Here is a 56,627-nt window from a genome sequence, read left to right as displayed (position 1 = left end):
CACGTCCTCGCTCCGGAAGCGCTTGACCAGGTCCTGGTACTGCGCCGCGGTGCGGTCGTAGTACTCGGCCCACCAGGTGCCGTAGGACCACCGCGGGAGCAGCGCCGTCGGACCGGTCAACACCGAGAGGTCCCGCAGCGCCTGCGGGTAGTCCTGGCCGTAGCCGAAGACGTAGCCGTCCTGGTACGACGACTGCTGCGGCTTCGGGGTCACCTTGTCGGTGCTGGGGTCGAAGAGTGCCGAGGCGCTGTCGTCGAGCAGTGACCAGCCGTCCTGGTAGAGCAGACCGGGGGCAGTGAGCGCGGAGCCGTCGACGCCGTCGAGGCCGCGGCGGTAGCCGCCCAGCGCGGCGTGCGGTGCGAGCAGGGCGGAGTGCCGAGCCGCCACCGAGGCGGTGTCGAGGTTGACGTTGCAGCTGTCGTCCGTCGGGCAGCCGAGCGCGATCGTGCTGGTGCCGGCCGGCAGCGTCACCGGGACAGCGACCGTGCGCCAGGTGTCCCAGCTGCTGGTCGGGGCCAGCGTGACCGTCGTCGGGTCGGCGGAGCCGGGCTGGACCGTCATCGTGCGGTCCTGCACCGGGTGTGAGCCGGCCTTGGCGTTCGCGTAGCGCAGCTGCAGGTCGTAGGTGCCGCTCGCCGGTACGCCGTCCACGGTGAGGGTGACGCCTGCGCCGGTGCGCTCGAGACCGGCGGTGAAGCCGTCGGCCGAGTAGCCGTTGTGGTCGCGGGCGACCTTCGCCCCGCCGACCAGCGCCGCGGTCTCCGCTTGGCAGACCTGGCCGTAGTCGCAGGCGAGCGGACCGGTCGCGGTCGGCGACGGGTAGGCCGCGCCGGGAGAGACCAGGGCGAGGCTGTCCAGGTTGACGTTGCCGGAGTCACCCGACGTCCGGGTGATCGCGACCGAGTGGTCCCCTGCCGGCAGCGAGAGCGGCACCGTCGTGACCTTCCAGGTGTCCCAGCTACCCGTCGGCGGCAGCGAGATCGTCCGGGGGCTGCCGCCGTCGACGGCCACGGTCAGTGTGCGCGTCGTGTTCTGGCCGTCCCCGCCGGTGGAGTTCGCGTAGCGCAGGTCGAGGTCGTACGTCGCCGCCTGGGCCGACGTGGTCTGGAAGCCGATGCTGTCGCCGACCCCGGAGAAGCCGGCCACGAAGCCGCTGCCGGTGTAGCCGCCGTGGTCCTTGGCGATGCCCGGGCCCTGGAGCCGCATGTTCTCGGCCTCGCAGAGCGTGCCGACGTCGCAGCGGACCGGTGCCGGCCACGGGGCGGCCGTGACGTCCTGGCCGCCGCTTCGCAGCGAGATCCGCAGGTTGCGGTCGGTGAAGGGTCCGGAGCCGACCTGGTAGTTCAGGGTCAGCCTGCTCGTGGCGATGGTGAGCCAGCCGTCCTCGGTCGAGGTCGTGTAGCGGGTCGGCGCGAAGTCACCACGACCGACCGCGTTGAACGTGCCGGCGTCGACGAAGTGGGCGTCGCCGGCGTACTCGGTGCGGACGAGTGTGGGCGAGAGGACCTCGAAGCGGGCGTTGCCGGAGACGACGGCCGCCGGGTGTTGCTTCGCGGGTACGGCAGCGGCGGCATCGTTGGCCGCCGATGTCGGGACGAGCGTCGCGGCGACGACGGCAGCCGTCCCGGCGAGCGCTGCTACCGCGGAGCGGCGCGGTCGCAGGTGGGGTGGATGCATCGGACAAACCTCACTGTTCGTTCGAGCGGGTGGGGGGACGGCCACCGTGTGGTTGCCCGGCGGTGACCAGGTGCGTGCCGCGGCCCCAGGGGGAGGCGTCGGACGCGACTTCGCCGGCGCGGGGCCAGCCGACGGGGGCGGAGCGGTCCACGATGCGCGCCTTGCTCGCCGCGCGCAGCGCCGTGCTCGTCGGCCGGACCTGTCGCACCCCACGCCATCCTTCGTCACGGCCCCGCCGCATCCGGCGAGGACGCCTCGGCGCTGCCCGAGATGGTGCGCAGTGCCAACCCGACGATGTCGGGCCACTCCGGTTGCGTCAATACTTCGACAGAAACCCTGGGGGTTCTGCCCAGTGGGTATGCCAGCTGCGGGCAGGCGCATCCGTTGCCGGGCGGATTTCTCAGGCCGAGTCTGGGAGCACGTCGGCCGGCGCCGGCAGGCGGTGCGACTCAGGGCTGCGTCAGCGTGCGCCGAGTGCCCTCGCACGGCTCGCGCGGTTCCGCGATCCCTGGGGTTCCCCAGTGGATGGACCAGTGCGTCCCACGGGCGCCTCCCCCGGGTGTCGGCCGCGACATTCGGGTGGAACCCACCATCCCAGGAGGAACCTGATGAGCAGCACCGACCTCAAGCTCGAGGCCATCGTCATCCCGGTCTCGGACGTCGACCGCGCAGCGTCGTTCTACTCCGGCCTCGGCTGGCGCCAGGACGCCGACTTCGCCTTCGACAACGGCTTCCGCGTCGTCCAGTTCACCCCGCCCAGCTCACCGACCTCGGTCCAGTTCGGAAGCCGGATCACCGATGCCGAGCCAGGCTCGGTCCAGGGCATCTACCTGGTCGTCGCCGACGTCCGGGCCGCCCGGGACGAGCTGGCCGCCTCGGGCGTCGCCATCAGCGAGGTCTTCCACCCGAAGACGGCCGGCGCGCAGTTCCGCGGTGGCGAGGCCGAGCGCGCCTCCGGCCTGGACGACGCCCGCGCCAGCTATGGCTCCTTCGCCACGTTCGCCGACCCGGACGGCAACACGTTCCTGCTCCAGGAGGTCACCACGCGCCTGCCCGGGCGCACCTCCACCGACGCCACCTCGTATGCGTCGGTGGAGGACCTGCGTCAGGCGCTCACCCGGGCAGCGGTCGCGCACGGCGAGCACGAAGCCCGCAGCGGCGGCCTCCACGACCGCCTCCACGACGCGCAGTGGCCCACCTGGTACGCGGCCTACATGGTCGCCGAGCAGGCCGGCACCGAGCTCCCGCTCTGATCACCCCACCATCCCGCGCACCCGTCCCGAAGCACGAGGAATCCACGCCATGTCCACCATCAGCATGAAGAAGACCACCACCCTGACCGCCGAGCAGTACGTCGCCGGCCTGACCGACGTCGGCCCCGTCCGCTCGCAGACCTTCTCCAACAGCGCGGACGACGCGCTCGAGTCGCACGAGATCAACACCGCGGAGAGCTGGGCCGACGTCACCGAGGGCGGCGGCGGTGCCTGGGAGCGGCTCCGCCACGACTGGTCCGAGCAGCGGCGGGGCGAGTGATGGGTGACGTGGTGACCACGCCGAAGATCGAGTGCGACGTCGTCGTGCTCGGCCTCGGCCCGGGCGGCGAGCACGTCGCGACAGCCCTGGCGAAGGCCGGACTGCGCGTCGTCGGCGTCGACGAGCGGCTGGTCGGCGGCGAGTGCCCGTACTACGGCTGCGTCCCGACCAAGATGATGGTCCACGCCGCGAATCGTCTGCGGGAAGGACGGCTGATCGAGGGCGTGGCCGGCACCGCCGACGTACGGGCGTCGTGGACCCCGGTCGCGGATCGGATCCGCGCCCAGGCGACCGACGGCTGGAACGACCAGGTCGCCGTGGACCGGCTCCGCGCCGCCGGTGCCACCTTCGCCCGCGGTCGCGGGCGGATCACCGCCCCGCGCGAGGTCACCGTCACGGCGCCGGACGGCGCCGGGACGACGTACGTCGCCGCCCGCGGCATCGTCCTCAACACCGGGACGAGCCCCGCGGTCCCACCGGTGCCCGGGCTGGCGGGGACGCCGTACTGGACGAACCGCGACGTCGTCCGGATCACCGAGCTGCCGCGTTCGCTCGTCGTGCTCGGCGGCGGCGCCGTCGGCTGCGAGTTCGCGCAGGTCTTCGCGGCGTTCGGGGTCGAGGTCACCCTCGTCGAGGCCACCGACCGGCTGCTTCCGGCCGAGGAGCCCGAGGTGTCCGACGTCGTGCGTCGTGCCCTCGTCGCGGACGGCATCACCGTCCTCACAGGGACGCGCGCCGATCGGGTCAGCGCGGACGGCGACGGCTTCTGCATCGACGTCGACGGCTGGACCGTCACCGCCGAGCGGCTGCTCGTCGCGACCGGGCGGCGCAACAACCTCGCGGACCTCGGCCTCGAGCACCTCGGCCTCGATCCGGCGGCGCGGGTCCTGGACCCGGATGAGCGGATGCGGGTCGCCGACGGTGCGTGGGCGATCGGAGACGTCACCGGCAAGGGCGCGTTCACGCACGTGTCGATCTACCAGGCCGAGCTCGTCGTGCGCGACCTGACGGAGGTCGGCAGCGCGGACACGGCGTGGGCCGACTATCGCGGGCTCAGCCGGGTCACGTTCACCTCGCCCGAGGTCGGCTCGGTCGGGCTGACCGAGCAGACCGCGCGGACGTGGGGTCTGGCGGTCCGGACGGCGACGGGCGACCTCGGCTCGCGCGGCTGGATCGCCGAGGACGCCGGCGTGGTCAAGCTGGTCGCCGACGTGGAGCGCGGCATCCTGGTCGGCGGCACCGTGGCGGGGAGCATGGGCGGGGAGGTGCTCGCCCTGATCGTCACCGCGATCCAGGCCCGGATCCCGATCGCGACGCTCGCGGAGATGCACTTCGCCTACCCGACCTTCCACCGCGCCCTGCAGCCACTGCTGCGCGAGCTGCACCTACCCGCGCGTATTTGAGATCCGTCTAGGCACGCCCGTGCCCGACCGCCACAATGCAGCCGATGAGCATCGGCATGGTGACCCTGCGTGGGCGGCGCGAGGAGCAGCTGGTGCTCGACGGCGTCGTCCGGGACGTGCGCGCCGGCCGGAGCCGCGTCCTGGTGGTTCGCGGCGAGGCCGGTGCCGGCAAGACCGCCCTGCTCGACTACCTCGCCGGCAGGGCGGCGAGCGACCGGGTGATCCGCGCAGCCGGGGTCGAGCCGGAGGCGGAGATCGCGTACGCCGGGCTGCAACAGATCGTCGCTCCGCTGATGGGCCACCTCGACCAGCTCCCGGAGCCGCAGCGCGCGGCGCTGTCGACGGCGTTCGGGATGAGCGCGGGCGCGGCGCCGGAGGCGTTGATCATCGGTCTTGCGGTGCTCGGCCTGCTCGCCGAGGGCGCCGCGGACAAGCCGCTGGTCTGCGTCGTCGACGACGTGCAATGGATGGACCGGATGTCGGAGGTCGTGCTGACCTTCGTCGCACGGCGCCTCGAGGCCGAGTCGGTGGCGCTGGTCTTCGGCGTCCGGGGGCGGGGTGACGAACCGATCCTGGACGGCCTGCCGGACCTCCAGGTCGACGGCCTGGCCGAGGAGGACGCGCGGGTCCTCCTCGAGTCGGTGCTCCGCGGACCGGTCGACGCCCGCGTGCGGGACCGGATCATCGCCGAGACCAGGGGCAACCCGCTCGCGCTCCTCGAGCTGCCGCGTGACCTCTCCCAGGCCGAGCTCGCCTTCGGCTTCGGAGGCCTGACCACGGCGCCGGTCGTCAGCCGCGTCGAGGCAGGCTTCGGCCGACGGATCTCCGCCCTGCCGCCAGAGACGCGCACGCTGCTGCTCACCGCGGCCGTCGAGCCGACCGGCGACGTACCCCTGCTGTGGCGCGCCCTCCGCCTGCTCGGCGTGGACGGCGCCGCCGCGGCTCCGGCCGAGGCGGCCGAGCTGATCGAGATCGGCGCCCGCGTGCGATTCCGGCATCCGCTGGTCCGCTCCGCCGCGCGCCGCGCCGCGACCCCCACCGAGCTGCGCGACGTCCACCGCGCACTGGGCGAGGTCACCGACCCGCTCGCCGACCCCGACCGACGCGCCTGGCACCGAGCACACGCCGCTCTCCAGCCCGACGAGGAGGTCGCCGCCGAGCTGGAGCGGTCCGCCGACCGGGCGCTCTCCCGAGGTGGCCGGGTCGCGGCCGCCGCGTTCCTCACCCGAGCCGCGGAGCTGACGCCCGAGCCGGCGACCCGTGCCAGCCGGACGATCTCGGCGGCCGAGGCCCGTTTCGCCGCCGGGGCCCTCGGCGAGGTGCCCGCCCTCCTGGCCGCGGCCGAGCTGGTCGCCCTCGACCCCGTCGAGCAGGCTCGCGCCGAGAAGTTGCGGGCGCGGACCGCGTTCGCCTCCTACGCGGGTCGGGCGGCGGTGGCTCCGCTGCTGCAGGCCGCTCACCGGCTCGAGGCACTCGATCCGGCCGCGGCCCGGGAGACCTACCTGGCGGCGCTCGGCGCGGCCGTGAACGCGGGGCGCCTCGGCGGCGACGACCTCCGTCGCGCGGCGGAGGCCGCCCGGTCAGCCCCGCAGGGCGAGGAGCGGGCCGGCCTGCTGCTCAACGCGCTGACCACTCGGATCCTCGACGGGCATGCTGCCGCGGTCCCGCTGTTCACGCGGGCACTGACCACCATCACGCCCGACAGCGATCTCGACCTGGCCTGGCTGAGCGGGATCATGATGCACGAGGTGTGGGACGACGCCGCGTTCCTCACCAGGACCGAGCAGGCGCTCGCCTACGCGCGTGAGACCGGCACCCTGTCCCTGCTGCCGTACGCACTCTCCTTCCGCGCGACCTCGCTGATCCAGACCGGCCGCTTCACCGAGGCCAGCGACCTGCTCGACGAGGCCGAGGCGTTCACCAAGGCCACGGGCTCGCGGTCCAACCCGTCCGCCGGGGCGATTCTGGCGGCGCACCGCGGACGGGAGGAGCCGGCCCGACAGCTCATCGACGGCATGGTCCGGGCCGCGGAGGCGGGCGGGCTCGGCTGGCTTCTCGGCGTCGCCGGGTACGCCCGCGCCGTGCTCTTCAACGGCCTCGGCGACTACCCGGCCGCGCTCGCGGCGGCGACCGAGGCCGCGACCTACGACGACCCCGCGTTGCTGCAGTGGACGTTGTCGGAGCTGGTCGAGGCCGCTTCCCGGACCGGCGACCACGCGGTCGCGGTCGAGGCGCGGGATCGGCTCGCCGAGCGCACCGGCGCCGTCGACACGGCGTGGGCGCGAGGCACCCAGGCGCTCGCGGATGCGCTGATCGATCGGACCGCCGCGGCGGAGGAGAAGTACCGCGAGGCCATCAGGGTGATCTCAGCGACGCAGGTGACCGGGACCCTGGCGCGGGCACATCTCCTCTACGGCGAATGGCTGCGACGGGAGAACCGCCGTACCGAGGCCCGCGACGAGCTGCGGGCCGCCCACGAAGCACTGAGCGAGATGGGTTCCGAGGCATTCGCCGCACGTGCCGCCAGGGAGCTGGCCGCCACCGGGGAGACGGTACGCCGACGCGCGACCGGGGAGCAGGAGGACCTGACGCCGCAGGAGGCCCAGATCGCCCGGATGGCTGTCGCCGGACGGACCAACCCGGAGATCGCCGCGGTGATGTTCCTCAGCCCGCGCACGGTCGAGTGGCACCTTCGCAAGATCTACGCCAAGCTCGCGATCACCTCGCGTCGCGGGCTGGCCGGCGCGCTCGCCGAGCGCTGACCCCGCGGACGGACCCGCGCACCAGCGCCCACCAGGGCATCGACCAGTGGGTGTCACGGGCGTCAGCCCGGGGTGTCTCGCACGAGAGTCGTCGTGTCAGCACAGCCCACCCGAGGAGACACGAAGCATGTCCATCACCACCTACACCGGCACCGTCACCACCACCGGCGAGGGCCGCAACGGAGGCCAACTGCGCAGCAGCGACGGCCTGCTCGAGCACCGGCTGGCCATCCCGGCCGAGCTCGGCGGCGCCGGCGGAGACACCAACCCCGAGCAGCTCTTCGCGGCCGGCTGGTCGGCCTGTTTCATGGGCGCGCTGCGCCAGGCGGCCACGCGCGAGAAGGTGAAGCTCAGCAGCATCGAGGTGACCGCCGACGTCACCCTCAACACCGACGGCAGCGACTTCTGGTTGACCGCCGAGCTCGCGGTGGTCGCGGGCGGCACCGACCAGCAGACAGTCCAGTGGCTGGCCGAGCTGGCCCACACGATCTGCCCGTACTCCAAGGCGATCACCGGCAACGTCCCGGTCCGCATCAACGCCCGCGTCGCCGACCAGGCCGCCTGACCGGGCGGCTCGATCGCGAACGTCGGAGAAGGACGGACGATGATGCCGACGGAGGGCACCAAGCCGATCGGGCGCCGCGTCTTCTTGGGCACGCTGGGTCTCGGCGCGGCGGCGATCGTCGCCGCGCCGACCGTGCAGAAGGCCTGGAGCGGCACGCTGGGTGAGCTCTCCCAGCTCGACCCGACCGGCGTCTCGGGACTGCTGCCCAACCCGGGCGGCTTCCGCTACTTCAGCGTGGCCGGCCACGTTGACCGCGCGGACCCGGCGACCTACCGGCTGACGGTGGGCGGCCTGGTCGACCGGCCGCTCGAGCTCAGCCTCGCCGACCTGCAGGCCATGCGGCAGACCCGCGTCACCCGCGAGATCGTCTGCACCGACGGCTGGTCGGTCGAGCAGGTGCCCGTGGACGGCGTACGGCTCTCCGACCTGCTCGATCGTGCCGGCGTCACCGGCGGCGCCGGCGCGGTGCGGTTCACTTGCTTCGATGGGGTCTACTCCGAGAGCCTGACCCTCGAGCAGGCACGCCGTCCCGATGTCCTGGTCGCGCTGCAGATGGAGGACAAGCCGATCTCCCACAACAGCGGCGGCCCGGTGCGGCTCTACGTCGCACCGATGTACTTCTACAAGTCCGCCAAGTGGCTGTCCGGCATCGAGGTCACCGAGAAGGTCGAGCCCGGCTACTGGGAGAAGACGGGCTGGCCGGTCGACGCGTGGCTACCGGGACAGGAGCCGGGCCATGCCTGAGACCAGGTCAGGGGTGATCCCGCGGCGCGAGAGCCCGTACGTCGCCCGCTTCACCCGCGCCGAGCGCGCCATCCACTACGCCACCGCAGCACTGTTCCTGTTCTGCATCGCCGCGGCGGCCTGCCTCTACGTCACCCCTCTGGCCCATCTGGTGGGTCGACGCCACCTGGTGGCGACCGTCCACGAGTGGGCAGGGGTGCTCATCCCCGTGCCGGTGCTGCTCGGGCTCGCCTCACACGCCTTCCGCCGTGACCTGCACGAGATCAACCGCTTCCACGACGGCGACCGGGAGTGGCTGCGCGCCGGAGGCTCCGACCGGCGTCGCGGGCGCTTCGCGGGGAAGTTCAACGCGGGACAGAAGCTCTACGCATCCTGGATCGCCGGCGCGGTCCTGATCATGGTGGTCACCGGGCTGCTGTTGTGGAACCGCTTCTCGCTGACCTGGATCCCGCGCTCGGGCGTGCTGTTCATCCACGACATCGGCTTCTACCTGCTCGGGTTCGGCGTCGCCGGCCACATCAGCAAGGCCGTCGGCGACCCGGAGGCGCGGCGCGGGATGCGGACCGGGCTGGTGCGCCGAACGTGGGCGCGAGAAACCCATGGCCAGTGGTTGGGCTAGGTCCGTAGAGTTGGCGGCGTCCCATTCCCGAGCACGAGGTGCGTTTTGACGGGCATCACCGGTTTCGCCGCGCAGTCCCCGCGCTGACACCGTTCCGAGACCCCTCCGTGGGCTCCGGTGTCGGCGCTTCCGCCGAAACCCTTTGTGGAGCCCTCCTCGTGTTCAACAGCATCACCCTGTCCTCGCTCACCCTCGAGTGGACCGACGGCACCGTCGCGCTCAGCGACCTCTCCGCCACGTTCTCGTCAGGTCGTACGGGCCTCGTCGGCGACAACGGCGCCGGCAAGTCGACCCTGCTTCGCGTGATCGCAGGACTGATCCCGCCGACCAGCGGATCGGTCTCGGTCGCGGGCGAGGTCGGCTACCTGCCCCAGACGCTCACCCTGTCGCGGGACACGACACTGGCCGATCTGCTGGGCATCACCCCGAAGCTGCGGGCGCTGGAGGCGATCGTCTCGGGTGAGACCGATCCCGACCTCTATGACGTCCTCGGCGACGACTGGGACATCGAGGCGAGGGCAGCGGAGACGCTGGCCTCGCTCGGGCTCGGCGGCTCCTCGCTCGAGCGCCGCGTCGGCGAGATCTCCGGCGGCGAGGCGATGCTGGTCGCGATCGCCGGCCTGCAGCTGCGGGACTGCCCGATCACGCTGCTCGACGAGCCGACCAACAACCTCGACCGCGACGCGCGCGCCCGCCTGCGCGAGCTGGTGCGGACGTGGAAGGGCACGCTCGTCGTGGTGTCGCACGACCTCGCGCTGCTCGACGAGATGGACACGACCGCCGAGCTGCGCGCCGGGTCGCTCACCTTCTTCGGCGGCCCCTACTCCGCGTGGCGCGAGTACCTCGACGGTCAGCAGGCCGCCGCGGTTCAGGCGATGCGGGCCGCCGACCAGGCGGTGAAGGTCGGGCAGCGACAGCGGGCCGAAGCCGAGTCGAAGCTGGCGACCCGTTCCCGAAACGCGGCGACGGCGCGCGCGAACAAGGTCGGCTCGAAGATCGTGATGAACGGCCGGGCCTCGGACGCGGAGAACTCCGCCGCCAGGATGCGGTCAGGCCTCGATGCCCGGTTGGCCGCGGCTCGTGAGAGAGCGGCCGCGGCAGCCGACCGCGTGCGGTCGGAGGAGCACGTCAGCCTGCTGCTGCCTGACCCGGACGTGCCGAACAGCCGCCGGCTGGCCGTACTGATCGGGAGCGATGGCCGTGAGCAGGTGATCCAAGGCCCCGAGCGGGTCGTCATCGTCGGTCCCAACGGCGTCGGGAAGTCGACCCTCCTGCAGCGGCTGGTCGCGCCGGACGTGACCTCTCGACCAGCGGACGGTGAGTTGTCGGCGTCGGGGCGGCTGGAGACCGCGCGCGTCGGCTATCTGCCGCAGCGGCTCGACGGCCTCGACGAGGACACGAGCGCGGTCGAGGCGATCCGGGAGGCGGCCCCGGAGATGGAGCAGGGCGCGATCCGCAACCAGCTCGGCCGACTGCTTCTGCGCGGCGACAGCGTCTTCCGTCCGGTCTCGACGCTGTCGGGTGGTGAGCGCTTCCGCGTCTCGCTGGCGCGGCTGCTGCTCGCGACCCCGCCGGCGCAGCTGCTGATCCTCGACGAGCCAACCAACAACCTGGACGTGTCGACCGTGACGCACCTGGTGGAGGCGCTGGCCGGATATCGCGGCGGGCTGCTCGTCGTCAGCCACGACGACGACTTCATCCGACGACTCGAGCCGACCCGGGTGCTGGAGCTCGACGCCGACGGCATCCTGACCGAGGTCGAGGTGTAGCCGACGGTGACGTGGTGACGCCGGCCGCACCCGATGCGGCTGGCGTCACCCACTTCGGGCGGGATCAGGCTGGCAGCGGGACCGGGTAGGGCTGGCCGAAGTCGGCCGAGAGCGACAGCTCCCGCCACGCACTCGCCTGGGCGATCTGCGCCTGGGAGTAGTCGAGCGACATCGTGACCGCGAGCTCGCCCAGCAACAGGTGCGTGGGCCGGTCATCGCGCTGTACGACCCGGACGATGATCTCGCCGGCCCGCTTCGGATCGCCCGCGGCGATCGCCCGTCCGAAACCGCGCGAGGAGCCCGTGATGAACCAGGTCGCCATCAGAAGGCGCTCCTGATCAGGCCGCCGTCGACGCGGATCGTCGCGCCGCTGACGTACTCCGCCAGGTCGCTGCAGAGATAGGCGACCGCGCCCGCGATCTCCTCGGGTCGGCCGAACCGTCCGTGGTCGTTGGGGATGAGTGCCTCGACGGCGTTCGGCAGGATCTCCTCCCACGTGTCGCCCCAGCCGCGGGCCGGACCGATGTGCGTGACGAGCTCCTGGGTCGCGTCGACGAGGATCGCGCCGGGCGAGACGACGTTCGAAGTGACGCCCGTGCCCTTCAGCTCGCGTGCCAGCGACACGGCGAGGTTGTGTCGCGCGGCGAGCGTGGCGTTGTACTGGGGGTGGGTGTTCATCGGCTGGCTGGCAAGGCCGCCACCGATCGTGATGACCCGACCCCAGCCTCGCTCGCGCATGGCAGGCACGAGCTGCTGGATCATGCGCACGCCGGAGACGACGTTCACGTTGTAGGTGTCGGCCCACTCCTGGGGTGTTGCCTCGGCCCACGACAGGTGGCGGTAGAAGCCGGCGTTGTTGACGAGGATGTCGACGTCCCCGCCGACCAAGGCCTGGCGCATGACGTCTGCTGCACCCTCGTCGGTGGCGAGGTCACCGAGGACGACCTCGGCCCGACCGCCGGCCTCGCGGATGGAGGCGGCGACCGCCTCGGCACGGCTCTGGTCGCGACCATGGATGACGACGGCTGCGCCCTCGGCGGCGAGCATGCGGGCCGTGGCCTCGCCCAGCCCGGAGCTGGAGCCGGTGACGAGGGCGCGCCTGGAGGAGAGGTTGAGCTCCATGAGTGATTCCTTTCGTGGATCAGCTGGCTGAGGAGGCGAAGTCGATCGACCCAGCCGACGCGCGGTTGGCGGCGAGGTCCTCGCCGAGGGCGGCGACGGCGCGCTCGATGTTGGCGAGCGCGTCGCTGCCGAGGATCAGGCGGCGCCGTGGCTTGGCGACCACCGCCTCCTCGTAGATCGCCGCCGCCGAGGCGGCCGCGTCGCCCGGGAAGAGCAGGGTGGGGGCGTCCGGCATCGCGACCGCGTCGAGGAAGGGGCCGATGACGGGCTCGTAGTCGTCGATCCGCTGCCCGGAGACCTTCGTACGCCCGATGATCCCGGTCCGGATCGAGCCGGGCTCGACGAGGAGGGTGCGAATGCCGAGGTGCTCGACCTCGACCGCGAGCGCGTCGGTGATGCTCTCGATGGCGAACTTGCTCGCCGAGTAGAAGGCATTGGCCGGCAGGCTGGCGATGCCGTCCATCGAGGAGACGTTGATGATCAGGCCGCTGCGCTGCTCTCGCAGGGTCGGCAGCACGTCGCGGACCATGGCGACGGCGGCGAAGAAGTTCACCTCGAAGACCGCTCGGTAGTCCGCCTCCTCCTGCTCCTCGATCGCGCCGATGAAGTCGATGCCGGCGTTGTTGACCAGGACGTCGATGCCGCCGAAGCGGGCCTTCGCGGTGGTGACGGCCGTGCGACGGTCCGCGGCCCGGGTGACGTCGGCGATGACCGGCACCAGGGTCGAGGGGTGGCGGGCGGTGAGGTCGGCGAGGGGGACGACGTCGAGGCCGGCGGCGACGACCTGGTGGCCCTCGGCGAGGACGTGCTCGGTCAGGAGGCGGCCGAGTCCGGTGGCGGCTCCGGTGATGATCCAGGTGGACATGTCAGTTCCTTTCGTGGGGTGGGCGTGGAGCGATGTCGGGTCAGGCGGCGGCGACCACCGCCAGGCGCGTACGCCGGGCGGCACTGCGCTGGGCCAGGTGGATGGCGATCGCGAGGAGGACCGCGGCGGCGTAGAAGAAGGTCGTCACGGTGAAGACGTGTGCGTACCCGTGTGCCGCGAACGCCGCGCTCGGGCTGGGGTCGTGGTGGATGGCGGCGCCGAAGACCACGGTGAGCAGGGCGAGGCCGATCGAGCCACCGAGCTGGTGGGCGGTGTTGACCAGGCCCGAGGCCGCACCGGCATCCGTCGGCTCGACGTCAGCCATGCCGAACTCGGTCAGCAGGATGATCGCCATGCCCTGACCGACGCCCAGGACGAGCAGCGGAAGCAGCACGTCGGGGAAGTACGACGAAGTCGTGTCGACCCGGCTGAGCCACGCCATCCCGAGCATCGCCGCGATCAGCGCCACCACGAGGAGGCCGGTCTTGCTGACCCGCGGGCTGAGCCAGCGCACCACGTAGACCATCGCGAAGAACATGCCGGTGAGCGGGAGGTAGGCGAAGCCGGTCTCGAGCGGGGAGAAGCCGCGCGCGTTCTGCAGGTACTGCGAGAGGAAGTAGAAGAGCGAGAAGGTCGCGCCGACGCTGATCACGCGGCCGAGGTAGGCGCCCGAGCGGCGTACGTCGGCGAAGAGCCGCAGCGGGACGATCGGCTGCGCGGCCCGGGTCTCGACGATCACGAAGGCGACGATCAGGACGACGGCGGAGACGAGCGGGACCAGGGTCTGGGCACTGGACCAGCCGGACTCGGCCGCCTTCACCAGCCCGTAGACGAGGGCGGACATGCCGAGCGTGATGCTCAGGGCGCCGGCCAGGTCGACCCGGCCGGGCTGGCGCGTTGTCTCGGGCAGGACGCGCGGGGCGAGGGCGAGGACGACCGCACCGATCGGGACGTTGACCAGCAGGCCCCAACGCCACGAGGCGTACTGGGTGAAGAGCCCGCCGACGATGATCCCGACGCTGCCGCCGGCTCCGATCACCGCGCTGTAGATGGCGATGACGCGGCTGCGCTCGGACGGCTCCGGGTAGCTGGAGATGAGCAGCGCGAGGGTCGAAGGGACGGCGAACGCGGAGGCCAGGCCCTGCAGGGCACGGGCAATGATCAGGACCTCGGCCGACTGGGCCACGCCGGCGAGCAGCGAGGCGGCGGTGAAGAGGGCGGTGCCGGCCACGAAGACGAGGCGGCGGCCGAGCAGATCGCCGGCCCGGGCCCCCAGCAGCAGGAGACCGCCGAAGACCAGGACGTAGACGTTCTGGATCCAGGAGAGCGAGGAGTCGCTGAAGCCCAGCGTCTCTTTGATGTGCGGGAGTGCGGTCGTCACGATCGACGCGTCCAGGGTCATCATCAGCTGGCAGCCGAGGATGACGGCCAGGCCGATGCCTTTGCCCTTCATGATGGTTCCTCTCGTTAAAACTAACTGGTTGGTTACGTCGAGTGAAGCACGGTTTGGCATATATAGCAACTAACTAGTTGCTTGCTACGCTGTGAGACATGGCACGTGACCCTGACGCGACCCGGAAGCGGATCCTCGACGCCGCTGAGGCCGAGTTCGCGACGTACGGCATCGCCGGTGCGCGGGTGGACCGGATCGCGGAGAACGCGGCGGCCAACAAGGCGCTGATCTACAAGTACTTCGGCAACAAGGAGGAGCTCTTCGACGTCGTCTTCGCGCAGCGCGCGATGTCCTTCGTCGACGAGGTCGAGTTCGACGCGAACGATCTCCCGGGTTACGCCGGCCGCGCGTTCGACCTCTACGAGCGCTTCCCGACGGTGCTGCGGCTGACCAGCTGGTACGGCCTCGAGCGCGCCGACGGCGCGCTCCCGGCGATCGTGGAGTCGAACAAGAAGAAGCTCGACGCGATCAAGGCCGCCCAGCAGGCCGGGACGTTGACGGACGCGTTCTCGCCGCTCGAGCTGCTGACCCAGGTCCGCGCCCTGGCGATGGGCTGGCACCTGCACACCCCCGAGCTGGCGGTGGTCAGGCGACCGAGCCGGGCACGCTGCCGCGAGATCGTCGTGGAGAGCGTGCGCCGACTGGTCGCCTGACCGGGACAGCGGTGCGGGATCAGCCGCGGAAGTACGGGACGGCGCGGGTCCCGGCGGTGAGGGTGGCCGGGGTTCTGCCCTTCTCCACCCAGCTCACCAGTGCGCCCAGCGGGTCGGTCGGCGTGGGGCCGACGCCGGCCTGGCAGTGCGAGGCGCCCGGGACGACGAAGAACCGGTAGAAGTCGTCGACGTTGCCGAGCTTCTGCTCCACCTGGGCGTGATACTCGACCGTGTCGGCGACCGGGATGAGCTGGTCGTCGCCGCCCTGCCAGGTGAGCAGCTTGCCGCCGGCCTCGCGGAAGGGTGCGAGGTCGGGGTCGTCGCTGCCGATGATGGCGTGGTACTCGGCCTTCGACCGGGCGAAGAGGTCCTCGTACTCCGCATACGTCAGGTGCGCGACGTCGGCCGTCGGATCCTGAAGCAGGAAGTTCTGGACCCAGCTCGCGGCGACCGGGAACGGCGCGGCCGCCAGTGCGGTGAGGTCGGCTCCCTTGGTGAGGCCCCAGCCGAGGCGCTCACCGGTGGTCGTACGGGGGCCGTCCCAGATCTTCGCGATCACGTCGGCGTCCTTGGCGGTGATGGTCAGGGTCTGGCCATCACAGATCACCTGCTGGCCGACGATCGTGTGCGGGTCGAAGCCGCAGCTGAGCGGCGCATCGATGATGCCGTCCGCGGTCGGGCCGTCGCACGCGCGGACCGCAGCGGCGGTGAAGGCGTTGAGCTCGCACGGAGCGAGGTGGTCGCCCTCGACGTTCTGGACGACGGCCGGCCACAGGTCGGCGGGAGCGAACCGGTCCCAGCCGATCGCCGGGGCGTTGGCGAGGACTCCGTCGAAGTCGTCGGGGTGGCGCTGCGCCTCGACGTACCCCTGGCGACCGCCGGTCGAGCAGCCGTTCCAGTACGAGTACGAGGCGGGCTTCTTGTAGAACGACTTCGTCACCGCCCGGCCGACGAGTGCGAGCTCGTGCGGGCCGCGCTCGGCGAAGTTCGTCAGCACGGTGGTGTCGACCCTGCCGTCGGCGGTCAGGGCCCAGTCGGCGGTGAAGCCCGACGAGGGGACGGCGCCGGCGTCGGTGGTGCCGACGGCGTACCCCTGCTTGATCGCGGAGGCCTGGTCGGGACCGAAACCGCCGGCGAGGTAGCCGCTGCCGCCGAGGGCCTGGAAGCGGCCGGTCCATCCGGTCTTCGGGAGCCAGACCTCGATCAGCTCGTGGTCGCCCGCGCTGCCGTGGGTCAACGTGATGTCGACCTGGCAGAAGGCGGGGACCTCGGTCACCGGCGGGGTGGCCGGGAAGCCCGGCGCGGAGGGGAAGGTCAGCGTGCCGCCGGGCTTCGCGGCCGCCGTGACCGAGACGACGGTGGCGCCCGCCGGGGCGGTGACCGCCGGTGCCTCACAGCGCGTCGTGCGGCCGCGACCGTGCTCCGGCCCGGGACGGTCGTGACCGGGGACCGTGGCGTGCTGGCCGTGGACCTGAGGGTGTGAAGGCACGGCACGGGCCGGGCCTGCGGTGACGGCGGCGGTCGCGAGCAGGGTCACTGTCGCGGCGCCGAGGGCGAAGAGCTTCTTCATCGTCGGTTCCTGTCGGGAGGGAATGCGGACAGCAGCAACCTCCCGGCTCACCCCCTGACGCCACGCCCGTGTGCACCACTGGTCCGCACCCTGGGGCGCCGGTGTCCCCGCGGGTGCGGGGTCGATCCCCGTGTGTCGGCCGGTGGGTTGCCCTGGCGCCAGGGACGGCGCCGAGACGCGAGCGTGGAAGCACGCCCTCCCCCCGATGAAGGAGACCTGCCATGAAGGTGAACACCTCCGAGCTCAGCGGCCTGGCCGCGCTCGGCCCGCTCGAGGTCGCCACGATCGCCCGGGTCTTCCCGTTCCCCGAGGTCGACGAGCTGGTCCGGGTCCTCACCTCCTTCACCGGGTCGATCAGGCCGCTCCCGTAGCACCGAGAACCACCACCCATCCGCATCGAAACTCCTGGAAAGAGGCAACACCGATGGCAACTCCCGCACCTGCGTCCCTCACTACGTCCGCCCGCCGAGCCGACACCGGCAGCCTGGTCGGGCACACCATGAGCCTCGTCGCCCTGACGGCAGCCGCCTTCGCCGGCGGCGCCTACCTCGGCGCCGACGCCACCGCCGCCCTCGCCCTCGTCTCCGGCATCGCCGCGCTCGTGTCCCTCTTCGCGCTGCAGGCGGCGGTGTCGCGTTCCGAGACGGCCGCCGTCGGACTGCTCGTCGTGTTCGGGCTCCTCGTGGGGCTGAGCAGCGGATCAGCCATCGGCACCTACGCGGCGGCCGACCCGGCGGCTGTCTGGGAGGCGGGCGCCGCCACAGCCCTGTTCGTCGCCGCGTTCGGCGCCGCCGGCTACGCGACGAGGCGTGACCTGTCCGGGCTGGCTCGCACCCTGCTCTGGGGCCTCTTCGGCCTGATCGCGCTCGGTGTCGTCCTCGTCTTCGTGCAGATCCCGGGTGGCGCGCTCGTCTACTCGATCGTCGGTCTGCTGGTCTTCGCCGGCCTGATCGCCGTGGACTTCCAGCGGCTCCGCCGGCTCGACGACGTGCGGTCCGCGCCGATGCTCGCCGCGTCGATCTTCCTCGACATCCTCAACGTGTTCACCCTGTTCCTGCCGATCTTCGGCGGGGACGAGCGCTGACCGGGATCACCCGAGGTGCTGCTCGAAGAAGCCACGCGACCCGACCGCCATCAGCAAGGGGCATTGACCGATCAGCGCGACGGCCGGCAGCGAATACCGCCAGAGGCGCAGACCCCGAGCACACCGCTCGGGGTCGACCTCGGAGCGGGTGGAACCCCGACGGCAACGGGCAGCGGCTGACGATCCTCACCGCGCCGGCCGGCACCCCGTCGACCACGCCGGGCGCGACGACCGGCGGTGAGGCCTTCGTGGGGGTTCCGCTCAACGGACCCGGGGTGCGGCCGGCGCCTGCCGGTCGAGGAGGAGCACCGTGCGGACGAGGATCTCGACCAGGCGCCGGGCCTCGGCCAGGTCGACGAGGTTCATCCCCAGGGTGAAGTCGACGGGTTCACCGTCGAGCCCGGCGAGCACCTTGGGCATGCCGACCCGGGCGGTCGGCACGCCTCTCATCCGCAGCACGTTGGCGTCGGTGGCGCCGCTGTTCGCCTCGATCGGCACGTGGGCCTGCCCTGCGACCGCCTCCCAGGACGCGACGGCCGCACGGATCACCGGCGATTCCGGCGGCGTGTGGGAGGCGGGGATGCCCGCGACCTGCTCGACGGTGATGTCGGCACCGAGCTCGCGGCCGAGCGAGTCGACGAACGCACGTACCTCACGGGTGACGCCGGCCGGCGTCTGCTCGGTGGTCAGCCGCACGTCGGCGCGCAGGCGCACGGACGCCGCCGTCGACGCCGCCAGGTGGTCGAGACCGCCGCGGACCGACGACACGATGCCTTGGGGCCGCATCGTGCCGGTCTCCTGGCGGAGCGCGTAGTCGGCGAGCCAGTCCTCGAGGCGGCCCGCGACCACGCCGGCGAGCGCCACGGCGTTGCGGTACGGAAGCCGGTGACGGCTGCCCACGTACGTGTGCTCTCCTGGCACGACGATGTCGAGCCAGACGAGCCCGACCTCTTCATGGGAGACGTTCCAGCCGGGCTTGGCGATGACCGCGTGGTCGGTCGTGAACCCGCGCTCCAGCAGGTAGGCGGCGCCCACGCCGTGACCTGTGTTCGCCCGCCCGGGCTGCCCGACGCCGGGGATGGCGAAGGTCGGCATCCCGCCGGCGCCGAACCCGGCGACGAGGTCACCGGCGAGCTCGATGCCGGCGTCGTCGAGGGCCTGCATCGCCGCCATCACGCACGCCGCGTGGCCCTTGGGGTTCCCCGCGCCGAGCCCCTGCACGAGGTCACCGCGCACCGTCGCGCGCGGAAGCATGTCGGGACGCATCCACGCGCCGGCCCCGGGGATGTCGTGCGCCGGGTCTCCGGTGGTGAACGTGTCGAGGGGCGCGTAGAGGAGGAGGGACGACCCGTTCGCCGTGCCCGGGAGCACGGCGACCGCGTTCGCCTGCGACTCGTCCAACCGCTGCACGGTCGTCCGGACCCTCGGGCTGGCCAGCTCGTCGACGATCCATCCGGCCAGCGGTGCCTCGGCGCCCGTGGGGCTCGGGATGCTCACGACGCCGGTGACCGCGTGCAGGAGGCGTTCGCGGGTGACGTGCTTCATCACCCCGTCGACCGCCGCCTCGAGGTCGGTCCTCGACGTGCCGGGTCCTTCGGTCTCCACGTCCACGCCTGCCCGGCTAGTTCGTCGAGCTCTTGGCGATGAAGTCGAGGCTGAGCTCGTTGTACTTCTCGGCCTGCTCGTGCTGCGGCCAGTGCCCGCAGTCGTCGAACAGGACCAGCTCGGACCCGGGGATCGCGGCATGCATCGCGGCGGCCTCGGGGACGTCGCCGAACGGGTTGTTGCGACCCCAGACGACGAGGGTCGGCACCGTGATCTGGGCGAGGTCCTCCGGCCCGAGGATGTTGCGCAGCCGCGTCTCCAGGTCCTGGAGGCAGAGCAGGTTGTCGATGTTCGCGACGAAGTCGGGCCGGTGGTAGATCTCGTGCCGTACGGCGACGAGCTCCTCGGTCGCGTTGCTCGGATCGGCCATCAGCAGCCGCATCCGCTTGCGCGTCAGCTCGATGTCGTCGGTCTCGACCGCCCGCCGCGTGCTGGTCCGGATCCGCTCCATGACCTCCGGGTTCGCCACCGTTCCGCCGGCGCAGAGGAGCTGGAGCGACGCGATGCGATCGGGGTTGTCGATGGCCGTGCGTCCGCCGACCCAACCTCCGAGCGACTCTCCGACGATGTGGGCCTTCTCGATACCGAGGGCATCCATGTAGGCGAGGAGGTGGTCGCGGTAGCGAGGGATCTCGTAGGCGTAGTCGGGCTTGCCGGTGTAGCCGTGGCCGAGCATGTCGATGGCGTGGCAGCGGTAGCGCGCGCCGTGCGCGCGCAGGTTGCGGGTGAAGGCCTCGAGGTGGCCGGAGGTGCCGTGCAGGAAGATCACGTGCTCCTCCCCCGTCCCGGTCTGCAGCGACCGGGTGGGGACGCCGCCGGCGTCGACGTGGGCGAGCGTGAAGTCGATGTCGGCCAGCTCGGCCCAGATGGTCGGCGCGAAGGTGCTCATCAGGTTCTCCTTGGGGTGGGACTCGGGGGCGGTGGTCAGCGCTGGTTGATGCGGGTGACGCGGGTGTTGACCTTCGTGGTCAGCTCCGGCAGCACCGCCTGGTGGGTGGCCAGCCGTCGGCTCGCCTCCTTGAGCGCGGCCACCGCGAGGGCGAGGGCGAGGAGGCTGAGGATCTTCGTCATGGTGGGTCCTTCAACGCGGGCGAGCTGGTGCTCACGGGTGGTCGATCGAGGTGAGGAAGCCGTCCACGACGGCGTGGTAGGCGCCGGGTCGCTCCTCCTGCAGGTGGTGGGAGACGTGTTCCATCACGTGGAGGTTTCCGCGCTTCACCATGCGGGCGAGCATCATCGGGTAGTCGGGCGTCAGGAACGCGTCCTCGCGTCCCCACATGAACAGCGTCGGCGCCTCGACGAGACCGAGCTCGGCGGTCAGGTCCTGCCACTCGCCGCGCGGCGAGTCGGACATCGCGGCGAGCGCGCGCTCCTCGGGGTCCAGGCTCTGCTCGTAGCGCAGGTCGAGGGTCTCGTCGGGGAGGCGGTCGGCGTCGTACCACTCGAGCTTGGTGATCAGCGTCCGCATCTTCTCCCGGGTCGGGCCCTCGCCGCCGTAGTAGACGTCGCGTGCCGTACGGCCCCGGTGACCCCGCTCGGGCAGTGGCGCCAGGGGCCCGTAGAAGACCGGCATGCTGCCGGTGATCACGAGGGACCTCACCCGGTCGGGGTACTTGGCCGCGAGGTTGAGGGCGATCGTGCCGCCCCACGAGTTGCAGACGAAGTCGGCCTTCTCGATGCCGAGCTCGTCCATCAGCGCCACCGTCTTGGTGGCGTGGAAGTCCCACATCGGCCCGGTGATCCGGCACTTCTCGGACTTGCCGTACTGGAGGATGTCGATCAGGTAGAGGTGCCGGTCCCGGGCGAAGTACGGCGCCACGGGGCCGAAGTCGCTCCACGCGGTGCAGCCGGGGCCGCCGCCGTGGAGGAAGATCGTGTCCGGTCCCGAACCGATGTCGTAGTAGTGGTACTCGACGCCGTCCGCCTTCGCGAATCGGCTCTCGGGCGCCGGGCCGGCGGCGGGTGAGGTGAGCTTGTCCGTGGTCACGTGGGTGCTTCCTGTCAGGGGTGTCGTGGGGTGGTGGGGCGCGTCAGGATGCGTCCGGCTCGATGACCGCCACGCCCATGCCGGTGAGCCACTCCGGCATCGCGGCGTAGGCGAGCGCCTTGCCGGGGGCGAAGCCGAGGGCCGCGACCATGACCATCCAGGTGCGCAGCTCCTGGCCGCCGTTGCCGGCGACCTCGAGGATCTTCTCGGTGGTCAGCTCGGTGTACGTGAACAGGTCGCCTCGCTCGAGGTCGGCGAGGAAGCGCTCGTCGAAGTCCTCGAAGATCGTGGGCTGCGCGGCGACGATGATCTCGCGGCGACGCTTGTCGTAGCGCTCCCACTCACCCCTGCCGTTGAGCCACGCCTCGACGAGGAACTCCTCGTCCTCGCCCTCGGGCTCGGTCCAGTCACTCGGCCACGGGAGCTGGTGCGACAGGCCGCCGGAGGCCACGACGACGACACGCTTGTCGCCGCCGATCTTCTCGACCGCGGCGGCGATGTTGGCGCCGAGCTCGACGACGCGGGGCATGGTCGGCAGCGGCGGTGCGAAGACGTTGACGACCAGCGGCACGACCGGGACGTCGAGGCCGTCGAGCAGGTACTGGATCGCGTGCGCCTGGCCGTGGTCGATGGTCAGGCGCGCCGAGATCGCCACCTCGGTGCCCGCGTTGACGAGCTCGGTGGCGAGCGCCTGGGCGAACACCGGGTCGGTGCGCTGGGGCCCCTTCGGGGTGCCGCCGTCGCCGGCGGCGATCACCTCGCCCACGCCCAGCGTGAAGGACGGGATGAGGTCGAGCCAGAACCCGCGGAAGTGGTTCGACCCCACCACCACGACGACGTCGGGCCGGGCCTCGGCGATCCGGTCGCGGGCGGCGTACAACCCGTCGCGGAAGCTCTCGGCGCGCTCGGTGTGGACGACCTTGTCCCAGTGGGTGTTCATCAGGGTCGAGTGCGATGCACCGACGCCCAGCACGATGGAAGCCATGCGGTGTCTCCTTCCGGTCAGGCGGTCGGGTCGAACGGCTCGAGGCCCTGCTCGCGCAGCGCGTCGAGACGGTCCTCGGTGGTGTCCTCGGCGAGCTTGCGCCACTGCAGGAGCGCGTCGTCGGGGCGGTAGAGCTTCTCCGGCGGGGCGTCGGTGACCTCGACCATCCACTTGTCCTGGCCGGAGAACTGGCCGTGGAAGAGCCACCGCACCGCACCCAGGTACTTGGCGTAGAAGGGCAGGGCCTTGACACCCTTCTCGAAGTTGGCCATCACGCCGACGTAGAGGTGGTTGTCGGCGTCGACCGGGACGTAGAACTCGTAGTGGATGAACGTCGGGTAGGCGATCCGGAGGACGCCGGGCATGCTGACCGAGGCGAAGCCCGGGAACTCCTGCTCCGCGATGACGGGGTTGACCTCGCGGTGCGACGCCGTGTTGCCGATGTTGGAGGTCTGCCTCGGTGGCTTGGCCTTGTACCAGGCCTGACCGCTCCACGTGCCCAGCCCGGGGAAGTCGGCCTCCCAGTGCTGCTCCTCCTGGACGCGATAGATCCAGCGGCCCCGCTTGACGATCTTGGTCGTGTTCCACACCGGCATCGGCTTGAAGAGCCGCCACAGCGCCGTGCGGTGGAGGTACTTCGCGTGGCCCTCGTCGTAGCCGTTCTCGCAGGCGAAGCGCCAGTTGCCCTCACGTGGCTGGATGCGCTGGCCGAGCACGGCCGGGTTCGACACGAGCTCCTCGGGGAGCTGCTCGTCGATCGGGTGCGGCTTCTCGCCGTCGCCGATGTAGACCCAGACCATGCCGAGGCGCTCCTCGACGTCGTACGTCGGCTGGGTGACCTTGCGGCAGATCGGCGACTGCGGTCCGTCGGTGATCGCGGCGACCAGGTCGCCGCTCTCGAGGTCGAACGTCCAGCCGTGGTAGACGCAGGAGACCGTGCCGGGGAACTGCTTGTTGCCATAGCTCAGCGGGACGCCGCGGTGCGGGCAGCGGTCCTTCATCCCGTAGACCTTGCCGTTGTCACGAATGATGAAGAGGTCCTCGCCCAGCAGGCGCACCTTGTGCGGCTTCTCGCCGACCTGGTCGACGAAGCAGACCGGGTACCAGTAGCCGCGGAAGCCGGCGGCGGCCGCCTGGTAGTGCGGCCAGCTCGACCAGTCCTGGCGGCCGGGCAGCTTGCCCTCCCGGTGGCGGCTGACCGGCTTCTTGGCGGTGCCGGCGGTCGGGCGCTTGGTCGGCGCGGTGGCGGCGCCCGCCCGGGGCGCCGCCGGAGGCTTCGGGTTCACGGTCTCGGTCATGGTCTGCTCCACGTCTCCGCGAGTCGGGGGACTCGCTCCATCCAGCCGGGCCGGCTCTGGGACGGCCCGATGCCGGAGAAGACCACCGGCGCGGCACCGGTCACAAGGAGGCCGGTCCGCCTGGCGAACCGCTGCCCGCTCCACGTCGGCGGCCCGGCCGATTTCGTCGGCGGGTCCGCTGAGCGGTCCACAGCAGAGGAAGCCGGAAGCGGCCGCTCCCTACATTCGCCGCCGTACGTTCGCTCCTCTCCACCTGGAGGCATCGCCATGACCACCTCGCCGACCCTCCGCACCGACGTCGTGATCGTCGGTGCCGGACCCACGGGCCTGTACGGCGCCTACTACGCCGGCTTCCGCGGACTGTCCACCGTCGTCGTCGACGTCCTCCCGGCGGTCGGCGGACAGGTCACGGCGCTCTACCCCGAGAAGGAGATCCGCGACGTCGCGGCGATCCCCGCCATCCGCGGCCGCGACTTCGTCGCCGCCCTGGCCGAGCAGGCGGCCGCCTTCGAGCCGACCTACCTGCTCGGGAGGCAGGCGGTCACGCTCGAGCACCGCGACGGCGCGCCGGTCCTCACCCTCGACGACGGCACCGTCATCGAGGCACGCGCGGTCGTGCTCACCGCCGGCATCGGTACGCCGACCCCGCGCGCGCTGCCCTGTGGCGAGGAGTGGCTCGACCGCGGGCTGTCGTACTTCGTCGTCGATCCGTCGGCCCATGCCGACCAGGACGTCGTCATCGTGGGCGGCGGCGACAGCGCACTCGACTGGGCCGACGCGCTCGGGTCGATCGCCCGCTCGGTGACGCTGGTCCACCGTCGGGCCGCGTTCCGGGGCCACGCGGCCACCCTCGCGCGGGTCCGCGCCGGATCGGCGACGATCCACACCGACTGCGAGGTGGTCGCACTCGAGGGTGATCTCGACGCATCGCGCCTTTCGAAGGTCACGCTGCGGACGAAGGACGGCGAGGAGACCATCGTCGCCGCCGACCACGTCATCGCCGCCCTCGGCTTCATCAGCGACCTCGGCCCCCTTCGCGAGTGGGGCATCGAGCTCGCAGGCAGGTCCGTCGCGGTCGACCGCAGCATGCGCACGAACCTCCCGCAGGTCTACGCCGCGGGTGACCTCACCGACTACCCGGGCAAGGTCAAGCTCATGTCGGTCGGCTTCGGCGAGGTCGCCACGGCCATGAACCACGTGGCCGTCGACCTCGATCCCGATCTCACCCTCTTCCCGGGCCACTCCACCGACGGCGCCTGAGCACCGCGACACAGAAGGAACGAACCATGAGCTACATCATCGGCGCCGACTGCATCGACGTCCTCGACCGCTCCTGCATCGACGTCTGTCCTGTCGACTGCATCTACGAGGGCGACCGCAAGAGCTACATCAACCCCCACGAGTGCATCGACTGCGGAGCCTGCGAGGTCGAGTGCCCCACCGCCGCCGTCTTCGTCGACCGCAAGGCGAGGAAGGACCCGGACCTGGCGGTGTTCATGGAGGACTCCCGCGCGTTCTTCGAGCTGCCCCTGCCCGGTCGCGACGAGCCGATCGGCAACCCCGGCGGCGCGCAGAAGCTCGGCGTCGTCGGCGTCGACACCGCGCTCGTCGCGGAGTACTGACCTGCTGAGGATCTACCTGCTGGGGGGCCGCCTTCAGGCGGTCGTCCCCCGCATGGTGCCTAGCCGACCTTCCCAGTCGCCCGCGCGCTCAGGTAGCTCTCGGCCGCGGCGCACGCCATGGTCCGGAGCATCGGGCCGAGGTTCCTGGACGTCTCCGTCCCCGGCCGCGACTGCACCCAGCCGAGATAGGTCGTGCCGCGCAGGAAGAGGAAGAGGGGCAGGCTCGCCTCGTCCTCCGCGCTCAGCGGCCGGGCGGAGCGGTAGCCGGTGAGGAGGCTCTGCCGGACGTCCTCGTAGCAGCTCCGGCCGAGGTTGAAGTACAAGGCGGTGGCGAGCTCGAAGAGGAACCAGCCGTAGCCGGCGTCGTCGAAGTCGATCAGCTCGAGCCTGCCGTCGTGGTCGAGCAGGTTCTCCGGCACCAGGTCGGCGTGGATCAGGCCGTAGTTGTGCGGACCGGCGCCGAGCGCGGCGAGGTCGAGGGCGGCGCGGCTGCGGGCCTCCAGCAGGAGGCGTCGCTGGTCGTCGTCGAGGCCGTCGTACTCCCAGAACCGACCCCACAGCGGCGTCTCGCCGATGAGGCCGTCGGCGTCCCAGGCATGGCGGGTGAATCCCTCCGGCGGTGCCCACGACGTGGCGTGGCTGTGCAGTCGCGCCGCGAGCGCCCCAGCGTGGTGATAGAGCCGCGCGGCCGCCTCGTCGTCGAGCGCGACGCCGTCCTCCGAGGTGCCGGCCGGTACGCCGTTCAGCCAGCCGAGCACCGATACCTGGCGCGGCAGCGGCACCTCGTCATGCGTCACCTCGACGACCAGCCGACCGTCGCTCGCGGCCAGCACGGGCGGGACGGCCACGTCGCCGGTCTCCCCCAGGGCGCGCATCCACGCGAGCTCGGAGTGGAGGGCGGCGTCGGAGTGGTAGCCGTGCCGGTGGACGCGGACCGCGACCCGCGCTCCGTCCGGGCGGCGAGCGCTGAAGACGGCGTTCTCGCGGTACTTGACGAGCTCGACATCGGCGAACCCGCCGTCCCAGTGGGCGCCGGCGGCCAGCACGAGCTGGGCGAGCCGGGCGGCCTGGTCAGACTCGGGCAGCGCCTCGAACTCCGACGGCTTGGTCACAGGCCCGTCAGCGCGTCGTCGAGCGTGCCGAGGAGGAAGTCGGCATCCGCCTGGCTGAACGACAGCGGCGGGCGCATCTTCAGGACGTTGTCGTGCCGGCCGATCCGGCTCAGCAGGACGCCCCGCTCGCGCATGTCGTTGACGAGTCTCTTGGTGAGGTCGGGCGCGGGCCGGCCGTCGTCCTGGATCTCGATGCCGAAGAAGAGCCCGCGGCCGCGGACCGCTCCGACCACCTCGTGTCGGGCGGCCAGCTTCTCGAGGTGCCCCCGCACGTAGCCGCCCACGACCTGCGCGTTGCGCTGGAGCTGCTCCTCCTCGAGCACGTCGAGCACGGCCATCGCGGCGGCCGCGGAGACCGGGTTGCCGCCGAAGGTGTTGAAGTAGGTCGACGCCGCCTGGAAGTCGGAGACCAGGTCGTTGCCGGCGACCACACCGGCGACCGGGTGGCCGTTGCCCATCGGCTTGCCCATCGTCACGATGTCGGGGACGACCCCGACCAGCTCGTGGCCCCACATCGCGTCGCCGGTCCGGCCGAAGCCGGCCTGGACCTCGTCGCAGACGAAGAGGCCACCGGCCGCGCGGACGGTCTCGACCGCGCGGGCGACGTAGCCCGGGACGGGGTCGGGCAGTCCCTCGTTGGCGAAGAAGGAGTCCAGCAGGATGACCGCGACCCCGTGGCCCTCCTGCTCCAGCGACCGGACCGCGGCGACGACCTCGGCGACGTAGCGGTCGGCCAGCTCGGCCTCGGTCAGCCCCGCGCCGTCGTGGCGCGGGTCGGGCACGCGGACGGCACGGGCGTGGGCCGGGAAGGCCTCGACGACGGGGAAGCACGTCGTCACCGAGGCGAGGGTCGCGGTGTTGCCGTGGTAGCTGAAGTCGCTCACGATCAGGCCGCTCCTGCCGGTGGCGAAGCGCGCCATCCGGAGGGCCAGCTCGTTGGCCTCGCTGCCCGAGCAGGTGAGGATCGCCGTGTCGAGCGGCTCGGCGAGCGTCGCGGTGAGCCGCTCGGCGTACTCGACGACCGTCTCGTGCAGGTAGCGGGTGTGCAGGTTGAGGGTGGCGGCCTGACGGGCGACGGCCTCGACGACGCGGGGGTGACAGTGCCCGACGTGGGGCACGTTGTTGTACGCGTCGAGGTAGCGCCGCCCGTCAGAGTCCTCCACCCAGACCCCTTCGCCGCGGACCAGGTGCACCGGACGGTCGTAGAACAGGGGCGCGTTGCGCCCCAGGGCGTCGAACCGTCGCTGCAGGAGGTCGTGCGACATCGGGTCTCCTCGTGGTGAGAGGTCTTCGGGACGTGGCCGGGCTCAGGGAACCGGCGTCGGCTCCAGGTCGGGCGCCTCGTCGCCGAGCACCCTCGCGGACGACCTTCCGCCCAGCACGACCCCGCCCAGGAAGGTCACGACCACTGCCGCCAGGAAGATCGCCGCGGTGGTCCGCGAGCCTCCGATCAGCGTCGTGAAGTTCGCGATGACCAGGGCCAGGATCGCGATCAGCCCGAGGCCGCCGAGGATCGGCGCGACGACCGTCTGCCACACGCGGGTGTCGACGCGGGTGCGGCGGAAGTAGGCCAGGATCGCGAAGCTGGTCAGCGCCATCAGGGCGAGGATCGCCACGATGGCGACACCGGCCATCCACGTGAACAGCTGCAGGACCGGGTCGGCTCCGGCGACGGCGAAGATGCCGACGAGGACGACGGCCGAGGCCGTCTGCAGCAGCGAGCCGGCGTGCGGCGAGCCGTGCTTGGCGTGGACCGCGGCCAGACCGCGCGGCGCGTAGCCGGCACGGGCGAGGGCGAACACGTAGCGCGAGATCGCACCGTGAAACGCCAGCAGGGTGGCGAACAGGCTGGTGACGAGCATGACCTGCATCGCGTCCGACGTCCACGAGCCGACGTAGGTGGCCGCCGCGCCGAACGTGAGGCCGGCGGTGTCCTTGAGCGCCGCGTCCTGGACCTCGCCGCTGCCGAAGGCGAGCACGACCGCCCAGCTGGAGAGCGCGTAGAGCACGCCGATCACGATGATCGCGACGTACGTCGCGACGGGGACCGTGCGCTTCGGGTTGCGAGCCTCCTCGCTGTAGATCGCGGTCGCCTCGAAGCCGACGAAGGAGCCGATCGCGAACATCATCGCGATGCCGGGCGAGCCGGAGACGAACGTCGAGGGCTTGAACGACTCCAGGTCGATGCCGTGGGCGCCGCCGTGGGCGAACACCGCGACGGTGAGCACGGCGATCGCGATGATCTCGAGGGCGAGCAGCACGCCGAGGAGGCGCGCGCCGAGGCTGATGTTGCGATAGCCGACGACGCCGACCAGGGCCATCATCACGAACGCCCAGAACCACCACGGCAGGTCGGGTCCGCCGTACTGGACCACCAGGCCCTCCACCGTGGAGGCGGCCAGGCCGTAGACGCCCGCCTGGATGGTCGCGTAGGCGAACAGCGCCAGGCCGGCGGCGCCGATGCCGAGCCGGCGGCCGAGGCCCTGGGTGACGTACGCGTAGAACGCGCCGGCGTCGGTGATCCGGCTGCTCATCGCGGCGTACCCGACGCTGAACAGCAGCAGCACCAGGGCGGCGATGAGGTAGGTCAGCGGAGCACCGGCTCCGTTCCCGAGGGCGATCATCACCGGCAGCGAGCCGGCGACCGTGGTCAGCGGCGACGCTGCCGCGACCACGAGAAAGACGATGCCGACGACGCCGATCGAGCCTCTGAGGCCTGACGTGCTCGCCATGTTTCACTCCTTGGGATTGCGGTGGTCGACCTCGCTCTCGGCGTTCGTCGCCGGGCAGGTCGACGCGAGGTGTGACGCACGTTACGGTCGCGACGTCGCCTCGCAGCAGCGCGAGTTTCCCCCACCGCGCTACGGGTTTCTTTAGCGCCGGTCAGTTGATCTGGTCGAGGGCCGCCACCCGGTCGGAGATGGCCGTGAGCGTCTTGACGTAGCGCGGTACGTCGGCGCGGAAGACGGGCGCCGTGATCGAGACCGACGCCAGCACGATCCCGCTGGAACCCATCAGGGGAACGGCGACGGAGACGTAGCCGGCGGTCGTCTCCTCCTGCTCGACCGCGTAGCCGCGCTCGCGGATGGTGCGCAGCTGCTCGGCGAGCATCCCCGGCATCACGATGGTCGCCGGCGTCTGGCGGGTGAGACCGCGGGCGATGACGTCGTCGAAGACGGAGGCGGGCGCATGTGCGAGCAGCACCTTGCCCGTGGCCGTGGAGTGCAGGGGCATCCGGCCGGCGATCTGCGAGGGCTTCGTCGCCTGCGGCCCGCCGGCCACCTTCTCGAGGTACAGCACGTCGAGCCCGTCGAGCACGGCCAGGTGCACGGTCTCCTTGGTCGCGAAGTGCACCGACTCCATCAGCGGTCGGACGGTGTCGCGGAGCACGCGGAACCGTGGGACCCGGCTGCCGAGCTCGAAGGCCCGCATGCCCAGGCGGTAGTCCTGGCCGGAGCGCTCCAGCATGCCCCAGTCGAGCAGCTCCTGGGCCAGCCGGTAGACCGACGCCTTCGAGATGCCGGTCCGCCGGGCGAGCTCGGAGAGCGAGAGGTCGGCGTCGTCGATGCGGAACGCCTCGAGGATCAGCCGAGCCTTCCCGAGGACGCTGTTGGCACCCTCACCCAGCCCTTCGCCGTAGGAGCGCGGTCGTACGTCGACCACCCGAACACGTCCTCTCGCATCAGCGCCTGCACCCTCAGGCCTGCGAGCCAGTATCACGTGCGGGCGGTTGGATGACACAGACGTCGAACCAGCACCCCACCGGCGACGAGCTCCACCATCAGGGCCAGCGAGAGCCCCCCGTGCATGAGCAGGTCGGCGGTCGTGGACACGGCGACGTGCGGGCCCGAGCCGTGCATCGGTGCCAGCAGCAGGTGGACCGCCACCATCGCCAGGCCGGTGCACAGCATCACGGCGAGCTCTAGATCGGTGAACCTGCGCCGCCACGACCGGAGCGAGCAGGCCCCGCAGAACGACGACAGCACCAGCATCGGAAGGGTCATCGAGAGCAGCGACCCACGGGTGACGACCAGCAGGGCGACGTGCGCGATGAGACACGCGAGGGATGCCGTCGCGGCGACCTGGGGCAGCCGCTCCGGTCGGGCGAGCGTCCCCGCAGCGGCCGGGGTGGCCGGGGTGGCCGGGCCGGTGAGTGTCGTCGTCATGCTGGTCCTCGGATCGACGTACGGACGTGGCGGTCAGTATCGGCAGGCGACCGCTCGACGCCGCACGCGTTCGGACCGCTGAGCGGACCGAGGCCGCTGAAGGATTCACCTACCGACGCTCGCGTTCTCCCGATTCACCAGGGCCCGTGGACTTCCTAGATTCGACTGACCTACCAGAACCACGGGAGCTGTGATGACCCAGATCCAGGCAGACGTGCGTCCAGATGGCGACGTCCATGCCAGCACCGGGACGACGATCGACGACGTGCTCGCCGAGCTGCGAGCGCGACGCGAGGAGTTCCACGCACAGCGTTACGTGTCACCGGACTTCGTCGCGCGGCTCAAGCAGATCGGCGTCTACCGCGCCGCGACTCCGGAGCACTTCGGCGGGTCGCCGCTGTCGCCCGCGCAGTTCCTCCGCCTGATCGAGCGGATCTCGACGGTCGACGGCTCGGCGGGCTGGGTGGCCAGCTTCGGCTGCCAGACCTCGTACCTGGGTTCGCTGCCGGAGGAGACGCTCGCCCAGCTGTACGCCGACGGACCCGACGTGGTCTTCGCGGGCGCCCTCTTCCCGGTGCAGGAGGCACGACGCGTCGACGGCGGGTTCTCGGTGACCGGTCGGTGGAAGTTCGCCAGCGGGTGCAAGGCGGCCGAGGTGATCTGCGTCGGCATCCCCGGTGACGACTCCACCAGCGGCAAGCCCCGCGGCGCACTCGTGAACCCGGCCGACATCGAGATCGTCGAGGACTGGGACGTCATCGGCATGCGTGCCACCGGCTCCTTCGACCTGGTCCTCGACCAGGTGCTGGTCCCCGAGGAGCGCACGTTCATCCGCGGCGGGGTGCCGACCGTCGACGAGGCGATCTATCGCTACCCGACCATCACCTACGCCGCCCAGGCACTGTCGGTCGTCTCCGCCGGCGTGGCCCGCGCAGCGCTGGACTTCGCCGAGGAGATCGGGGCGGGACGGGCCGGGATCACCGGTGCCCCGAAGCTGGCCGACCGGCCCTACTACCGCACGGGCATCGCCGAGGCTGAGGCCATGCTGCGGTCGGCCCGCGCGTACTTCTTCGAGGCGGCCGAGGAGGGGTGGGAGGCCGCTCTCGAGGGGCCGGTGCCCGACCGGGTCAACGCGCACCTCCGGCTCTCCGCGGCTCACCTCGCGCGTGTGTGCGCCGACGTCGTCGGCAAGGTCACGAGCATCTCGGGCACGGCGCCGATCTTCACCGGTCACCCGCTGCAGCACCTGCTGGGCGACGCGCTGGTGCCGCAGTCGCACGCCTTCCTCAGCCCGGCGATGTACGACGCCGCCGGCGCCGTCCTGATGGGGCAGCCGGCCTCCGTGCCCGCGTTCCGCTGAGACATGACGAGAGGCTCCGGCCCGCCGCACAGGGTGCGGCGGGCCGGAGCCTTTCTCGTGTCCGGTGAGGTCCGGTCAGGCGGGCGTCTCGACGTCGAGGCCGAGGACCAGGATGTCGCGCACGAGGACGCCGAGCGTCTCGGCCTCGGTCTTGGCCTTGATCCGCGCGCGGTGGACGTCGACCGTCTTCGCGCTGGCGCCGAGCTCTCGCGCGATCGCCCGGCTCGAGAGCCCGCGGATCACCAGGGCGAGCACCTCGCGCTCACGGGCGGTGAGCGTGTCCAGCCGCCCGGCGAGCTCCCGGCGCTGCACGCTCTCGGCGAAGCGTTCCCGTGCGTGCTCGAGCTGGGTCTGGACCACGTCGATCATGCGCTGGTGGTCGTACGGCTTCTCCAGGAAGTCGACGGCACCGCGGTTCAGTGCCCGCACGGACATCGGGATGTCGCCGTGGGCCGAGCAGAAGATCATCGGCGCCGGATAGCCACGGTCGATGAGGTGCTGCTGCAGCTGGAAGCCGCTCATCCCGGGCATGCGGACGTCGACGATGACGACCGCCGGCTCGTCGGGATCGAACTCCTCGAGGAAGGAGGTCGCGTCGGGGTAGGTCAGCGCCTCGATGCCGACGCTCTCGAACAGGAAGACCAGCGACTGCCGCAGGTCGTCGTCGTCGTCGACGACGTGGACGACGGGCGTGACGACAGGGTCCGGGGAGGTCATGACCCCTCCCCGGACCGCGTCGTACGCCGCTCTCGCAACGCTCACTCCTAGAGCACCACCGTGACCGTCTTGGCCTCCGTGTTGGCCAGGATCCCCTCGTAGCCGAGCTCGCGCCCGACACCGCTCGCCTTCATGCCGCCCCAGGGCAGCTGGGGGGCGAGCGGGGACCAGCCGTTGACGCCGACCGCGCCGGCGCGCAGCTGCGCGGCCACGGAGTGGGCGCGGCCCACGTCGCGGGTCCAGACGGTCGCCGCGAGGCCGTAGTCGTTGTCGTTCGCCATGGCCACGACCTCGGCGTCGTCGTCGAAGGGGATCACGGTGCCGACGGGGCCGAAGATCTCCTCACGCGCGATGGTCTGGTCGTTGCTGCCCGCGAAGACGGTCGGCTGGACGAAGAAGCCGGGGCGGTCCGGGCTCTCGCCACCGGCGACGAGGTCGGCGCCCTCGGCGCGGCCCTGGGCGACGTAGCCGAGGACCCGCTCGCGCTGCGCGGCATTGATCAGGGGGCCCATCGTCGTCGTCGCCTCGAAGGGGTCGCCGAGCACCTGTGCAGCGGCGGCGCCCTTGAGGCCGTCGAGGACGGCGTCGTAGACGGATCGGTGGGCGAAGACCCGCGTGCCGGCGGCGCAGACCTCGCCCTGGTTGGCGAACAGGCCCATCGCCAGCCCGGGGATCGCCGCTTCCAGGTTCGCGTCGCCGAAGACGATCTGCGGGGACTTGCCGCCGAGCTCGAGGGTCGTGCGCTTGAAGTTGCCGGCCGAGTTGCGCAGGATCCGGCGACCGACCTCGGTCGAGCCCGTGAAGGAGACCTTGTGCACGCCCGGGTGGACGGCGAGTGCCTCGCCGGCGACCTCACCGAGGCCCGGGAGGACCTGCACGACACCGGCGGGGAAGCCGGCCTCCTCGACGAGCCTGCCCAGGTGCAGGATCGAGAGGGAGGCGTCCTCGGCGGGCTTCACGATGACCGTGTTGCCGGTCGCCAGGGCCGGGGCCAGCTTCCAGCCGAGGATCATCAGCGGGGAGTTCCACGGCACGATCGCGGCGATGACACCGACGGGCTCGCGCCGGGTGTACGAGTGGGTCGGGGCACCGAAGTAGCCGTCGGTGGAGACGAGCTCGCCATTGATCTTGTCCGCCCAGCCGGCGTAGTAGCGCAGCGAGGCGATCAGGTTCGGGACGAACAGCGCCTGGGCGAACCCGAACGGCGTCCCCATGTCGAGCGACTCGAGGGTGGCGAGCGTCTCGGCGTCACGCTCGACCAGGTCGGCGAGACGGTGCAGCAGGACGCCCTTCTGGGACGGCGGCACCGCGGCCCACGAGCCGCGGAGGGCCTCGGTCGCGGACACGACGGCCCGGTCGACGTCGTCGGCGCCGGCCGAGGCGAGCACGGCCAGCACCTCACCGGTGCTGGGGTTGACGGCGTCGATCTTGCCGCCGGACCCGGTCGTCCATTCTCCGGCGAGGTACATCGAGGTGGTGAGCTCGGGCAGGTTCACGGATTCTCCTTGTGGGGCGCCGAGAGGTGGGTGATGAGGGGTGGAGCTCAGTCGCAGCCGCAGCCCGAGCCGGCCGTGTGGCAGCCGCCGCGGTTGCTCAGGTCGGGCACGTCGAGGGTGGGGTTGCGGTCGAAGAAGCCGTGCGGCCGCAGCTTGAAGCCCGCGTAGTCGACCGGCATGATCGGCCAGTCCTCGGGGCGCACGAAGTGCGTCAGGCCGAAGGTGTGCCACACGACGACGTCCTCGCCGTCGAGCGGCCGGTCGTTCGCGATGTACGTCGGCAGGCCGGCGCCGCCCGGGTGCTGGTTGACCGTGTAGCCCGACGGCCACAGCTCGTCGCGGTCGTACTGCGTGACCCACAGGTGGTGCCGGGCGAAGGCGGCCCGCCGCGAGATCGAGGAGTCCTCCGCGGCCAGGAGGGCGGGCTGGCCCTCGGGCTGCAGCACGTAGCCGGTCGGGTGGCCGAAGCGGTTGGTCCGCTCCGTGCTGGAGATCGTCCAGACCCGGTTGCGCTCGTTCGCCGCGTTGCGACGCGCCATCTGCTCGCCGGTGAGCCTGGTGCTGGTCCGCGCGATCGCGTTGCCCCACGGGTTGCCGGGGCCGGCCGGGACGGTGACAGCGTCGAGCTCGTCGACCTGGTTGCGGACGGTGTCGACGGTGAAGTCGAGTCGCGCCGAGAAGAGGTGCTGGTGCACGGGCGCGCCGAGACCAGGGGCCAGCTCGGAGAAGTGCGGGTCGGTGCCGTCGTACCCGGAGGGGAACGGGATGCCGGTGGCCTTCACCTCGAGGTCGACGGTGCCGTCGAGGTAGAGCGACCAGTAGAAGCCGTAGTCGTAGTTGCCGACCGTGCCGAAGAACGACATCACCAGGCGGCGCTGGCGACGGGTCTCGGAGGACCCGCTGAAGATGTCGTTGTGCTTCCACAGGACGCCGTAGTCCTCCTCGTGGATGCAGATGGCGTTGCGGATCGTCTGCGGCACGCAGAAGTCGTCGACGACGACGGCGTCGAGGTAGGTGATCTCGCCGAGGCAGTCGCAGCCGAGCTCGAGGGAGTTGGCGAGCCTGCCGAACTGGTACTCGCCGAAGTCGAAGTAGTTCTGCCAGCCGTGGGTCGGCCCGGGGTCGCCGTAGTTGACGACCATCTCCGAGACGGACGCGCGGTAGAGGATCGGCCGCTCCTCGCCCTTGTCGGCGAAGGAGAGCTGGTGCAGCGTCAGGCCCTCGCGACCGTTGAAGCCGAGCCGCACCTTCCAGTTCTGCCAGGAGAGGACGCCGTCCTCGACCGAGAAGGACACGCCCTCCGGCTGGGTGATCGAGATCGGCTTGAGGTCGGTGCGCTGGGGGCCGCGGATGGCCTCGTCGAGGTAGTCGCCCGACTCGGTCGGCATGTGCTCGACGTGGGTCTCGACGACCCGCAGCACCTTGCCGTCGGTGACGTCGACGTGGGCGATGACGCCGCCGATGGGATGTGCCCAGACCATCGCGCCGGGCTCGGGCTCGTAGAAGCAGAGGACGCGGTAGACGCGGTGGCCGACCTCGTCGTCGTACCCGAAGACGCCCGCGGAGAGCGGCACGGGGCGCACCTTGTCGATGTCGGTGACGCCGCGCTTCGCGACCGCCGCGCGCCACTCCTCGTCGGCCTTCACGATGGCGTCGACGAGCGGGTAGTCCTCGTCCAGGCACGGGCCGAAGCCGTCGCGGCTCGTGTCGAGGAGCTCGCGCGAGACCACCTCGCCGGCGGCGAGGTCGACGACCACGGCGCTCACCGTGAGCGTGTCGAGGTCGGTGTGCAGGAGGCTGACCTCTCGCGCCAGCTCGGTGACGCCGTCCCACGCGAAGACGTCGGCCTTGTCAGGCTCTCGCAGCATCACGTACGACGTCCGCGACTGCGCCGTCATCAGCCCCGCCGATTCCAGGATCTCCCGGGTCCGGTCGATCTCCGCAGCGGTCAGCGCGGCCAGCGGGTGGCGGGGGCCGGCGTCACCGCCCGGTCGCGTGTCGGCGATGTCGAGGACGTCGGAAGTCATGGAAGCGGGCTCCTGGAGGACGGGAGGGTGGCGTGACGCAGCACACACTCGCCGCCAGGAGCAGAACTTGTCAATTGGACAGTTGTGAAGAAATCCCTCATCCGACCTCGGGACCTTCGTCCCGTGACAGCCCGGTCAGCGCCTCCGAGGCGTCAGTCGGCGAGCGGGAGCGCGAACGAGAACCTCGACCCGCCCTCGTCGCGACGCTCCGCCCACACCGAACCGCGCTGACGGGTGATGATGCGATAGCTCAACGCGAGGCCGATGCCGCTGCCGCGGTCCTTCGAGGTGAAGTTGTCGGCGAACGGGTCGCGGGTGATGCCACGTCCGTCGTCCTCGACGGCGACCACGCCGACGCCGTCGCCTCGTCGTACGACGATCCGCAGCGTGCGCCCGGAGGTGCCGGCGGCCGCCATCTCGTCGATCGCGTTGAAGCAGAAGTTGAGCACGACCTGCTCGGTGAGGACGCGCTCGCAGCGGACGACGACGGGACTCGCACTCGGCTCGACCACCACCTCGATGTCGGCCGCCGTGGCACGGAGGCGGACGAAGTACTCGCACTCGGCGACAACGTCGTGGAGGTCCACGGGCTCCGCGACGTGCTGGAGGTGCCCGACAAAGCTGCGTGAGGCCTCGACGATCTTGCTCGCCCGCTCGATCTGGCGGCGAGCGCTCTCGATGCCCCTCGTGACGCCTTCGAGGTCCACCCGCTCGCCGTGGTCCGCGGACCCGTTCGACACCCGGGCCAGGGCGCCCCCGAGGTAGTTGCCCGCGGCGGCCAGCGGCTGACCGAGCTCGTGGGCGATCGCCATCGCCATGTCACCCATCGCGTTGTAACGCGCGAGGTAGTTCTCGCGCTGGGCCTCCCGCAGGCGCTCGACCTCTCCGTGGACACGATCGGAGACGTCGTGGAGGAGCAGCAGGAACGTGCCGCCCTCGGTGTCGTTGAGCCGCTCGACGCTCCCCTCGAGCCACGCGACCCCAGCGGGGCCGCGCACCTCGAGCTGGATCCAGGTGACCGGGACCGCGGCGGCGACGACCTCGTCCCACCCCGCGACGGCACCGTCCATGCGCAGCCGGGCATGCCGCTCCAGCGCGCCCAGCGGCTGGTGGAGGTCGGCGCCGATCAGCGCCATCGCGCTGTCGGTGGCGAAGTGGAGCACCCCGGCGTGGTCCGCCATCAGGGCGGCCGTCGACGTCTGCCGAGCGAGCGCGTCGATGTACGACGTCGCCAGCCGCAGCTCCTGGGCGATGTGCTGCTCCCGCTCGATGTCGCGGAACTGCACCATGACCGCCGGGCCCTGGGCGAGCTCGACCCGGGTAGCGATGGCGTCGGTCGGCACGATGCGCCCCGACCGGCTCCGGTAGTGCCACTCGATGCGGCTGACGCCGTGGTCGACGGCGTCCTGCAGCCAGGCCCGGCCGAGGACGCGGTCGTACTGCTGAGCGGAGCTGCTCATGTCGTTGGCCTTCAGCGGCCGCAGCTCGGAGACATCCCACTCGAGCAGCGCGCAGGCGGCGGGGTTGGCCCAGAGGATGTTCTTCGTCTCGGCGTCGTGGACCAGCACGCACAGCTGGACCGCCGACATCATCGCGACGAAGTCACCGCTGACGAGCTCCGGCGCGCGAGGGTCGACGCTCATGGTGGCAGCGTAGATCGGTCCTCCGGCTCAGCCGGCGCCGTGGCCGCCGATCCGGTGGAACTGGCGTCGGAAGTAGACGAGCCCGCCCGCCTCCTCGTTCATGATGATCCGCTCGACCTCGACGAACATCACCGAGTGCGACCCCTGGCCGCTGATCTCCGTCACCCGACCGATGACCGAGGCGGCCGAGCCGACCAGCACGGGGACGTCCGCGCTGGCGTAGTCCCACTCCCCCGCGTCGAACCGGTCGGCACCGGACACGCCGGTGGCGCCGGCGAACAGCAGCGCCACGTCCTCGTGGCGACCGCCCAGGACGTTGATGCACAGTCGGCCGTTCACCTCGAAGGCACCGTGGCTGCGGCTGGACCGGTTGATGCACACCAGCATCGTCGGCGGGTCGTCGCTGACCGAGCACACGGCGCTGACGGTGATCCCCGCGCGTCCGGCGGGGCCGTCGGTCGTGACGACGTTGACGCCCGCGGACAGGTTCGCCATCGCGGAACGGAACCGCTCCTGGGTCGGCGTCAGCTCGATCATCGTCGCAGTCACCTTGGATCCTCCTCGGTCGGCCTCTGCAGCCGTAGCGTGCCTCCGACGCTAGGAGCCCGCGGGCTCGGCCGACATCGAGACTTCCTCCCGCCACCCTGAAGGAATTCCTTACCCGCCGTCGGTCCGCCTGTGCCGCTCGCTACGCTGCCGCCGGAGGTGGATCCTGTTGCGCGTGAGCTATGGCACCGGACGTCAGGCGCTGCTCGAGGCCGCCATTCGCGTCGTCGCCAGCGAGGGCCTGCGCGGGATGACCTATCGGTCGGTCGCCGCCGAGGCGGGAGTGAGCCACGCGTCCGTGCGCTACCACTTCGGCGACTGGTCGACCATGCTCGAGGAGGCCTTGGCCTACTGTCTCGAGACCAGCGCCTCCGACACCGTGCTGGCCTCGACCGGCCCCGGCTTCGACGGCTTCGCCGACGCCCTCATCGCCATGGTCACCCGCGACCCCGACATCCAGGCCTTCCAGTACGAGCTCACCCTCGAGGCGCGTCGCCGGCCGGAGCTGCGGCGGATGGTCGAGCGCGTCGACGAGTCCTACCGCGAGCTCGTCCGACGCGAGCTCACGCGTAACGGGATCGACGACCCCGACGTCGCCGAGGCGGTCTACATGACGCTCGACGGGCTCGTCCTCCACCAGACGACCACTCCGGATGCGGAACGCACCGACCGTGCCCTCGTCGCGCTGCGTCGGCTGCTCGCGAACGACGCCGCCGCGCGTGACGCTGCTCGATCCCCCGCGTAGTTGATCGTCTGCGCCCTGTGTAGGACGGTTCACGATCGGACCGTCGACGCCCACGCGGAGGGCAGGTAACCCCGCGCTGTACCGCCGCGGGCGATCGTCCGGACCATTCTGTGACGCGACTCCCCGATGTCATGGGCGGAGCACTGCGAAGGAGTCGCCATAGATCCGTCGCAAACCTCGCGCGGGCTTGCACCAGCTCGCGCGGGCTTGCACCAGCTCGCGCCACCGGCGCCGGTGGCGCGAGCGGGTTGACCGCATACGGGGCTCAGCCGCGGTTGCTGGCGGCGAGGGCCGGTCCCGCGGCGAGCGAGCCAAGCGCAACCCGCAGGGCCTCGCCGTCCTCGTCGGCCAGCGCAGCCGTGCGCAGCCGTGCGATGACGACTGCGGCGTCCTCCCGCCCTGCGACTGCGTCGACCGCTCCCATGAGGAGACCGAAGCTCTCCATGCCGTGGTGCTGCGTCGCGCCGTAGCCCTTCAGGACGCGTTGACACTCGAGGATCTCGCAGCCGAGGTCGTAGTCGTGCGGCGCGACGGCGATGACGCGGGCGAGCCAGGCGTCGATGGCGGCCTGCTCGCGACCGAACCGCAGGGAGCGTGGCCGCAGCGGGCGGAACTGGGCCATCAGCCAGAGGAGCGTGAAGCCGATGATGCCGGTGGTGTTGACGACGATGCCGTTGCGGGTCAGCCTGCCCACGACGCGGCTGAAGAACCTCGAGCCGGCGACCCAGCGGCCCAGGCGGGTCGGCAGTGTGTCGGCGATCTCCTCGATCTGCGGATGCAGGTATTCGTGGACGTTCATCAGCTGGTCGGCCGCGGCCTTGGCCTCGGCCCGGACCCCCTCGATGCGCCGCCGGCGGATCTTCTGCTGGGCGACCTGGATCGTGTCCTGGTAGCACATCCATAGCGCCACGTACCGGGCCGCCTCCGTGGTCAGCCGACCGTCGCCGCCTCGTTCGTGGGCGGCGACCTGTGCGACCCGGTCCAGGTAGCGGTCGGCGTACGCCGGGTCCTGGAAGACCGCCGTGCGGACGGCGCCGTGCAGCAGCATCGACCTCGCGGCGACCGGGAAGTCGGCCGCGATGCGGGCGGCCTGGGCCTGCAGCTTCGGGCCGACCAGCGCCGCCGGGTCGGTGGCGGCGAGCTCCTGACGCCGTCGCTCGGCGGCCTCGGCCGCTTCCTCGGCGGGGTCGACGGGCCGGCGTCGGCTGATCGTGACGGGCACCGGCCCGCTCGGCGAACCGGCCGACGGGGTCGAGGGCATCGGCTCCGGGCTGGGGCGTGGACTGGGCGCCTGGGCGGCGTCGAAGCCCGCGGCGAAGGCGCGGAGGGAGGCGTCCACCCCCTTGCCGCTCGCCCGGATCGCGTCCTCGAACGCCTCGCGCGTGAACGGCAGCTCGCCGGAGCCTGCGAGCGCGCCGAAGAGCGAGGCGCTGATGACGCTGCCCGCGTCGAGGGCCAGCTGCATGAAGTCGGTCGCGATGAGCCTCTTCGCACCGGCGTGTGCGGCCTCGAGCAGCGCGTTGCTGTCGATCCGGCCGTCGCCGAGGGCGAGCTTCTCGTCCATGGAGTAGACGCGGTTCGTCGACGCGATCAGCGTCGTCCGGTCGGGCGTGGCGAAGCCCCGCTGGATCGCGCGACCGGCCTCCATCAGCTCCGAGGCGATCACCACGTCGACCTCACCTGGGGTGGGGAACAGGCTCATGACCGGCTCGCTGCGCACGCTGCCCACGCGTGGCTGTTCGCCCGGGTACAGCTCGACGTAGTAGACGGTCGCACCCGTACGCTGGGCGACTCCTGCGACCGAGGTGTTCTGCGCGTAGTAGCCGGCCGTCTCGCCGACCGCGACGATCCAGTCGGCCAGGACGCCCCCGCCCTCGCCGCCCATGGCCAGGATCGCGATGGTGACGGGCCGACGGCCCTGGGTCCAGCTCGGCATCAGCGCGCCTCCATGACTTCATAGCGCGCCGCGCGGCGCTCGACGCCCGACGACAGCATCCCGATCCAGCCGCTGCGCAGCCTCGCGAGCAGACGGTCGCGCCAGGTGGGGTTGTAGACCAGGTCGCTGCGGTAGAACGACGGGCACAGCGACGCGGCGTGCGCGTTCGCCCCGCAGACGCCGCACCCGACGCACGAGTCGAGCACCGTCGCGACCGGGTCGGTGCGCATCGGGTCCGGGTTGGCCTTGATGCTCAGCGACGGGCAGCCGGAGACCCGGATGCAGGCGTGGTCGCCGGTGCAGGTGTCGGCGTCGACGCCGAACCGCTCCTTGACCACGCGCTTGCCGTCCTTGAGCGCCTTGGTGCGTGCCGGCTTCTCGCGACGCTGCTTGTTCAGCATGCATTCGCTCTGGGCGACGATGACCTTCGGTCCGGGCTCCTTGGTCGTGAGGGCCTTGACGAAGAGGTCGCGCAGCTCGCCGATCCGGTAGGTGTTCGACACCGTCCTGGCCCACGTGACCCCGACGCCGCGGACGGCCTTCTCGATCGGGTGCTTGGTCGAGCGCAGGACGTTGTCGGCCTTCGACGAGAGGACGTCCTGGCCGCCCGTGGCCGCGCTGTAGGCGTTGTCGACCACGAGCAGGAGCTGGTCGTTCTGGTTGAACACCGCGTTGCCGACGCCGCTGGTGAGACCGTTGTGCCAGAACCCTCCGTCGCCCATCACGGCGATGGTCCGCCGGTCTGCGTCCTTCGAGTTCAGCGCCGCGGCGCCGGCCGAACCGAGGCCGTAGCCCATCGTCGTCGCGCCCAGGTTGAACGGCTCGTTGATCGCGAACAGGTGGCAGCCGATGTCGGCGCTGACGTGGTGCTGCTTGCCGGTCTCCTTCTCCGCGAGCTTGAGCGCGGAGAAGATCGGCCGCTCCGGACAGCCGGTGCACAACCCCGGTGGACGCGGTCGTACGACGGCGGCGCCGACGCGCGGGGCGAACGGACTGCTCGGGTCGGACTCAGGCAGCAGCAGGGTCGGCTTGCCGTCGATCACGTCGGGCCGGTAGCGGCTGAGGAACGCGTGGACGCCACGGGTGACCGCAGCCGCGGTGTACTCACCCGCGACCGGGAGCAGGTCCTTGCCGTGCAGCGCCACCTCCGAGCCGGCTCGCCGCAGGATCGCGTTGAGGTTCTGCTCGATGTAGTCCGGCTGGCCCTCCTCGACGAGCAGCACCGCCCGCTTGTCGGCGCAGAAGTCGAGGATCTCGGAGTCCACGACCGGGTAGGTCACGTTCATGACGTAGACCGGCACCTGCGTGTTGCCGAAGGGGTCGGAGCAGCCGAGCAGCTCCATCGCGCGGTTCAAGGTGTTGTAGACGCCGCCCTGGACGATGATGCCCACGTCCGACGTACCAGCGCCGAGCACCTCGTTGAGGCCACGACTGCGGATGAAGTCGACCGCGGCGGGCCAGCGGTCCTCGATCTTCTCCTTCTCGTGCTCGAAGCTTGCTGGCGGTAGCACGATCCGGTCGAGCGCACGGCGAGGGTTCTCCACCGCGTCCTTGACCGTCATCGGCGGTCGGCGGTTGTCCTTGGCCGTGAAGCTGCCGTGCAGGTGGCAGGAGCGCAGTCGCAGCTGGAGCATCACCGGGGTGTTGCTCGCCTCCGAGAGCTCGAACCCGGCCTCGACGGACCGCACGATCGCACCGACGTTGGGCCGAGGGTCGAGCAACCACATCTGCGACTTCATCGCGAACGCGTGCGAGCGCTCCTGCATGATGCTGGAGCCCTCCCCGTAGTCCTCACCGACGATGATCAGCGCGCCGCCCTTGACGCCACCGCTCGAGAGGTTGGCCAAGGCGTCGGACGCGACGTTGGTGCCGACGGTGGACTTGAAGGTGATCGCCCCGCGGAGCGGATAGTGCACCGACGCCGCCAGCATCGCCGCAGCCGTCGCCTCTGAGGCGCTGTTCTCGAAGTAGACACCCAGCTCCTCGAGGATCTCGTGGGCATCGCCGAGGACGTCCATCAGGTGCGAGATCGGGGCACCCTGGTAGCCACCGACGTAGGCGACGCCGGACTGCAGCAGGGCCTTCGTCACGGCGAGGATCCCCTCGCCGGCGAAGACGGTGCCCTCTCCGGCGCGGAGCTTCTGCACTTCGTGTGCGAACGACCGCTCGGCCATGGAGTGTGCGTCCTTCCTGGTCAGTCGGTCGGGGTCACGCAGGGACGATCGCGAACACGCGGGCCGGCGAGCCCGTGCCACCGACGATCGGCAGCGGCGAGGCGACGATCACCGCACCGGTCGCGGGAACGCGGTCGAGGTTCTGCAGCTGGGTCAGCCCGAACTTGTCGGCACCGAGCAGGAAGTGGTGCACGGGGAAGGGCGGCTCCAAGCCTCCGGCCTGGCCGGCGTCGACGCCGACGGTCTCGACCGCGAAGCCGGTGATGCCCGAGGCCGCGAGCCACTGGGCACCTTCGGCGGAGACACCGGGTGTGTGCGGACCGTCTCCATCGGCGTTGGCGAACGCCACCGCGTCCCTGTTGAACCGGCTCCACCCGGTGCGGAACACGAGCCAGGCGCCGTCGGGGAGGGGGCCGTTGTCCGCGACGTGCTTCTCGAAGTGCTCCGGCTCGAGGAGGAAGTCCGGGTCCTCGGCGACCTCCGCGGTGAAGTCGAGTACGACGGCCGGCCCGACGAGCCGCGACGGCGGGATCGTGTCGACGGTGTGGCCGTCGCGTCCCGTCACCCAGTGGGCCGGGGCGTCGAGGTGCGTGCCGGTGTGCTCGCCCGTGTGGATGTTGTTCCACCCCCAGAACGGACCGTCGGCGTCGAAGTCGCTGACCTTCTCCAGCGACAGCGGGATCGTGTTCGCGAACGGTGACGGAAGCTGCAGCACGGGGGTGTCCGGCGAGAGCGGCGCGGTCAGGTCGATGATCTCGACCTCACCCGTGGCCAGCGCGGCGAGCAGCGAGTCGATGACGGTCATGGCAGTTCCTTCCGATCGAGCGGCGGGCAGGTCACGTGATGTGACCTCACTCACGCCGGGACCCTCGGAGGCTAGGCGCACCCACAGCGGTGAACTATCCGGATTGCGCAGGCGGGAGCCGGATTGCGCCGACCGGTGGGCGCCTCGGTCAGCGGGCGCGCTGCAGCGTCTCGCTCGGGCTCTCTCCGAAAGCGGCGCGGTAGTCGCCCGAGAGCCGGCCCAGATGGGTGATGCCGCACCGCATCGCCGCATCCGTCACCGATGCCGCGTTCCCGCTCGCCAGCGCCTCCCGGACCCGCAGCAGGCGAACGTGCCGGAGGTAGGCCATCGGAGTGGTCTGCAGGTAGGTCTGGAACCCGGCCTGGAGGGCCCGCACGCTGAGCCCTACGGCCTCGGCGACGTCAGGTGTCCCGAGGGGCTCGCCGCTGTGGTCGTCGATGAGCCTGGCCGCCCGCTTGATGATCCGCTCGTGCGGTGCCTGCGGACCGTTGTCGTCGGACGGCTCCGCCATGCTGGCGATCAGCCCGTCGACGATCGCTATCTCCAGGGCTGCCGCGGCCAGTGGTGAGCCGGCGAGCCCTCGGTCGCGTTCGAGGTCGGCGAGCACCACGTCCAGGAGGCTGCGCCAGCTGCGCCCGCGGCCCCGGGTGATGTCGACGGACGCGCACGGCCGGCCGGCCACCACGACACCGGTGCGGCGCGCCGTGTCCAGCCGCTCCCGCAACAGCGCCGAGGACACGCGGACCATCAGGCGCGGGTTCCCGGAGGCGTAGCGCATGCGGAGCGGCCCGTCGGGTGCGGCGACGACGGCAGTGCGCGGGGTCGCGGTCAGACTGCGCGAGCCGGCGCTGATCGCGCTCGTGCCGGCGAGCGGGATCTGGATGAGCTGGAAACCGAGCCCGTCGACGTCGACCTGGACCTCGGCGCCGTAGTCGATGTAGTGGAGGCTGATCCGGTCGAGCGAGGCGGCGTTGTGGACGGCGTCGAAGCCGGGGCCGAGCATCGTCAACCGGTGCGGGGCCAGCGAGGCGGCGACGGCGAGACGCGCGTCGTCGACGTCGCGCGTGCGCAGGACGCCGTACGACGCGAGGGGCATCGCCAACCGGGCCATCCCGACCTCCTCAGCGCTCCGTGGCTCAGCCGAGCGTACAAGCGGCCTGGCCGCATGTCACGAATCCTTTACGAACGTTTCGAATATGACAGATCAGCGCAAAGCGGATAGCGAGCGAAGCCATCCGGATAGCCGCTGGACGTCGGAGCGCCAGACCATCGAGCCATGACCTGTGTGACCCCGACCACACCCGACGTGACGCCGGCCGTGCTGCGCGAGCAGATGGCACGGTGGCCGACCGGCGTCGCCGTCATCACGACGATCGGGAGCGGACGACCGATCGGCAAGACCGTCAACAGCTTCCACGCCACGTCGCTCGAGCCACCGCTGGTGGGCTGGTGCATCGACCACAGGTCGAGCCAGTTCGCCGAGTGGATGGCCGCCGACGGATACGTCGTCCACGTCGTCGCCCACGACCAGGCGGCCCTGATGAGCCACTTCGCGACGCCGTCCACCGATCGCTTCCGCGGCGTCGACTGGGTGGCTGGCCTCGACGGCATGCCGGTCCTCGTCGAGCCGGTGCCCCTACGCCTCGAGTGCCGCGTCAGCCACCGGCTGCCGGCCGGTGACCACACCTACCTGGTCGGCGAGGTCATCACCATCACCACTTCCGACGCCGTCCCGCTGTGCCTCAAGCGCTGACACGACACCCATCTGAAGGAGACAACACCGACATGAGCATCCCGATCCTCGAGGCGGACCACTTCCGCCTCGGCCTCTTCTCCTCGAACTGCTCCGGCGGGCTCGCGGTCACCAAGATCCCGGAGCGCTGGTCGGCGTCGTGGGAGGACAACCTCGCGCTCGCCAAGCTGGCGGACGAGGTGGGCATCGACTTCATGCTGCCGATCGCCCGCTGGATCGGGTACGGCGGCTCGACGAACTTCCACGAGGGGGTGCTCGAGCCGATTCCGTGGGCCACCGCGATCCTCGCCAACACCCGGCGGCTCAACGTCTTCGCGACGATCCACACCGCGTTCAACCACCCGGCCGTGACCGCCAAGCAGCTCGCCACCATCGACCAGATGGCGCCGGGCCGGGTCGGCGTCAACGTCGTCGCCGGCTGGAACCAGCCGGAGTACGTCGCCATGGGCGTGGACCTGCCGCAGGACCACGACTCGCGCTACGAGATGGCGCAGGAGTGGATCGACGCCATCAACAGGCTGTGGTCTGAGGACGGGCGCTACGACATCAACGGCCGCTTCTGGAACCTCGAGGGCATCGAGTCGGTGCCCAAGCCGATCAACCGCCGACTGCCGATCCTCAACGCCGGCTCGTCCGCGCAGGGCAAGGCGTACGCCGCCCGCAACGCGGACTTCGTCTTCACCATCGTGGGCGGCCCCGAGGACGGTGCCGAGGTCGTCAAGGAGCTGCAGGCCAACTCGGCCCAGCTCGGGCGCCGGGCCGGCGTCCTCACGCCCACCCACGTCGTGTGCCGCCCGACCCGGAAGGAGGCCGACGAGTTCCTCCACTACTACGCCGAGGAGAACGCCGACTGGGACGCGGTCGACAACCTCATGCGCCTGCAGGGCTTGCACGCCCAGTCGTTCAGCCAGGACCTGCTGCAGAACTTCCGCAGCCGGTTCGCCGCGGGGCACGGCACGTGCCCGCTCATCGGCACTCCCGACGACGTGGCCGACGAGATCGAGCGGTTCGCCAAGGCTGGCTTCGGAGGCATCACCTTGGCGTTCGTGGACTACATCGGCGAGCTGGACTACTTCGCCCAGGAGGTCATGCCCCGGCTGGCGAAGAAGGGGCTCCGCCCCGAGACCGTCTGACCCCGGTCGACGTACCAGCGGAAAATGCGGTGGGCGGGTGCTTCGGCGCCCGCCCACCGCTTCGTCGTTCAGGCTTGCGGCCAGAACGACCTCGCGTGCTCGAGCGCCGGCTTCTCGAGGGCGTCGACGAGCTCCTCGAAGAGCGCGGTGGCCTGGGGCGCGCTCCAGTCCGGGCCGAGGACCTCCCGCGGCAGGCCGGGGTCGCGGAAGGGGAGCTTGCGCCAGCTGTCGACCATGCCCAGGTACGCGGCGAAGGCCTCGCCGTCCCGCAGCTGCCGAGCCTCCTCGACCCGCGGGCGGTAGGCGGCGGTGAAGTCGCGGTAGCCCTGGTCGATCGCGGCCAGGTCCCACGAACCGTAGAGCACCTGGGTCAGGTCCTGCGGGCCGTGGTAGTCGCCGACGAAGATGGCGGCGTACGCCGACAGCTCCAGCTCCTCGATGGCACGCTCGGCGGCGGCGCGCATGCGGGCGGGCGCGATCCACAGGGCGGTGCCCACGTTGCCGAACCCGAGGCTGGTCAGATGGGCCCGCAGCTGGTGGCGCCGCGCACGCAGCGACTCGGGCACGCCGAAGTGGACGATGCACCAGCCGTCGTCGAGCTCGGCCGGCTTGCGGGCGTGCCAGATCACCTCGTCACCGGCCGCCAGCGTCCGGTCCGCCTGGGCGGTGAGGACGTAACCACGGGCGCCGCCACGCGTCTGGGACTCGAGCCAGCCGTTCTTCTTGAGGCGGAAGACCGCCGTCCGCACGCTCGGGGCGTCCACGCCGAGCTCCGCCAGCAGGTCGACCGCCGCCGCGATCGGCACCCAGCCGCCGAGCGGGCGGACGACAGCGCCGAGGAACGTGACCAGGGTCGTCCGGGACTGAGGACCCCGCGGCCCGGAGCTCTCGCTCACGAGCCGCATCCAGCCGCGAGAGAGGCGACCCACTCGGCAGGCCACGGCCGCGATGACCGCGCCTCGCCGAACGCCGCCGGTCCCGACCCCAGGTGGACGGTCACATAGCTGCCGCGGGCAGCGAGGACCCGTGCCCTGCCCTCGAATGCCTCGCCCCACACCTCGAACTCCCAGGTCATCGACGAGGTCCCGAGCCGCGCCAGCCACACGATGGCCGTGACGTCCTGGCCGAACACCAGAGGAGCCAGGAAGTCCGCCTCGTAGCGGACCCGCGGCGCGCTCGGGAAGTACCCCTCGATGCCTCGTGAGCGGAACAGCGTGGCCTCGGCGGCCTCGACGAACCGCGTCACCGTGCTGTTGTGGTAGATCCCCGAAGCATCGGTGTCGATCCACTCCACGCGGGTGTGGAAGACACCGGTCGGCTGTCCCTCGCTCACGCCGACAGGCTCTCAGACACCGGTCGAAGCCCGGCGAGGGGTCCATCGCACGTGGACGACCTCTGCGGCGCCCTCACGCAGCAGCTGCAGGCGGGGCGGGACCTTGTCGGTGCGCGACGTCGGTGGCTTGCGCCGGCCTGCGGCCCACTGGACGGGCCAGTCGGCCCCTGCGCCGCGGTAGTCCTGCTCGGCGGCCGCGTGCAGCGTCCAGCTCGGGTCGTAGAGGTGGGTCCGGCCGAGGGCGCAGATGTCCGCGCGTCCCGCGAGCAGGATGGAGTTCACGTCGTCGTACGACGAGATGGCGCCGACGGCGATCACCTTGACGTCCGCCGGCGCGGCGACCCGGTGTCGGATCTTGTCCGCGAAGGGCGTCTGGTAGGAGCGGCCGAACGCCGGCTTCTCCTCCTTGCTCACCTGCCCGGAGGAGACGTCGATCGCGGCCGCGCCGGCGGCGACGAAAGCACGTGCGATCTCGACGGCGTCCTCCTCGGTGTTGCCGTCAGGCATCCAATCGGTGGCGGAGATGCGTACGGTGACGGGGATGCGGGCGGGGACCGTGGCGCGGACCGCCGCGAACACCTCCAGCGGGAAGCGGAGCCTGTTCTCCAGCGAGCCGCCGTACTCGTCCGTGCGGTGGTTGGCGACCGGCGACAGGAAGGAGCTGAGCAGGTACCCGTGGGCGGCGTGGACCTCGATGAGGTCGAACCCCGCGTCGACCGCGCGCTCGGCGGCGGCGACGAAGTCGGCGACCACCGTGTCCATGTCGGCGCGTGTCGCCGCGCGGGGCAGGTGACAGTCGGCGCCGTAGGGAAGGGCCGACGGGCCGACGACCTCCCAGTTGCCCTCCTCGAGCGGCTGGTCCATGCCCTCCCACATGAGCTTCGTCGAGCCCTTGCGGCCGGAGTGGCCCAGCTGGATCCCCATCTTGGCGGTGGAGTGCTCGTGGACGAACGTCGTCACCCTGCGCCACGCGTCGGCCTGTTGGCTGCTCCACAGGCCGGGGCAGCCAGGCGTGATCCGGCCCTCCGGCGAGACGCACGTCATCTCGGTCATCACCAGCCCGGCGCCGCCGAGCGCCTTGGAGCCGAGGTGGACCAGGTGGAACTCGTCCGGCATCCCGTCGGTGGCGGAGTACATGTCCATCGGGGAGAGCATGATGCGGTTCTTCAGCTCCAGCTCACCGATCCGAACGGGCTGGAACATCGCCGGGGCAACATCGGCGGCGCCCTGGTGGCGGGCGAACTCCGCTTCCATGCGCGCCGCGAAGTCGGGGTCGCGCTCCTTGAGGTTCTCGAAGGTGATCCGGCGCGACCGGGTGAGCAGGTTGAAGACGAACTGAGCCGGGTCCTGCTCGGCGTACATGCCGATGTTCTCGAACCACTCCAGCGATGCCTGGGCCGCGCGCTGGGTCGACTCGACGACGGGCTTGCGCTCCGCCTGGTAGGCCTCGAGCGCCGCCTCGGTCGTGGGGTGCTCGTGCAGGCACGCGGCAAGAGCGAGCGCGTCCTCCATCGCGAGCTTGGTCCCGGACCCGATCGAGAAGTGCGCGGTGTGGGCGGCGTCGCCCAGGAGCACCACGTTGCCGTCGTACCAGCTCTCGTTGCGGACCGTGTGGAAGCTGAGCCACTTGGAGTTGTTGGTGAGGATCTCGTGGCCCTGCAGCTCCTCGGCGAAGATCTCCTTGATCCGCTCGACGGCGTACATGTCGGAGACACCGGGCGGGAAGCTCTCGGCCTCCGTCGAGTCGAAGCCGGCGCGGCGCCAGACGTCCTCGTGCATCTCGACGATGAAGGTGGAGCCTTGGTCGGAGTACGGGTACCCGTGGATCTGCATGGTGCCCCACTCCGTCTGCTTGACGAAGAACTGGAACGCCTCGAAGACCAGGTCGGTCCCGAACCAGATGTACTTGTTGTGACGCCGATCGAGGCTCGGCCTGAACACGTCGGCGTACTTCGTGCGGACCGAGGAGTTGAGACCGTCCGAGGCCAGCACGAGGTCGTACGACGCCCGCAGCTCGTCGGGGTCGGGCGCCTCCGTGCGGTAGTGCACCGTGACGCCGAGCTCCGCGACGCGCTCCTGCAGGATCTGGAGCAGCTCCTTGCGGCTCATCGCCGCGAAGCCCTGGCCACCGACTGTGAACGGATGGCCGTTGAAGGTGACGTCGATGTCGGTCCAGCGCGCGAAGCGCTGCTCCATCCGCTGGTGGACGACCTGGTCGGCGCCCTCGATGCTGCCCAGGGTCTCATCCGAGAACACGACGCCGAACCCGAACGTGTCGTCGGGGGCGTTGCGCTCCCAGACCGTGACCTCGTGGGCCGGGTCGAGTGACTTCATCAGGGCGGCGAAGTAGAGCCCACCCGGGCCTCCGCCGACGATCGCGATCCTCATGCTCGGGCCTCCGCCTCGATGATCTGGCGCAGCTTGAAGTGCTGCAGCTTCCCACTGGTGTTGCGCGGCAGCGACGAGGTGAACCGGACGTCGCGGGGGTACTTGTAGGGCGCCAGCCGCGCCTTGACGAAGTCCTGCAGCTCCTTGACCGTGGTCGCATCCGCTGCGACCCCGTCGCGCAGCACCACGAAGGCGCAGACGATGGAGCCGCGATCGGGGTCGGGCTCGGCGACGACGGCCGTCTCCACCACGTCCGGATGCAGGTCGAGGACGGCCTCGACCTCCGGTCCGCCGATGTTGTAGCCGGAGGAGACGATCATGTTGTCCGTGCGGGCGCGGTACGAGAAGTAGCCGTCCTCGTCCTTCACGAACGTGTCACCGGTGACGTTCCAGCCGTTGACGACGTAGCCGAGCTGGCGTGCATCGTCGAGGTAGCGACAGCCGACGGGGCCGATCACCGCCAGCCGTCCCTCGACCCCGGGACCGACCTCCTGACCGTCGGCGTCGAGGATGGTCGCCCGATAGCCGGGGACCGGGCGGCCGGTCGTCCCCGGTCGGATGTCGGCGCCGGCCGCGGAGATGAAGATGTGCAGCATCTCGGTCGCTCCGATGCCGTCGACCACCGTCAGCCCGATGGTGTCGCGCAGCTCCTCCCACGTGGTCTGCGGCATGTGCTCGCCGGCGCTCACCGCGGTGCGCACCTTGGCCAGCTGGGCGACCTTCCCGGCCTTGAGGATCTGCTTGTAGGCCGTCGGCGCCGTCGCCAGCACCGTCACACCGCGCTCGGCGACCAGGTCGGCGAGCTCGGCGGGCGTCGCCGTCTCGGTGAGGAACGCGCAGGCTCCGGCCCGGAGCGTGAAGACGACCAGCATCCCGAGCCCGAAGGTGAAGGCGAACGGCGCCGTGCACGCGACGACGTCGGTCGGGGTCAGGGTCAGGATCTCGCGTCCGAAGGTGTTGTCGATGGAGAGCAGGTCGCGGTGGAAGTGGGTGGTGACCTTCGGGACCCCGGTGCTGCCCGACGTCGGCCCGAACAGGGCGACGTCGTCCGCCGCGGTGTCGACGGGCGCGAACTCGGTCGGCTTGCCCTCGGCACGCCGGGACAGGTCGTCGGCCCCGTCGCCGCCGTACGCCACCACCGTCAGCTCCGGCGCCCCGGTGGCCTGCACCGCGAGCACGTCCTCGACGAAGCGGTGGTCGACCAGCGCGATCGCCGGACGGGTCTTCTCGACGATCGGGCTGAGCTCGGTGGCCCGGAGCGCCGCCATCGTCGTGACCACGATGCCGCCCGCCTTCAGCACCCCGAGCCAGGCGGCCACGGTCCACGGATTGTTGGGCGAGCGCAGGACGACACGATTCCCGCTGACCAGACCGAGGTCCTCGACGAGGACGTGGGCGATCTGGTTCGCGCGCGCCAGCAGCTCGCCGTACGTCCAGACCGCCCCGTCCGGGGTCATCAGGGCCGGCTGGTCGGGTCCGTGCTGGGCGGTCGGGCGGTCGATGATCTCGACCGCCGCGTTCAGCCGCTCGGGATAGCTCAGCGCCGGGGTGGTGAACTCCAGCGTCGGCCACTGCTCGGCCGGCGGGAGGTGGTCGCGGGCGAAGGTGTCGCGGTATCCGGTCGGGCTGAGAGTGCTCACAGGGTCACCCCCGCCCGGAGCATTCCCTCCTGGACGACCGTGGCGACCAGGACACCGGCGGTCGTGAAGAACCGGCCGACCGCGGTGCCCCGGCCGTCCGCGACCGAGATCGCGTCCTGCGCGTAGAGCAGCCAGTCGTCCATGCGCACCGGACGGTGGAACCACATCGCATGGTCGAGGCTCGCCGTGACCAGCCCCTCGTCGGCCCACGCGAGGCCGAGGGAACGCAGGGCCGGCTCGAGGATCGTGTAGTCGCAGACGTAGGCGAGCGCGGCGACGTCGCGCTGCTCGGGGCTCAGGCCGTCGACCTCGCGAAGCGCGTCGAACGGGCGGACCCACACGCACTGCCGCGGCGCCCTGCCGCCCTCGACCGTGAGGTAGACCGGGCCGGGGACGTGTCGCATGTCGAAGCTGCGACCGCCCGACCAGTACGCCTTGGACGTCTCGGTCATGGTCCCGCCGGAGCGGCCTGCCAGGTAGTCGGCCGAGGTCGGCACGGTCTCGGGCCCCGGCACCTCCTTCGGCATGTCGACCTGGAAGCTGCCGCTCGGCTCGCCGGCAGCGAAGCTGGCCAGGCAGACGTAGACGGGCTTGCCGCTCTGGTACGCCCGCACCTGGCGCGTGGCGTAGCCGCGGCCGTCACGCAGGACCTCGACCTCGTAGCGGACCTCGGCACCGATGTCGACCGGGCGCATGAAGTAGGAGTGCATCGAGTGGACCGACTTGTCCTCCACCGTTCGCATGGCCGCCACGAGCGCCTGGGCGACCATGTCGCCGCCGTACGCCTTGGGCCAGGGGCAGGGCTGCGTCGTGGCGCTGAAGGCGACGTCCAAGACCTCGGGCTCGCACGGCTTGAGGGTGACGGCGTCGGTGAAGACGGCGCTGGTCGCGTTCGAAATGGTCACGGGCGGTTCACCCAGTCCTTCAGGTCGGCGTCGTCGACCTGGGCCAGGTTCACCACGATGTTCTCCGGCGTGCGCGTGGTCATCCACGTGAGCGGGTTGTTGCGGTCGAGGTTGCACTCGACGTGCGGCATGAACGGCGGCACGAACACCCAGTCGCCCTCGGACATGTCGATGTAGTCCTCGAACCTCTCGCCGAAGTAGATCCGGGCACGGCCGGAGAGCACGTAGCCGCCGGTCTCCGCCTCACCGTGGTGGTGGGGCACGGACCGGTAACCGGCCAGGTTGTGCACCTTGCCGAACCAGAGCTTGGTGGCGGGCGTGTGTTGGATGCTCACACCGCTGATGCGGGTCGCGCCCTCGGACTGGCCGGTGAGGTCCGGCTCGTGGCCCGCTCGCGTGACGACCGGTACGACAAGGCCGCTCTCGTTGGCGTACATCGAGGCGTCGCCCTCGAGGACGTAGTTGCCGAAGTCGGAGTTCATGAGGGAGTCCTGTCTGGTCAGTGGGTGAAGCGCACTGTGTTGGTGAGCGTGCCGATGGATGCGATCTCGGTCTCGACGACGTCGCCGTCGCGGAGGTACGTCGGCGGGGTCATGCCCATGCCGACCCCGCCCGGGGTGCCGGTCAGCACCACATCGCCGGGACGGAGCACGGTGAAGGTGGAGATGTAGGCCAGGAGGGCCGCGCTGTCGAAGACCAGCGTCTTCGTGTCGCCGCGCTGCCGCTCGACGCCGTTGACGCGGCAGACCACCTCGACGCCCGCGGTCGGGTCGAGGTCATCCGGCGTGACGAGCACCGGACCGATCGGGGTCGTGGCGTCCCAAGCCTTCCCCTGGAACCACTGCAGGGTGCGGCGCTGCCAGTCTCGGACCGAGATGTCGTTGGCGACCGTGTAGCCGGCGATCGCCTGCTCCGCCTCGGCCGCCGTCGCGTTCCGCAGGGTCGCGCCGACCACGACCGCGAGCTCGGCCTCCCAGTCGACCTCGAGGCCGGCCGGAAGCACGATGTCATCGTGCGGGCCGATGAGGGTGTCGGCGTACTTGGCGAAGAGCGTCGGGTGGGTCGGCGTCTCGCGGCCCGTCTCGGCGATGTGGTCGCCGTAGTTGAGGCCGCAACAGATCACCTTCCCCGGCCTGGGCAGGGGGAGGACCGGCACGGCGTCAGGGAGCGCGTCGCCCACCCCCCAGTCGGCGCCGGAGGCCAAGAGGCTCGAGAGATCGGGAGCAGGCAGCGCCCGCCACGCGTCGTTCTGCCACACCGCCGCGGTCGAGCCCGCCGGCGTTGCCACCGTTGCCAATCGCATATGTCAGTTTTCGCACGAACGTTGCTTGTATGTCAATAGATGGCTACGGTGACGGCATGACTTCGAAGACCTCGGACCTCACGCCGATCGCGGTCAACCCCGCGGACCTGGCCGCCCCCAGCGGCTACTCGCACGGCACCCTCAGCGGGAACACGCTCTACCTCGGCGGCCAGACAGCACTCGACGCCGACATGCAGATCGTCGAGGGCGGGATCGTCGAGCAGTTCCGGCAGGCGTTCTCCAACGTCCTCACGACCCTGCGAGCGGCGGGCGGCGTGCCAGAGGATCTCGTCTCGATCACGATCTACCTGACGGACATCCCGGACTACCAGGCACACGGGCGGGAGATCGGTCAGGTGTGGCGCGAGCTGGCTGGTCCCGTCTACCCGGCGATGGCCGGCATCGGCACGACCGGGCTCTGGCAGACGGAGGCCATGGTCGAGATCCTCGGGGTCGCCGTCATCCCCGACGAGCGGCTCGTGCGGTCCGCCACGTGAGCCGGTGAAGCCGCCGCGGGACAGGAGTGACCCTCGCCGTCAACGTCTCTGAGGAATCTCCTGCAGCCGGCTCGGTCGGGGCGGACGAGCCTCGCTGCGCTGAGCAGCTGTCCGCCGCCGGACGGGCGGTTCCAAGAGGCTGACAGCGCGACCCGGACGGGCTTGCGTCTGGCCACATAGGGGCAGCAACAGCGCGCCGTTGTTTGGCGGACTGGCAGGCCGAGCTAGGCACGGCGTCGAACAGCATGTTCGCGAGTGGGACGCCACCGGCGGGCAAGTACTGACCGCGTCGCGTGTGGGTCAGCGATCAGGCCCCACAGCTTCCGGACCCCAGTTTGGCAAGGCCATTGAGGTCACCGGCCCCATATGCGAGTTGACCCTGATTCACGGCCGACATCAACTGACTCGGGTCGTCGACGTGCCCGAGGCCCAAGACGTGGCCAAGCTCGTGCATGACGACGGCCTGTTCGGCGGCCGTCTTGTGGTCCGCGCTTTGTCGCGCGAACCAGTCACGCTTCAATGCGACCGCACCCGTCACATAGTGGGGCATCACAATTCCGTTCATCGTGAGCGCTGTGCTGCCGCCTAGCCCGACGGTGTCGCTAGTCGCCGTCGCGCTCTTGAGCTGCGGAAGGAAGGCGATGACGATCGGCCTCGGTTTGGTCCCTTCTTGCCGGCTCTGCCAGCTGTCTTCGCTGATGCCGTCGTACGCGAAGCTCAGCCCCGATGCCTCCTGGGCGGCGTCGATCGCCGGCATGATGAAGGCCAGGTAGTCGGGTGGAGCGCCCGCCGGGTTGATGACGTAGTGGATCGGCTTGCACGGGTCGTAGGTCACAGGGTCACCAGCGGCGTCGGTCTTAGCGATGTTGTAGGCACGCGACGTCTCAAGGGGAACGACGATCGGACGAAGCCTGTCGGGGCCGCCGATCCCGAGGCTCTGCGCGAGCGGCACCAGCGGCCCCTTGCCGAGCAGAGCCGCGGAGGCCCCGAACACCAGCAGTAGAAGCGCCGTGATGACCGCCGCGCTCCCAGGGAGTCGGCGACGGCGCCGCTTCGTCACTGCCGTGTGCCCCGTGTTCGATGGTCGGGTCGCGGTTCCGCCGCGAGTCACACCCGTCCAACGGGTTCCGTCATGGAACCTCTCGCCGTCGCTGCCAGGATCCGGGTACCAACCCCTTGTCGAAGTCACCGCGGCCGCCGTGGAAGGTATGCCGGGTGCGCGTCGGTCACAGTCGGTTACTCAGGTCTGCGTACGTGCCGATCCCGAGCGCAGGCAAGAGCAGCACAGGGACGAGCACCACGATGATGACGAAGACCACGAGACCCAGCCAGGGACGTCCCTTCCAAGCGTGCAGAACGCCACCCCCAAGGACAGCACCCGGGACGACGAACGGCAGCGACTCCTGCAGCACATAGGCGCACCAGACAACAACTGCTCCGTAGAGCACCAGGCCGGCGATGCGAACCGAGATCGCGCGAGCAAGTGCCCGGCCTCGCGACGAGCTCTGCTGGTGCCGTGCCACATCTCTCATCGGAAGGTGACAGGCCAGGCAGCCGGACGAGTTGGCCGCGACCTCACCCCGGCAGAGCGGACACACAAGACCCTGCATTCAGCGCACCTTCCTCCGAACG

The 56,627-nt window shown here is 70.9% G+C and carries 53 protein-coding genes (1 of these 53 cut by a window edge); 18 read left to right on the top strand and 35 right to left on the bottom strand.

The window, feature by feature from the left end; genetic code table 11:
• Positions 1-1,677, bottom strand: partial view of a TIM-barrel domain-containing protein gene (locus tag QDS12_RS09560; protein ID WP_279878758.1) — the 5' portion only. The gene continues 1,569 nt to the left of window position 1, outside the view; only the first 1,677 of its 3,246 coding nucleotides appear in the window; its start codon is at positions 1,675-1,677; the stop codon falls past the left edge of the window.
• A gap of 608 nt (positions 1,678-2,285) precedes the next feature.
• Here QDS12_RS09560 and QDS12_RS09555 point away from each other — a divergent pair.
• The 8 genes from QDS12_RS09555 to QDS12_RS09520 all read left to right on the top strand — a co-directional run bounded on the left by QDS12_RS09555 (position 2,286) and on the right by QDS12_RS09520 (position 11,072).
• On the top strand, positions 2,286-2,930 hold the full coding sequence (locus QDS12_RS09555) for a VOC family protein (protein ID WP_279878757.1): 645 nt from the start codon (positions 2,286-2,288) through the stop codon (positions 2,928-2,930).
• A 49-nt stretch (positions 2,931-2,979) separates the two neighbouring features.
• The gene (locus tag QDS12_RS09550) at positions 2,980-3,210 is read left to right on the top strand and encodes a hypothetical protein (protein WP_279878756.1); all 231 of its coding nucleotides are present in this window, start codon (positions 2,980-2,982) and stop codon (positions 3,208-3,210) included.
• A gap of 11 nt (positions 3,211-3,221) precedes the next feature.
• Entirely contained in the window at positions 3,222-4,613 is a 1,392-nt protein-coding gene (locus QDS12_RS09545) for an NAD(P)/FAD-dependent oxidoreductase (RefSeq protein ID WP_279878755.1), read from the top strand.
• Between the two features lie 44 nt (positions 4,614-4,657).
• Positions 4,658-7,375: a LuxR family transcriptional regulator gene (locus QDS12_RS09540; protein WP_279878754.1), complete on the top strand. Its 2,718-nt coding sequence runs from the start codon at positions 4,658-4,660 to the stop codon at positions 7,373-7,375.
• Between the two features lie 127 nt (positions 7,376-7,502).
• Positions 7,503-7,940, top strand: a complete 438-nt coding sequence (locus tag QDS12_RS09535) for an Ohr family peroxiredoxin (protein WP_279878753.1) — start codon at positions 7,503-7,505, stop codon at positions 7,938-7,940.
• Positions 7,941-7,979: 39 nt separating this feature from the next.
• Complete coding sequence (locus tag QDS12_RS09530) at positions 7,980-8,684, top strand: molybdopterin-dependent oxidoreductase (RefSeq protein ID WP_279878752.1); 705 nt, start codon at positions 7,980-7,982, stop codon at positions 8,682-8,684.
• Positions 8,677-9,303 carry a cytochrome b/b6 domain-containing protein gene (locus QDS12_RS09525; protein WP_279878751.1) on the top strand — a complete coding sequence of 209 codons (627 nt, stop codon included), beginning with the start codon at positions 8,677-8,679 and terminating at the stop codon, positions 9,301-9,303. Before QDS12_RS09530 ends, QDS12_RS09525 begins: the two co-directional genes overlap by 8 nt.
• Before the next feature lie 158 nt (positions 9,304-9,461).
• On the top strand, positions 9,462-11,072 hold the full coding sequence (locus tag QDS12_RS09520) for an ABC-F family ATP-binding cassette domain-containing protein (RefSeq protein ID WP_279878750.1): 1,611 nt from the start codon (positions 9,462-9,464) through the stop codon (positions 11,070-11,072).
• Positions 11,073-11,136: 64 nt separating this feature from the next.
• Here the strand turns inward: QDS12_RS09520 and QDS12_RS09515 are convergent, their stop codons facing one another.
• The 4 genes from QDS12_RS09515 to QDS12_RS09500 are packed head-to-tail and all read right to left on the bottom strand — an operon-like array spanning position 11,137 to position 14,512.
• Positions 11,137-11,394: a hypothetical protein gene (locus QDS12_RS09515; protein ID WP_279878749.1), complete on the bottom strand. Its 258-nt coding sequence runs from the start codon at positions 11,392-11,394 to the stop codon at positions 11,137-11,139.
• Entirely contained in the window at positions 11,394-12,194 is an 801-nt protein-coding gene (locus tag QDS12_RS09510; RefSeq protein ID WP_279878748.1) for an SDR family NAD(P)-dependent oxidoreductase, read from the bottom strand. Before QDS12_RS09510 ends, QDS12_RS09515 begins: the two co-directional genes overlap by 1 nt.
• 19 nt (positions 12,195-12,213) lie before the next feature.
• Positions 12,214-13,059, bottom strand: coding sequence for an SDR family NAD(P)-dependent oxidoreductase (locus tag QDS12_RS09505; protein ID WP_279878747.1), 846 nt, complete (start codon positions 13,057-13,059; stop codon positions 12,214-12,216).
• A gap of 40 nt (positions 13,060-13,099) precedes the next feature.
• The gene (locus QDS12_RS09500) at positions 13,100-14,512 is read right to left on the bottom strand and encodes an MFS transporter (RefSeq protein ID WP_279878746.1); all 1,413 of its coding nucleotides are present in this window, start codon (positions 14,510-14,512) and stop codon (positions 13,100-13,102) included.
• A 98-nt stretch (positions 14,513-14,610) separates the two neighbouring features.
• Here QDS12_RS09500 and QDS12_RS09495 point away from each other — a divergent pair, with 98 nt between their 5' ends.
• Positions 14,611-15,165, top strand: coding sequence for a TetR family transcriptional regulator (locus QDS12_RS09495; protein ID WP_279878745.1), 555 nt, complete (start codon positions 14,611-14,613; stop codon positions 15,163-15,165).
• A gap of 19 nt (positions 15,166-15,184) precedes the next feature.
• Here QDS12_RS09495 and QDS12_RS09490 read toward each other — a convergent pair whose 3' ends face one another.
• Positions 15,185-16,735: a tannase/feruloyl esterase family alpha/beta hydrolase gene (locus QDS12_RS09490; protein WP_279878744.1), complete on the bottom strand. Its 1,551-nt coding sequence runs from the start codon at positions 16,733-16,735 to the stop codon at positions 15,185-15,187.
• 221 nt (positions 16,736-16,956) lie between these two features.
• On the opposite strand from QDS12_RS09490, the gene QDS12_RS09485 reads away from it, so the two are divergent.
• Both QDS12_RS09485 and QDS12_RS09480 read left to right on the top strand, forming a co-directional pair.
• Complete coding sequence (locus QDS12_RS09485) at positions 16,957-17,106, top strand: hypothetical protein (protein WP_279878743.1); 150 nt, start codon at positions 16,957-16,959, stop codon at positions 17,104-17,106.
• 53 nt (positions 17,107-17,159) lie between these two features.
• Complete coding sequence (locus tag QDS12_RS09480; RefSeq protein WP_279878742.1) at positions 17,160-17,819, top strand: Bax inhibitor-1 family protein; 660 nt, start codon at positions 17,160-17,162, stop codon at positions 17,817-17,819.
• 261 nt (positions 17,820-18,080) lie between these two features.
• Here QDS12_RS09480 and QDS12_RS09475 read toward each other — a convergent pair whose 3' ends face one another.
• The 6 genes from QDS12_RS09475 to QDS12_RS09450 are packed head-to-tail and all read right to left on the bottom strand — an operon-like array spanning position 18,081 to position 23,694.
• On the bottom strand, positions 18,081-19,430 hold the full coding sequence (locus tag QDS12_RS09475) for a M20/M25/M40 family metallo-hydrolase (RefSeq protein ID WP_279878741.1): 1,350 nt from the start codon (positions 19,428-19,430) through the stop codon (positions 18,081-18,083).
• A 10-nt stretch (positions 19,431-19,440) separates the two neighbouring features.
• On the bottom strand, positions 19,441-20,313 hold the full coding sequence (locus tag QDS12_RS09470; RefSeq protein ID WP_279878740.1) for an alpha/beta hydrolase: 873 nt from the start codon (positions 20,311-20,313) through the stop codon (positions 19,441-19,443).
• A gap of 35 nt (positions 20,314-20,348) precedes the next feature.
• The gene (locus QDS12_RS09465) at positions 20,349-20,495 is read right to left on the bottom strand and encodes a hypothetical protein (protein WP_279878739.1); all 147 of its coding nucleotides are present in this window, start codon (positions 20,493-20,495) and stop codon (positions 20,349-20,351) included.
• Positions 20,496-20,526: 31 nt separating this feature from the next.
• Positions 20,527-21,411: an alpha/beta hydrolase gene (locus QDS12_RS09460; protein WP_279878738.1), complete on the bottom strand. Its 885-nt coding sequence runs from the start codon at positions 21,409-21,411 to the stop codon at positions 20,527-20,529.
• A gap of 43 nt (positions 21,412-21,454) precedes the next feature.
• Positions 21,455-22,396, bottom strand: a complete 942-nt coding sequence (locus tag QDS12_RS09455; protein ID WP_279878737.1) for a hypothetical protein — start codon at positions 22,394-22,396, stop codon at positions 21,455-21,457.
• A 17-nt stretch (positions 22,397-22,413) separates the two neighbouring features.
• Positions 22,414-23,694 (bottom strand): Rieske 2Fe-2S domain-containing protein, encoded by a 1,281-nt coding sequence (locus tag QDS12_RS09450; RefSeq protein ID WP_279878736.1) that lies wholly within the window; start codon positions 23,692-23,694, stop codon positions 22,414-22,416.
• 267 nt (positions 23,695-23,961) lie between these two features.
• On the opposite strand from QDS12_RS09450, the gene QDS12_RS09445 reads away from it, so the two are divergent.
• Together QDS12_RS09445 and QDS12_RS09440 are read left to right on the top strand one after the other, a co-directional pair.
• The gene (locus tag QDS12_RS09445) at positions 23,962-24,954 is read left to right on the top strand and encodes an NAD(P)/FAD-dependent oxidoreductase (protein WP_279878735.1); all 993 of its coding nucleotides are present in this window, start codon (positions 23,962-23,964) and stop codon (positions 24,952-24,954) included.
• Positions 24,955-24,980: 26 nt separating this feature from the next.
• On the top strand, positions 24,981-25,316 hold the full coding sequence (locus tag QDS12_RS09440) for a ferredoxin family protein (RefSeq protein WP_279878734.1): 336 nt from the start codon (positions 24,981-24,983) through the stop codon (positions 25,314-25,316).
• 59 nt (positions 25,317-25,375) lie between these two features.
• Here QDS12_RS09440 and QDS12_RS09435 read toward each other — a convergent pair whose 3' ends face one another.
• From QDS12_RS09435 to QDS12_RS09415, 5 genes are all read right to left on the bottom strand, one after another.
• Complete coding sequence (locus QDS12_RS09435; protein ID WP_279878733.1) at positions 25,376-26,428, bottom strand: phosphotransferase; 1,053 nt, start codon at positions 26,426-26,428, stop codon at positions 25,376-25,378.
• Positions 26,425-27,693: an aminotransferase class III-fold pyridoxal phosphate-dependent enzyme gene (locus tag QDS12_RS09430; RefSeq protein ID WP_279878732.1), complete on the bottom strand. Its 1,269-nt coding sequence runs from the start codon at positions 27,691-27,693 to the stop codon at positions 26,425-26,427. The genes QDS12_RS09435 and QDS12_RS09430 overlap by 4 nt, the downstream gene beginning before the upstream one ends.
• 42 nt (positions 27,694-27,735) lie before the next feature.
• Complete coding sequence (locus tag QDS12_RS09425; RefSeq protein ID WP_279878731.1) at positions 27,736-29,160, bottom strand: APC family permease; 1,425 nt, start codon at positions 29,158-29,160, stop codon at positions 27,736-27,738.
• Between the two features lie 151 nt (positions 29,161-29,311).
• Positions 29,312-30,091 carry an IclR family transcriptional regulator gene (locus QDS12_RS09420; RefSeq protein ID WP_279878730.1) on the bottom strand — a complete coding sequence of 260 codons (780 nt, stop codon included), beginning with the start codon at positions 30,089-30,091 and terminating at the stop codon, positions 29,312-29,314.
• Between the two features lie 53 nt (positions 30,092-30,144).
• A complete protein-coding gene (locus QDS12_RS09415) occupies positions 30,145-30,594 on the bottom strand; it encodes a hypothetical protein (RefSeq protein WP_279878729.1) in 450 nt (149 codons plus the stop codon).
• A 193-nt stretch (positions 30,595-30,787) separates the two neighbouring features.
• Here QDS12_RS09415 and QDS12_RS09410 point away from each other — a divergent pair, with 193 nt between their 5' ends.
• The gene (locus QDS12_RS09410) at positions 30,788-31,954 is read left to right on the top strand and encodes an acyl-CoA dehydrogenase family protein (RefSeq protein ID WP_279878728.1); all 1,167 of its coding nucleotides are present in this window, start codon (positions 30,788-30,790) and stop codon (positions 31,952-31,954) included.
• A 75-nt stretch (positions 31,955-32,029) separates the two neighbouring features.
• Here the strand turns inward: QDS12_RS09410 and QDS12_RS09405 are convergent, their stop codons facing one another.
• The 5 genes from QDS12_RS09405 to QDS12_RS09385 form a co-directional block, all read right to left on the bottom strand.
• Positions 32,030-32,671 carry a response regulator gene (locus QDS12_RS09405; RefSeq protein ID WP_279878727.1) on the bottom strand — a complete coding sequence of 214 codons (642 nt, stop codon included), beginning with the start codon at positions 32,669-32,671 and terminating at the stop codon, positions 32,030-32,032.
• Between the two features lie 47 nt (positions 32,672-32,718).
• Positions 32,719-34,167 (bottom strand): aldehyde dehydrogenase family protein, encoded by a 1,449-nt coding sequence (locus tag QDS12_RS09400; protein WP_279878726.1) that lies wholly within the window; start codon positions 34,165-34,167, stop codon positions 32,719-32,721.
• Positions 34,168-34,214: 47 nt separating this feature from the next.
• Complete coding sequence (locus QDS12_RS09395; RefSeq protein ID WP_279878725.1) at positions 34,215-36,194, bottom strand: primary-amine oxidase; 1,980 nt, start codon at positions 36,192-36,194, stop codon at positions 34,215-34,217.
• A 152-nt stretch (positions 36,195-36,346) separates the two neighbouring features.
• Positions 36,347-37,837, bottom strand: coding sequence for a HAMP domain-containing sensor histidine kinase (locus tag QDS12_RS09390; protein WP_279878724.1), 1,491 nt, complete (start codon positions 37,835-37,837; stop codon positions 36,347-36,349).
• A 27-nt stretch (positions 37,838-37,864) separates the two neighbouring features.
• A complete protein-coding gene (locus QDS12_RS09385) occupies positions 37,865-38,386 on the bottom strand; it encodes a flavin reductase (protein ID WP_279878723.1) in 522 nt (173 codons plus the stop codon).
• Positions 38,387-38,558: 172 nt separating this feature from the next.
• On the opposite strand from QDS12_RS09385, the gene QDS12_RS09380 reads away from it, so the two are divergent.
• Positions 38,559-39,128 carry a TetR/AcrR family transcriptional regulator gene (locus QDS12_RS09380; protein ID WP_279878722.1) on the top strand — a complete coding sequence of 190 codons (570 nt, stop codon included), beginning with the start codon at positions 38,559-38,561 and terminating at the stop codon, positions 39,126-39,128.
• 265 nt (positions 39,129-39,393) lie between these two features.
• On the opposite strand, the gene QDS12_RS09375 is transcribed toward QDS12_RS09380, so the two are convergent.
• The 4 genes from QDS12_RS09375 to QDS12_RS09360 form a co-directional block, all read right to left on the bottom strand.
• Positions 39,394-41,064 carry an indolepyruvate oxidoreductase subunit beta family protein gene (locus QDS12_RS09375; RefSeq protein ID WP_279878721.1) on the bottom strand — a complete coding sequence of 557 codons (1,671 nt, stop codon included), beginning with the start codon at positions 41,062-41,064 and terminating at the stop codon, positions 39,394-39,396.
• Positions 41,064-43,238: an indolepyruvate ferredoxin oxidoreductase subunit alpha gene (locus QDS12_RS09370; protein ID WP_279878720.1), complete on the bottom strand. Its 2,175-nt coding sequence runs from the start codon at positions 43,236-43,238 to the stop codon at positions 41,064-41,066. The genes QDS12_RS09375 and QDS12_RS09370 overlap by 1 nt, the downstream gene beginning before the upstream one ends.
• A gap of 34 nt (positions 43,239-43,272) precedes the next feature.
• A complete protein-coding gene (locus tag QDS12_RS09365; RefSeq protein ID WP_279878719.1) occupies positions 43,273-44,043 on the bottom strand; it encodes a cyclase family protein in 771 nt (256 codons plus the stop codon).
• A 148-nt stretch (positions 44,044-44,191) separates the two neighbouring features.
• Complete coding sequence (locus QDS12_RS09360; RefSeq protein WP_279878718.1) at positions 44,192-45,154, bottom strand: AraC family transcriptional regulator; 963 nt, start codon at positions 45,152-45,154, stop codon at positions 44,192-44,194.
• Positions 45,155-45,319: 165 nt separating this feature from the next.
• On the opposite strand from QDS12_RS09360, the gene QDS12_RS09355 reads away from it, so the two are divergent.
• Both QDS12_RS09355 and QDS12_RS09350 read left to right on the top strand, forming a co-directional pair.
• Entirely contained in the window at positions 45,320-45,796 is a 477-nt protein-coding gene (locus QDS12_RS09355) for a flavin reductase family protein (RefSeq protein WP_279878717.1), read from the top strand.
• A 32-nt stretch (positions 45,797-45,828) separates the two neighbouring features.
• Positions 45,829-46,929 (top strand): LLM class flavin-dependent oxidoreductase, encoded by a 1,101-nt coding sequence (locus QDS12_RS09350; protein WP_279878716.1) that lies wholly within the window; start codon positions 45,829-45,831, stop codon positions 46,927-46,929.
• Between the two features lie 68 nt (positions 46,930-46,997).
• Here the strand turns inward: QDS12_RS09350 and QDS12_RS09345 are convergent, their stop codons facing one another.
• From QDS12_RS09345 to QDS12_RS09315, 7 genes are read right to left on the bottom strand one after another with little or no spacing between them, the layout of a single operon-like run.
• On the bottom strand, positions 46,998-47,825 hold the full coding sequence (locus tag QDS12_RS09345) for a PaaX family transcriptional regulator C-terminal domain-containing protein (RefSeq protein WP_279878715.1): 828 nt from the start codon (positions 47,823-47,825) through the stop codon (positions 46,998-47,000).
• A complete protein-coding gene (locus QDS12_RS09340) occupies positions 47,822-48,262 on the bottom strand; it encodes a hotdog domain-containing protein (protein ID WP_279878714.1) in 441 nt (146 codons plus the stop codon). The genes QDS12_RS09345 and QDS12_RS09340 overlap by 4 nt, the downstream gene beginning before the upstream one ends.
• Before the next feature lie 12 nt (positions 48,263-48,274).
• On the bottom strand, positions 48,275-50,650 hold the full coding sequence (locus QDS12_RS09335; RefSeq protein ID WP_279878713.1) for a bifunctional salicylyl-CoA 5-hydroxylase/oxidoreductase: 2,376 nt from the start codon (positions 50,648-50,650) through the stop codon (positions 48,275-48,277).
• Positions 50,647-52,290 (bottom strand): AMP-binding protein, encoded by a 1,644-nt coding sequence (locus QDS12_RS09330; protein WP_279878712.1) that lies wholly within the window; start codon positions 52,288-52,290, stop codon positions 50,647-50,649. Before QDS12_RS09330 ends, QDS12_RS09335 begins: the two co-directional genes overlap by 4 nt.
• Entirely contained in the window at positions 52,287-53,195 is a 909-nt protein-coding gene (locus tag QDS12_RS09325) for an acyl-CoA thioesterase domain-containing protein (RefSeq protein ID WP_279878711.1), read from the bottom strand. Before QDS12_RS09325 ends, QDS12_RS09330 begins: the two co-directional genes overlap by 4 nt.
• Positions 53,192-53,677 carry a cupin domain-containing protein gene (locus QDS12_RS09320; protein ID WP_279878710.1) on the bottom strand — a complete coding sequence of 162 codons (486 nt, stop codon included), beginning with the start codon at positions 53,675-53,677 and terminating at the stop codon, positions 53,192-53,194. The genes QDS12_RS09325 and QDS12_RS09320 overlap by 4 nt, the downstream gene beginning before the upstream one ends.
• Before the next feature lie 17 nt (positions 53,678-53,694).
• Entirely contained in the window at positions 53,695-54,483 is a 789-nt protein-coding gene (locus QDS12_RS09315) for a fumarylacetoacetate hydrolase family protein (RefSeq protein WP_279878709.1), read from the bottom strand.
• 71 nt (positions 54,484-54,554) lie between these two features.
• On the opposite strand from QDS12_RS09315, the gene QDS12_RS09310 reads away from it, so the two are divergent.
• Entirely contained in the window at positions 54,555-54,995 is a 441-nt protein-coding gene (locus QDS12_RS09310; RefSeq protein ID WP_279878708.1) for a RidA family protein, read from the top strand.
• 307 nt (positions 54,996-55,302) lie between these two features.
• Here QDS12_RS09310 and QDS12_RS09305 read toward each other — a convergent pair whose 3' ends face one another.
• Together QDS12_RS09305 and QDS12_RS09300 are read right to left on the bottom strand one after the other, a co-directional pair.
• Positions 55,303-55,947, bottom strand: a complete 645-nt coding sequence (locus QDS12_RS09305; protein WP_279878707.1) for a matrixin family metalloprotease — start codon at positions 55,945-55,947, stop codon at positions 55,303-55,305.
• A gap of 274 nt (positions 55,948-56,221) precedes the next feature.
• Entirely contained in the window at positions 56,222-56,518 is a 297-nt protein-coding gene (locus tag QDS12_RS09300) for a hypothetical protein (RefSeq protein WP_279878706.1), read from the bottom strand.
• Positions 56,519-56,627 lie beyond the last annotated feature (109 nt).

This window comes from Nocardioides sp. CER19, assembly GCF_029846275.1.
Classification (GTDB): Bacteria; Actinomycetota; Actinomycetes; order Propionibacteriales; family Nocardioidaceae; genus Nocardioides.
Note: the sequence above shows the minus strand (reverse complement) of the source record. Positions and strands in the feature narration are given on the sequence as shown.

Coding starts and splice junctions, on each gene's coding strand:
- QDS12_RS09320 (WP_279878710.1), bottom strand. CDS start 53,677: ATGAACTCCGACTTCGGCAACTACGTCCTCGAGGGCGACGCCTCGATG.
- QDS12_RS09515 (WP_279878749.1), bottom strand. CDS start 11,394: ATGGCGACCTGGTTCATCACGGGCTCCTCGCGCGGTTTCGGACGGGCG.
- QDS12_RS09550 (WP_279878756.1), top strand. CDS start 2,980: ATGTCCACCATCAGCATGAAGAAGACCACCACCCTGACCGCCGAGCAG.
- QDS12_RS09440 (WP_279878734.1), top strand. CDS start 24,981: ATGAGCTACATCATCGGCGCCGACTGCATCGACGTCCTCGACCGCTCC.
- QDS12_RS09310 (WP_279878708.1), top strand. CDS start 54,555: ATGACTTCGAAGACCTCGGACCTCACGCCGATCGCGGTCAACCCCGCG.
- QDS12_RS09540 (WP_279878754.1), top strand. CDS start 4,658: ATGAGCATCGGCATGGTGACCCTGCGTGGGCGGCGCGAGGAGCAGCTG.
- QDS12_RS09360 (WP_279878718.1), bottom strand. CDS start 45,154: ATGGCCCGGTTGGCGATGCCCCTCGCGTCGTACGGCGTCCTGCGCACG.
- QDS12_RS09500 (WP_279878746.1), bottom strand. CDS start 14,512: ATGAAGGGCAAAGGCATCGGCCTGGCCGTCATCCTCGGCTGCCAGCTG.
- QDS12_RS09390 (WP_279878724.1), bottom strand. CDS start 37,837: ATGAGCGTCGACCCTCGCGCGCCGGAGCTCGTCAGCGGTGACTTCGTC.
- QDS12_RS09465 (WP_279878739.1), bottom strand. CDS start 20,495: ATGACGAAGATCCTCAGCCTCCTCGCCCTCGCCCTCGCGGTGGCCGCG.
- QDS12_RS09495 (WP_279878745.1), top strand. CDS start 14,611: ATGGCACGTGACCCTGACGCGACCCGGAAGCGGATCCTCGACGCCGCT.
- QDS12_RS09425 (WP_279878731.1), bottom strand. CDS start 29,160: ATGGCGAGCACGTCAGGCCTCAGAGGCTCGATCGGCGTCGTCGGCATC.
- QDS12_RS09510 (WP_279878748.1), bottom strand. CDS start 12,194: ATGGAGCTCAACCTCTCCTCCAGGCGCGCCCTCGTCACCGGCTCCAGC.
- QDS12_RS09530 (WP_279878752.1), top strand. CDS start 7,980: ATGATGCCGACGGAGGGCACCAAGCCGATCGGGCGCCGCGTCTTCTTG.
- QDS12_RS09480 (WP_279878742.1), top strand. CDS start 17,160: ATGGCAACTCCCGCACCTGCGTCCCTCACTACGTCCGCCCGCCGAGCC.
- QDS12_RS09355 (WP_279878717.1), top strand. CDS start 45,320: ATGACCTGTGTGACCCCGACCACACCCGACGTGACGCCGGCCGTGCTG.
- QDS12_RS09350 (WP_279878716.1), top strand. CDS start 45,829: ATGAGCATCCCGATCCTCGAGGCGGACCACTTCCGCCTCGGCCTCTTC.
- QDS12_RS09415 (WP_279878729.1), bottom strand. CDS start 30,594: ATGACGACGACACTCACCGGCCCGGCCACCCCGGCCACCCCGGCCGCT.
- QDS12_RS09370 (WP_279878720.1), bottom strand. CDS start 43,238: ATGGCCGAGCGGTCGTTCGCACACGAAGTGCAGAAGCTCCGCGCCGGA.
- QDS12_RS09375 (WP_279878721.1), bottom strand. CDS start 41,064: ATGCCGAGCTGGACCCAGGGCCGTCGGCCCGTCACCATCGCGATCCTG.
- QDS12_RS09525 (WP_279878751.1), top strand. CDS start 8,677: ATGCCTGAGACCAGGTCAGGGGTGATCCCGCGGCGCGAGAGCCCGTAC.
- QDS12_RS09505 (WP_279878747.1), bottom strand. CDS start 13,059: ATGTCCACCTGGATCATCACCGGAGCCGCCACCGGACTCGGCCGCCTC.
- QDS12_RS09430 (WP_279878732.1), bottom strand. CDS start 27,693: ATGTCGCACGACCTCCTGCAGCGACGGTTCGACGCCCTGGGGCGCAAC.
- QDS12_RS09445 (WP_279878735.1), top strand. CDS start 23,962: ATGACCACCTCGCCGACCCTCCGCACCGACGTCGTGATCGTCGGTGCC.
- QDS12_RS09450 (WP_279878736.1), bottom strand. CDS start 23,694: ATGACCGAGACCGTGAACCCGAAGCCTCCGGCGGCGCCCCGGGCGGGC.
- QDS12_RS09335 (WP_279878713.1), bottom strand. CDS start 50,650: ATGAGGATCGCGATCGTCGGCGGAGGCCCGGGTGGGCTCTACTTCGCC.
- QDS12_RS09555 (WP_279878757.1), top strand. CDS start 2,286: ATGAGCAGCACCGACCTCAAGCTCGAGGCCATCGTCATCCCGGTCTCG.
- QDS12_RS09395 (WP_279878725.1), bottom strand. CDS start 36,194: ATGACTTCCGACGTCCTCGACATCGCCGACACGCGACCGGGCGGTGAC.
- QDS12_RS09405 (WP_279878727.1), bottom strand. CDS start 32,671: ATGACCTCCCCGGACCCTGTCGTCACGCCCGTCGTCCACGTCGTCGAC.
- QDS12_RS09410 (WP_279878728.1), top strand. CDS start 30,788: ATGACCCAGATCCAGGCAGACGTGCGTCCAGATGGCGACGTCCATGCC.
- QDS12_RS09535 (WP_279878753.1), top strand. CDS start 7,503: ATGTCCATCACCACCTACACCGGCACCGTCACCACCACCGGCGAGGGC.
- QDS12_RS09470 (WP_279878740.1), bottom strand. CDS start 20,313: ATGAGCACCTTCGCGCCGACCATCTGGGCCGAGCTGGCCGACATCGAC.
- QDS12_RS09490 (WP_279878744.1), bottom strand. CDS start 16,735: ATGAAGAAGCTCTTCGCCCTCGGCGCCGCGACAGTGACCCTGCTCGCG.
- QDS12_RS09365 (WP_279878719.1), bottom strand. CDS start 44,043: ATGACCGTCATCGACTCGCTGCTCGCCGCGCTGGCCACGGGTGAGGTC.
- QDS12_RS09485 (WP_279878743.1), top strand. CDS start 16,957: ATGAAGGTGAACACCTCCGAGCTCAGCGGCCTGGCCGCGCTCGGCCCG.
- QDS12_RS09455 (WP_279878737.1), bottom strand. CDS start 22,396: ATGGCTTCCATCGTGCTGGGCGTCGGTGCATCGCACTCGACCCTGATG.